Source organism: Flavobacterium psychraerolatum (assembly GCF_025960985.1).
GTDB lineage: Bacteria > Bacteroidota > Bacteroidia > Flavobacteriales > Flavobacteriaceae > Flavobacterium.
This window is the reverse complement of sequence record NZ_JAOQMX010000007.1, coordinates 1-57671: the sequence shown is the minus strand read 5'-3', so window position 1 is coordinate 57671 and position 57671 is coordinate 1. Positions and strand designations below refer to the sequence as shown.

Below are 57671 nucleotides of genomic sequence, written 5' to 3'. Positions count from 1 at the left end.
TTCAGTTCTTTGGTTCTTATTTCTGTTAACCAGTTTTTCCAAACTATTTCACTTATCGAAGGGGCTAGTTGGTGAAAAAGTACCGCTGATGCATCGCGATAGCCAATCCATAAACGCTGTACCGAGCGGAGACCCTCGTAGTCGACAGAAGCATTAAAATCATTTATGGGCTTTTTCTTTAATTGACTTACAATACGTTGATAGGTTTTGTTTAATTTGCGATCAGCCTCATTACAGTTAGCAAGCGTATCAGGTTTTATTCCTTTATTTATCTTTTCGACTAAATTTAAATAGTCATTCTTTTGTTTCATTATAGATGCTCTGGTCCAAGCAGCATAACCCGTACCGCCGTTTAACTCTTCTTTCCATGCTTTTTCTTCAATAAATTTTTCGGCAACAGTAAAGGTAGGCAACAATAAATTACCAGCATTGTGCTGCAATCTAGCCGTAAGTTTTTCAATTCGAATGCTATACTCTTTATTGGCTTGCTTCTCTGCTTTTGCTGAGCAGTAAGATAAACCACTGCCGCTGCTCACATAATCACAAATGTTAAATACGAAGGGTTTGTTAGCTTTCCAATTTTTATAAATAGAATCTACAGCAAATTCCAATTCAGCTGGTACAAAGCTTCCTCGGCTTATGAGTTGCAAAACCAGTTTTGTATTGGGCTTACCAAATCGTCCGCCGCGAGAGGCTTCTTCCGCTAGTTCCCAAATACTATAAGGGCCATTTAGTTCATTCTCCTTAATATTATATTGCTCAATAAATTTTTTTGCATCGAAAGGTCCTGCTTCGACACACTTTTTCACCGTTGCGAGATACTCTTTTTCATTAAAAATAGTTAATGATGGATTCTGAGCCTTTGCTTGGTTGTATATTTCGAGTGCCTGCTCTGGATTTGCTAGTGTTAGGCTGTTAGCACGAAACAAAAGAGCCTCAAACATTGCTCCAACAGATTCCTGATGTCCCATTTTGGCCGCTTCCGAGTAATGGAAAATACGTTCTTCGTCGGTCAGTACGTACTTATACGCAAGCGCATAATGTGCATCAGGATTGTTCATGCTCGCAGCAGTTGTATATAATTCTTTCGCTTTGTCTTTGTTGCCTGCAGTATAAGCGGAATCTGCCATTTTTAAATAACTAACGCTTGTTTGACTCAGAACGGCATTCGAAATCATAAAAAACAGTAGAAGAAAAATTTGTATTTTATTCATTGGGGGTTATGATTTGATGGGTGACTGTTTTTAGGTAGATTATAAAGATAAATTTCCTTTCATTGTATTCGATCTGGTGACAGTAGAGCGGTGAGGCAGTCCTGAGCGACAGCCGAAGGATTGAATCATGGTTTTATTAGTGCATCTGTTTGCTATCGCTCGGGAGTTGGCTTTTCAGGTCGAACGAGATCTTAGCGATTGTATATAAGTGATTATTTAAGGGTCAACATCAATTGCCATGGTTTCTATTTTCTAATTTTTATTTGGGAAATAACAAAAAATAATAATTTGGGACGTAAGTTTAAATTCCAAGAGGGTCTTTGTGGATGTTCTAAATGTTCGCTAATCATTATGGAAGTCACAATAATCATTGCAAAATTATGTCCATAGGGTAGTACCATTGGAAACAACATTAATGCCCAACCTGCCCCGACACACCAAACGCCGTGCATCATTCCATACAAAAATGCATCTTTATATGCACGAAAACCAAATGCAGATAATGTCCAATGGTTATGTCCTCGATTAAGAAAGAGTTGCTTAAGTGGTGAAAATTGCCAAATGATTGCAGTAATACCTAACCCAATGGCAGGAAGATATGAATTAGGCATCACTAAATGGAATCCAAGAATTAGGGAAATCATAAAAACCCCCACAATAGTCCATATTGTAATGTATCCAAATACAAAAAGTAAGGAAGAAGGGAAACGAATATGTTTAAAGCTTTTTGAGTAGATCTGTTGAATTGGAATAATAAGTTTGGGAAGCATCATAGCAACCACCATCAACAACCACCCAACTAAAAGTGTATGAAATGGATTCATTTCAAGTAACATACTCAGTGATGCTGCTGAAGCTCCCGAATCTGAAACGTGGCAGTGTCCAACTGTCATAAGTTGTCCAGGATTTAGCAAAAGTAGTATCCAGGTTATAAAACTTATGCTTAGAAGCACAACATTAATTGCTGTTTTAGTTCTATTCGATAGCCTCATACAATTATTTGTTGGTTTTACGATAGATACTTATTCTGTCGATAGTTAATTCATTACCTGCTGCTATTATATTTACTGGCTGAATAAGTACGTCCAAAGAATTGACATCGATTACACCGTTAATTTGCATTTTGTCAACAATTTTGGTGATATCCAATTTTATTGTCAGTCCTGCGCCTCCGTGAGAACCATCTTTTGAGGAAGCATTATGAAGACCAAAAAGAGAAATATGATCAACATATTGATGATTTACAGAAACCGTGCAAACAATAGAATCTTCTTCTCCTTTAACACCTTCTAATTGCAAGTAAACTTCATCAGGAAGATCATTAGAAGAAACTTCTTTTAAGTTTTCTGTCAAAAGTAGTTTGTTAAGGCTTTTTGTTACCTTATTCCAACCTTTGGAATCAAGAATAACACTTGTGCGTGTTCCTGAAGCGCCCAACACAATTGAATTATTGTTTGCTCCAACCAATTCTGAATTACCATTTTGTTTCATATCATCATCAGTTTTTTTCGTTTCATTTAGTATAACCCCAAAATTACGTAGCCTAACTGTGCTTTTACTTGCCAATATAGGTGTTGCCCCTAATGATAAGTCATCATAAGTATAATTGAGTTGGCTGATGCTATTGACCATACGTGGCGTAAATTGCCACGCAGACCTGTCCGGCTTTGGCATAAAAAACTTTCTATCACCAGTAGCTGTCGGTCCGTTAAGCCACAGTGATTCATTAGGATTATTTTTTCCTGTAAAATTCCAAGCAGCCCACATACGGTCAATATTGCAATGGTGTAAATAAAAAATAGGGTCAAGACCTGCTGTGCTAGGACTAGACATTAATCCACCAAGGCCTGTTTGAGGATTTTGCCCTCCTATGGCACCGTGCACAATATTGTGAGGATTGTTTTCAATGCTACCTCTATTATCATAACCTGAATGTTCAAAACCAGTTGCTAAGCCTCCATAAAAATAAGGTTGGTCGCCTTCATAAAGTTCCTGCTTTTGACATTCTTGATTGATATTCCAAGCAGACAAAGGGATAAAGACATTACCATTGTTAGTAGGTCCATATCTGGCATTGACTAAAAGAGGATTGGGACTATCATCAGGCAGTGTTTGCTGGGTAAATGCAGGTGGTATTTGGAATTGATTTCCATTTCCAAAATAATTCCAGTATGGTAAAGCCCAATCGTTAGGACCTCCGATACTTATAATTATCTCCCGAAGTACATCCTCAACTGCGTAGAGGTAGCCACGATGCCAAGGAAGAAAAAACCAAGTGCCGTGCTGACATTGGTCCCAATACTGTTTAACTTGATTAGGAGATGGCATAGGCGTATTGGGTACAATAGGTGGTGAAAGAATCTCCGGCCAATTATTTCCATGCATCGCAGCGAAAAACCACCAACTTATTTCATCATTCAATGCACGGGACTGCATTTCACGAACAGCTTTAGCGTACCACAAGAGATCAAGATTAGAAAATGTACCGCCTTGATTCCACGCATTTTTTCTTGTTAATGTTGTCATGTTTTTATGTTATTAATTGATTTATTGTCTTGTTTGTCGTCATTTGCCTTACTGCCAACGTCAGTCTGTGAAAAAACCTCCGTTTACTTTATTCAAATATAAGAAAATAATTGAAATGTACGACAGAAAAATTGTATGTTTAATAAAGCTATATCGCACAGGGATATAGTGCAATCAGATGTTTTTTTTAAAATTTTGGAAAAGGGATTCACTGTAAGCTTACCCTAAAATATACTCAAAAAAAAAGAGGACACTTTGTCCTCTTAAATAACCTAAACTTGTTTATCGATATCCCCATAGTGGCGGAAGTAGAGCGGTTCCGTTCAACCGCGGTTTCATTGTTGACTTTTCAAGCCCAACGAAACCTTTGCTGTTGTACGCAGGATTTATATACAGTAAAATGCACTTTCGTTAATTTCAATATTATCTTCATCGTAATAATTTTTAGTTTCTAATCTGTAACCAGCTTGATTTTTGATATGTCCTTTATATCCTATATATTTTAAAATTAAAATTGATACTAACATATGAAGTCTGTCAGCTTCAAGGTGTAATTCTTTAATTTTTGTTTTTAATAATCCTTCTTCATAAGGTGTTTTACCGTGCAGAAACTTATTTCGAGTATTTAATAATAATTCAAGTTTTTGAGGTAATTCAATATTATAAAGTTTGTAGGATAGTAAAAACTTATCTTTATTAAATGGTGTATTTAAATATGTTATTTTTTTTAATAGAACAGTGTGTTCTAATTCCGTAAAATTTGTTTTTTCTTTATCAATAATTGATTGTAATTCTTTCAAGACTGAATTTAGGTTTTTTGTGTTTTTTATTGGGGCAAAAAATATTTTATTTTCTAATTGTATTAGTGATGTTGTAGTTTCAAGAGCAACGCTGAATATTGAACATTTAATTAAAGGAGATTCAATTTCATTTCCTTCAATAATCAACTCTATTGTTCTTTCTAATTCAGGTTTTGATTTTATTTGAGTTATTAATATTGACAATGTTTATTCAGGAAAAAGTAGAGGTGTAAGTTTTGGATAGTCTTGACAATCTGTATTTATGAATTGTCTATATTGTTGTGGATTAATTATTTCTTGATTTGAAATTACAGAATTGCCAAAATAACAATAATAAAATGTTGATGGTTCTTCAAAATATAAAGATTCATATGAAAAAAAGTAATGTTCTTTTTGATACCAGTTTCCAGTTAAAAAGCCAATTGATTTAAGTGTTGTTTCACAAATATTTCTAAATAATTGAAAATTAATTTCGTTTAAGCATTCAATTACTAAATAATTGATTTCATTTTTTTTATAACGGTAAGTATGAAAAATTCTATTTTCAATTTCTATATTTATTAAACCAAGACTATAATGTGTTTCGTTACAGGAATATTCTGAACCAAGAAATATTGTTGTTAAATTTGATTCTTCTATTTTAATAAGCAATCGAAAAAATGAATTCAATTCTAATGGAAATAGTTCAGAATGCAATGTTGAAAGTTCTCCTTTTATGTTTTCTGATTGGGCAAAACTTTTAGCCGAAATTTTAGTCGTTCCTTTTGCAGGAATTATGTATGTTACATTATTTGAAACAACTCTAAAATTTTCGTTTAAGCCTAATTTTTGGAATGTTATTTGGTCAGGGTTTAATTTTGTTTTTAATTTTAGGTTAAAGTCAAAATTGTTTTTGTCATTATTTTTAGATAACTCAATTTCACAATTATCAATAGGAAAAGAATCATTCAGAATGATGAAGTTTTTATCTGCTAAAAGGTTTTCAACTTTAGCAATTTCTTTTTCTATATTTTTATGATATTTTCTTTTTAACACGGGATTTTTTTTAATCTTGCGTACAACGTGTAAATAGGCGAAGCGAACCTTCGCTTATACACCCAAAATTAGGTGGCTTTACGAAAGTTTCATTTCGTTTCTTTACTTTTTACAAATGTAATAAAACTTTCCTACAAATAATAAACAAAAAACACTCCCGATCATACCGAAGTTTCAGAAGGTATCCTTGCGATTGTGATAGCCAAGTCAAGAAATATAGTTTAGAGTAGTAGCGTTATAGACGAGAAACGAAATCCTTCCATTCCCGAATTCAATTAAGTAAATTGTTAATTAATCTAAAATCATTTGGATAAATGGAAATAGTTTAAGAAATTTGGGTAAAAATTGTTAAAAAGATGAAATCAACTTCGTTTTGCATGTGGATGACCAAACAGAAATCGTTCTGGAGTCTTACTATTACTTAATATGAAGTAAAATGATATAGCAAAGCCTCCCGAGAAATTGGAAGGCTTTTTTTTTGAAATAGATACTAATACACTAATAAATAAATCATGAGTACTTTAAAATTTGAGACTAACGCATTACACGCAGGACACGATGTTACAAAACACGCAGGAACACGAGCGGTGCCTATTTACCAAACGTCTTCGTATGTTTTTAACAATTCTGAACATGCGGCTAACTTATTTGGTTTGGCTGAGGCGGGTTTTATCTACACACGTTTGAACAATCCAACCAATGATATTTTGGAGCAACGTTTGGCAGCACTTGAAGGTGGAATAGCAGCAGTCGTTACCGCATCTGGTACGGCGGCGATTGCAACTTCATTATTGACTATTTTGAAAACAGGTGACCATATTGTAGCGTCAAGCAGTTTGTATGGTGGAACGTTTAATTTGTTAAATTCCACTTTACCCCGTTTAGGAATTACTACGACTTTTGTTGACCCTTCTGATGCAGCAAATTTTGAAAATGCAGCAAATGAAAATACAAAAGTAATTTTTGTAGAAAGTCTTGGTAACCCTAAATTGGATGTTTTGGATTTGAAAGCTATAGCTTTGGTGGCCAATAAATTGAAAGTTCCCTTTATGGTTGATAATACAGTGCCTTCACCTGCTTTGCTAAATCCAATTGCACATGGTGCCAACATTGTTATCCACTCGTTAACGAAATACATTTGCGGTAACGGAACTTCACTTGGTGGAGCTGTTATTGATGCAGGAACTTTTGACTGGAGCAGCGGACGTTTTCCTGAGTTTACAGAGCCAAATGCTGGATACCATGGTTTGGTGTATCATGATGCGCTAGGTGCGGCAGCTTTTATTGCCAAAGTTAGAGTTGAAGGATTGCGTGATTATGGTGCAGCTTTGAGTCCGTTAAATGCGTTCCAGATTATTCAAGGATTAGAGACGTTGTCTGTGCGTGTGCAAAGACACAGTGAAAATGGTTTGGCATTGGCCGAATGGTTGGAAGGACAAGATCAAGTAGCTTGGGTAAATTATCCAGGATTGAAGTCTAGCAAATATTATGACTTGGCCAAAGAGTATTTGCCAAAGGGTCAAAATGGGTTGTTGACTTTTGGATTGAAAGGTGGATTTGAAGCTGCCAAAAAAGTGGCTGACGACACGAAATTGTTTTCCTTGTTAGCAAATATTGGAGATACAAAATCATTAATCATTCACCCATCAAGCACAACGCATCAACAATTGTCAGAGGAGCAACAATTGGGTTCAGGGGTTTCGAAAGATTTAATTCGCCTTTCGGTAGGATTAGAAAATATCGAAGATTTGAAAGCCGATTTGAAAGCCGTTTTTGATACTTTATAATAACCGTAAATTAAAGCGGTCTTAACATCCAATCAGGATTTGGAGTGTATTTTTGAGAAGTCAAATCAGAGGAGCGGAATAGAGAAGTTTTAAAAGGAACTTGAAGAAAAAGCTCCTAATTGATTTGTTTTTTGATAATACTATCAAAATTTTGAATTGAAAATGCAATTAACTGTTAATTAGTGCAATTAAGGTTAAATTTATTAAAAATAATAAGCGGCGATTGAGATTATTTCATATCTTTGCTAAACAAAAGAAAAAAAATGAATTTTATTACTTGTAAAAAATCGATGGTCCATTTTAAGAAAATCCGCAGGAGTGCGATTGCATAATTTATATAGTCAAATAAGATTAAAAATATAGCAAAAGCCTCCTGAGAAATCAGGAGGTTTTTTTGTTACAAGATTAAAAATAGTAATACAATTCTAAGAAAATGATTTCAATTAGAACTAAACATATTAAAATGACATCCGTTGCTGTGTTCTGTGCACAGAAGCTGGTCTGTTGATACCCAAAAGAAACGTTTATAAATACAATAAACCCTTTTGGTCTTCAATCCAAAAGGGTTTTTTTTTCGTAAATGGGGAAAGTTAAAAAGAATAACAAACAAAAATAGAAACAAACAAAAAGTAAAACAATTAAAACAAAAATTATGAGAACAAGAAGAATCATCACTGGAGCAATCAATTTATTAAGGGGCAGGAGAGGTAGCCGTCTAGAAGCTGGAACAACTGAAGAGTTAACGAATACTAGATTTGGAATTGCAGCAGGAGCTAAGTTTAAAAACCAAAAAAATGTGGTCAACACATTATTATTAATGTACTCTAAGGAAAATGAAACACTCTTTATATAAAAAGGATTTTGAAAAATTAGATTGAAACGCAAGTAGTCTCTGAGTGAAATGATTCAGTTGTTACTTGCGTTTTTGTTTTAGGCCTATTTTGTAATCAAAACAGAGTCGGTAAAATTTGTTTGTTTAAAAAAATAGTAGTTACTTTGTATATTAAATGTTCATAAACGTATTGAAATGTTATAAAGAAAGGACGAGGGATTAGACCCGGTGACGCCTTAGCAACCCTTCGATTCATCGAAGAAGGTGCTGCATTCTACCGCTCTCCGCGGAAAGATAACAACGCAAACTCTGCTAGTTTATGCAACTCTTTCTTTTTCCTTATAATATTTCCATAGAAATCATAATAACACGATTTGCAGTTGGAAAATAAACCATTAAATCTTACTATATTTAATTTTGTTACCGAAAACGGTGCAAAATATCCCTCTCTCGATCTATCGTATCAAGTTTTTGGTGCGCCTTTGCATTCTGCTCCCATTATTCTAATCAATCATGCTTTGACAGGAAACTCTCAAGTGATTGGAGAAACAGGTTGGTGGAATGATTTGGTTGGAATCGATAAAACTATTGATGTTCGCAAATACACCATAGTCTCATTTGACGTTCCCGGAAACGGCTTCAACTCTCCCATTATAGAGGAGTACCATGACTTTATGGCAAGAGACATTGCTAAAATTTTTATTGAAGGCCTTCGTTATTTAAAAATTAACCATCTGTTTGCCTTGATTGGTGGTTCTGTAGGTGGTGGAATAGCCTGGGAAATTTTGGCATTAGAACCAAAACTAGCAGATAATTTTATTCCTATTGCGACCGACTGGAAATCGACTGATTGGTTGATTGCCAATTGCTTTTTGCAAGAGCAGATCCTTAATAATTCAAAAAAACCAATTGAAGACGCTCGTATACATGCCATGTTGTGCTACCGTACGCCGGAGTCATTCAAAGAAAAATTCAACAGACATACGACCGAGAAGTTAGAAACGTTTCAGGTAGAAAGTTGGTTGAACTACCACGGAGAGAAATTAGGAAAGCGTTTTCAGCTTTCGGCTTACAAAATGATGAATCAACTTCTGAAAACTATTGATATCACACGCAATCGAGAGTCATTGGAATCGGTTCTTTCAAAAGTAGATGCCAACATATACATTGTAGGAATCAATTCGGATTTGTTTTTTACAGCAAAAGAGAATAAAGATACCTACAATGAGATTAAAAAATTTAAAAATAATGTCTTCTACAGTGAAATTGATTCCCAACACGGGCATGATGCTTTCCTGATGGAATACGAACAATTAGACAATTTGTTAGAAGTTGTTTTCAAAAATAAAAAACAGATGAAAATAGTGAAATTTGGCGGTAAATCTTTAGCCAACGGTGAAGGTATCAATAAGGTATTGGATATCGTTGTTGATAAAATAAAGCAAAACGAAAAATTCGCAATTGTAGTTTCGGCCAGAGGAAATGCAACCGATGAATTGGACGATATTTTGACCATTGCTGCCAAAAATGGAAATTATAAGCCTTTACTAGAAAGTTTTAAATCCTATCAAAAAGACGGTTTCGAAGCTGTCGATTTTTCACAAGAGTTTGATAAACTAGACAAATTATTCGAAGGAGTTAGTTTGATTGGAGATTTTAGCGCCAAGATTCAAGATCAAATTTTAGCACAAGGTGAATTGGTTTCGGCCAAGTTGTTAGTGTTTCTATTAGATCAAAAAGGAATCGCCGCCAAACTAGCCGATACTAGAGAATTGATTGTAACCGATTCAAATTTCGGAGATGCACAACCTTTGGATGCTGTTTCGAAGAAAAATGTAATTCAGATTTTCAAAGACAACAAAGATTCGGTATTGGTGATTACTGGTTTTATTGCATCGAATGCGAAGCACGAAACAACTACATTGGGTAGAAATGGAAGTAATTATACCGCCTCTTTGATTGCTAATTATATCAACGCCGAAGAATTACAAAATTATACACACGTTGATGGAATTTATACGGCCAACCCTGAAATGGTGTTGGATGCCAAAAAAATTGAGCATTTGTCTTATAATGAAGCGAATGAGATGGCTAATTTTGGGGCGAATATTTTGCATGCCAAAACGATTATTCCGCTTTTAGAAAAGAATATTCCGTTGCGTATTTTGAATACGTTTAACAATGAAAATCAAGGAACATTAATCACTTCAAATTCGAATAAAGAAGGAATTAAAACTCTTTCAGTTTTAGAAAACGTAGCATTGGTAAACCTAGAAGGTCGCGGATTACTTGGTAAAACGGGAGTTGATGCCCGTATCTTTAGAGTAATGGGAGATAATAACATCAGTGTGAGTATCATCTCGCAAGGGTCTTCCGAACGAGGAATTGGGCTTGTAGTAGATGCAGACCAAGCAACTAAGGCCATGATTGAATTGGAAAAAGAATTTGAAAATGATTTTTATTCGAAGGATGTAAACAAAATATCGGTTACAGACAATGTATCTGTAATTTCTATTATTGGTCAAGATTTGAGTACGTTTCATAAGCCGTACACTGCTTTGATTCGTAACAATATTGTTCCAATCCTGTTCAATAATACCGTAACGGGTAAAAATGTGAGTTTGGTAGTTAAGAAAACAGAACTCAAAAAAGCCTTGAACGTAATTCACGGAGAAATATTTGGTGTAGCCAAGAAAATCAACTTAGTTATTTTTGGGCATGGATTGGTTGGAGGTACTTTGATTAATCAAATTCTAGAATCTGCTGACGCAATCGAAAAACGAAAAGGAGTTAAGTTGAATATTTTTGCTATTGCAAACTCAAAGAGCGCATTGTTGAATAAAAATGGTATTTCTCCAAATTGGAAAAGTGAAATCCAAAGTAACGGTGCTATCTATTCTATTCAAGATATTATCACTTACGCTAAAGAGAATCATTTAGCCAACTTAATTGCGGTGGACAATACTGCAAGTGCTGCTTTTGTTGAAAATTATATCACCTTGGCGGAAAATGGCTTTGACTTGATTTCGTCAAACAAAGTAGCCAATACCTTGAGTTACGATTTTTACAAAGAATTGAGAGAAACATTAGAAACAAATCAAAAGAGTTATTTATACGAAACCAATGTAGGAGCAGGATTGCCATTGATTGATACGATTAAATTGTTGCACCTTTCGGGCGAAAATATCACTAAGATCAAAGGGGTGTTCTCTGGAACTTTGAGTTATTTGTTCAATCATTTCTCGGCCAAAGATGTTCCTTTTAGTGAAATATTAAAAGAAGCTATTGACAGTGGATTTACAGAGCCAGACCCAAGAGAAGATTTGTGCGGAAATGACGTAGGTAGAAAATTATTGATTTTGGCGAGAGAACTAGATTTGCAAAACGAATTTAGTGAAGTACAAATTCAGAATTTAATTCCGGAACATTTACGTGAAGGTAGCGCTGCTGATTTCTTGACCAAATTAAAAGAATTTGACCCTGTCTACGATAAGTTAAAAGCGGAACAACAACCAAATCATGTATTGCGTTACATTGGAGAATTGTCTGGAGATTTACAAAACGACAAAGGAAATCTAGAAGTAAAATTAGTCTCTGTACCTATGGACACCGCTTTGGGTGGGTTGAAAGGTTCGGATTCTTTCTTCGAAATTTACACAGAATCGTACGGAGACCGACCAATTGTAATTCAGGGAGCTGGAGCCGGTTCAGCCGTTACGGCGAGAGGTGTTTTTGGCGATATTTTGAGGGTTTCGGATAAGGGCTAGGAGATTTAAGATTGTTGATTAGGGATTAACGATTTCAGATTTAAAATTGATTGACGTAAAAAGTGGTCAGTATAAAAAATATAAAATCCGCGTTTGAAAATCCGTTTCATCTGCGTACTAAAAATAAAATAAAATGAAAATTACATTAAACAGAGTAAACGAAAACTTCCACTTCGAATTAAAAAACGACCGTGGACATATAGTAAATGTAGATGCACGTCCAGATTTTGGAGGTAATGATATGGGACCAAGCCCAATGGAATTGGTTTTGATGGGTGTTGCAGGTTGTAGCGCCATTGATATGATTTCGATTTTGAAGAAACAACGTCAAGAAATCACGTCTTTCAAAGCTGAGGTTGAAGGAGAGCGTCAACAAGTAGGTGATGCAAAACCATTCAAAGATATTTACTTAGTTTTTACAATTGATGGAAATATCAAAGAGGATAAAGCTGCCAAAGCTGCACAGTTGTCTTTCGAAAAATACTGTTCGGTTTCAAAAACACTGGAGCCAACAGCAACAATTCATTACAAAGTGATTTTGAATGGTGTTGCTCTTGAAAAATAATATTTTTGAATAAAACGATAAGATTATACAAGAGATTTATGCTGTGGTTTATAGTAAAATAAATTCTTAACTAGCCGTTAGTATTTAGTCAAGTGCTAAAAGCTAATAGCCAAAAGCTTAAAAAAAATGAACGAACAAGAATTTGGTTTTGAGACAGAAGCCATACGTACCCAATTAGAAAGAACACAATATTTAGAGCATTCAGTGCCTTTGTATTTAACCTCTAGTTTTGTATTTGAAGATGCCGAAGACATGCGTGCCTCTTTTGCAGACGAAAAAGATAGAAATATTTACAGTCGTTACAGCAATCCTAATAATAATGAGTTCGTAGAGAAAGTGTGCAAGATGGAAGGAGCCGAAACTGGTTTTGCTTTCGCTTCGGGTATGGCTGCTGTGTATTCTACTTTGGCTGCATTTTTACAATCAGGGGATCACATTGTTTCGGCAGGTAGTGTTTTTGGAGCGACGCACTCCTTGTTTGTTAACTATTTTCCGAAATGGGGAATTGAGACTACTTATTTTGATATTGACAAGCCAGAAACTATTGAAAGTTGTATAAAACCCAATACTAAGATACTTTTTGCAGAGTCGCCAACCAATCCAGCGGTAGATATTATCGATTTGGAATTACTAGGTGCAATTGCCAAAAAGCATAACTTAATTTTAATAATTGACAACTGTTTTGCGACACCTTATTTACAGCAACCTATCAAATGGGGAGCACATTTGGTGGTACATTCAGCTACTAAATTAATGGATGGACAAGGAAGAGTTTTAGGAGGAGTGACAGTAGGAAGATCTGATTTGATTCAGAAAATCTATTTGTTCTCCCGTCTTACCGGACCTTCATTGTCGCCATTTAATGCTTGGGTTTTGTCAAAAAGTTTAGAAACTTTGGCGGTCCGTTTGGACAGGCATTGTGAAAACGCTTTAAAAGTAGCTGAATTTTTAGAAAAGCAACCGAATGTAAATAAGGTAAAATATCCTTTCCTGAAATCGCATCCACAATATGCAATTGCTCAAAAGCAAATGAAAGCAGGTGGTAATATTGTTGCTTTCGAAATTAAAGGAGGATTAGAAGCAGGAAGAGCATTTTTGAATAAAATAAAATTATGTTCTCTTTCTCCCAATTTAGGAGATACAAGAACTATTGTAACGCATCCAGCTTCTACAACACATAGTAAATTATCGGTTGAAGAACGTTTGAAAGTGAGTATTACAGATGGTTTGGTACGTGTTTCTGTAGGTTTAGAAACCGTAGCGGATGTCATTGCAGATTTGGAACAAGCATTGTCATAAATATTTAAGATTGTAGATTAACGATTTTTGATTGCAGATTTCTGTATATCAAAAATCGTTTTTTTATGTTTATAAGTTCAAATAACATATTTTTGTTATAAGTAGGAACTTGGATTGTCTGTATTTATTAAATCCTAACTCGTAAATCAAAAAAATCCTTAATAAAAATGCTTTCAAAAAAAACAAAATACGGAATCAAAGCATTGACTTTTTTGGCTCGCCAAGAAAACCAAACGCCTGTTGCTATTGCGGATATCGCGAAGAGTGAAAATATTTCGACTAAATTTTTAGAAAGTATCTTGTTACTTTTACGACATTCAGGTTTTCTGGGAGCCAAGAAAGGTAAAGGTGGTGGCTATTATTTAATTAAAGAGCCAAAAGAAATAAATATGGCAAAAGTCTATCGAATTCTCGAAGGGCCAATTGCTCTATTGCCATGTGCTAGTCATAATTTTTATGAAAAATGCGACGATTGTACCGATGAAGGAAGTTGTGCGGTACGTAAGTTAATGGCTGAGGTTCGAGATAATACCTTGAAAATATTAGAAAACAATTCCTTGGCAGATATAGCTTTTTAAAACAGAAAAAGCCAAAAGAATCAATTAATCCTTTTGGCTTTTTATATATAAAGTGCTGTATTAATTAAATCTGTATCGAATAGCTAATGCAACGTCAGATCCATAATTGTTAGAATAGTATCCGTTTCCACCAAACTCAGGTCTGAAATCCAAGGATAACTGGATTGGCACTTCTCTAAAACCATATTCGATTCCGATATCTCCAGCTGCATAAACAAATGTACCGTTATCTTTAAACTGCTTGTTTTTATTCGAGTACGATCCTACACCTGCACCTACACCTGCATACCAATTGAATCCGCCATCAATGTTCCATACCCATTGGTATATTCCAGTAAGTTTAAAAGCATCAACATCATTGCTGTTTCTAAACCCTAGGTCCATTTCTAATCTATTATTTGATCCTAATGCTCTTTGGTAAGAAAGCTCTCCTCCCAAACCATCATTATCACCAAATCGTATTCCTAAAGCATTTTTTGAAATATCTTGTGCTTGTGCACTTAAAGCAAATCCCAATGCTACAATAGCAGATAAAATAATTTTGTTCATAGTCTATTTTTTTATGTTTTTACAAATATAGTCTAGTAGTAAAAATTGCTTTTATATCATTTTGCTTATGGTGTTATATAATTACCATTTATTGCTTTAAGGACTTATTTATATTCTTTTATTTTAAAATATCAATTTATATCCCACAAAAAACAACATCACTGCAATAGCATTTCTTAAAATTAAGTCGGGTACTTTACCACTTAACATGCTTCCTAAAAAAATACCAGGAAGAGATCCAATTAATAATTGTCCCAGTAAACCTAGATCTAAATTACCCATTGATGCGTGTCCTAGACCCGCTACAAGTGTTAAAGGGACAGCATGTGCAATCTCAGTTCCTACCAGTTTTGGTGTTGGTAATAATGGGTAAAGAAAAAATAAAGTTACCGTTCCTAAAGCTCCTGCACCAATAGAAGTTAAAGTAACTGTGGCACCCAATAAAACTCCAATTGCGATGGTTAGCATATTCTGAGTAGTACTTTCTTTATGGAATTTATCTCCGGAATGTTTTTGAGAAAATTTCATGATTTTATTTTTGAAAACTACTGCTACAGAAGTAAAGAGTAATGCCCATCCCAAACTATATTTAATTACCGAATTGATATGAGATATGTCTGTTTTAATACTGTGTAAAATCCATAGAGTAAGTAATGCAGCAGGTACACTTCCCATTGATAAGTAACCCGTAATTTTCCAGTTGATATTATTTTTCTTATGATGGATGAATATGCCACCCATTTTGGTGAAAGCGGCATATAGTAAATCGGTTCCAACAGCCGTTGTTGGTGGAATCCCAAACCATAATAGAATAGGTGTCATTAATGAACCTCCACCAACACCCGTTAGTCCTACGACAAATCCAACTATTAAACCAGCTATAATAAACCCTATTTGAAAATCCATGATTCTAATTTTTTGGCAAAGATAGGACTATTTATATTTAATCCTATCGGTTTAGTAGAGTTTAAAATAATAAATTTATGTGTTGTCTTTATCTTATTGATTTTTAGGGCTTTTTAATTGTAATTTTTTTAGTTAAAAATTTATTTTAGATATACAAAGGCTTTGTTTTAAGCGTGAAAGTGTAGTGATAGCCAATCAAATTAATTATTAAATCGGTATTTCGGTCTTGTGCTTTAGCGAGGTTACTCTTTTTTAAATACGGGTAGCTGGTTTTCAGTTGTGATCGATTTTACTAGTTATCGAATGAAGGAATAGAGGATATGTTATAGAATTGTAAAAAAGCAGCTTTTTATTTTGTAATACAGAAATAAGTAGTACTTTTGCATAGTAATCTACTAATCCGATAGGGTAATAGATTTTATACTTAAAATAAAACAAATTAGATGAGTGCAGTGATAATTCAATCGTTATTAGATAAAACAAAAGACTTCAGTATTGAAGAAACGTTTGTATTTTTGTCATCGGAATATAAAGACAAGGTTATTTTTTCGACTTCTTTCGGTCAAGAGGATCAAGTAATCACTGATTTGATTGAAAAAAGTGGAGCGGCAGTCGGTATTTTTACGCTAGATACAGGTCGATTGTTTCAAGAAACGTACGATGTTTTTCATAGAACGTTGAAGAAATATAAAACGCCTATCAAAGTTTGCTTCCCAGAGACGAGAGCAGTTGAAGAATTGTTGGAAAAGAAAGGTCCAAACAGCTTTTTTGAATCGGTAGAGAATAGAAAAGAATGTTGTTTTATTCGAAAAGTAGCACCATTGAGAAAAGCTTTGGCAGGAAACGATGTTTGGATTACGGGATTACGCGCTGATCAATCGGATAATAGAAGTGATTTGCATTTATTCGAATATGATGATAATTTTAAAATCATAAAATTCAATCCATTGTTGAGATGGTCATTACAAGAAGTTCAAGAATATATTGACCTTAATAATGTTCCTCAAAACAGTTTGCACAAAAAAGGTTTTGTAAGCATAGGATGCGCACCATGTACAAGAGCAATTGCAGAAGGTGAAGACATACGTGCAGGAAGATGGTATTGGGAACAAAGCCAAAAAGAATGTGGATTGCATTCGAAATAGCAGCAAGGTTAAACAGAATAGAAAATAGAAATATAATAATAGTTGAAAGATTTTAGTTCAAGTTGTAACAACCTTAAACTTTAAACCTTAAACTTTTAAACAAAAAATAATGAGTTCAGTATTAAAAACAAATGCTTTAGAAAGCGAAGCGATTTACATTTTTAGAGAAGTTATTTCTCAATTTGACAAACCTGTATTGCTTTTTTCAGGTGGAAAAGATTCAATTACATTAGTAAGATTAGCTCAAAAAGCTTTTTTTCCTGCAAAAATTCCTTTTCCATTGTTGCACGTGGATACTGGACATAACTTTCCTGAAACAATCGAATTTAGAGATCGATTGGTAAAAGAATTAGGATTGGAGTTAATTGTTCGTAATGTACAAGACGCTATTGACGAAGGGAAAGTAGTGGAAGAAACTGGAAAATATTCTAGTAGAAACAGCTTGCAAACAACTACATTATTAGATGCTATTGACGAATTTAAATTCGATGCTTGTATAGGTGGTGCTCGTCGTGACGAAGAAAAAGCAAGAGCCAAAGAGCGTATTTTCTCAGTTCGTGATGATTTTGGTCAATGGGATGAGAAAAACCAACGTCCAGAATTGTTTGATTTATTAAATGGAAAAATCGAAAACGGTCAAAACGTTCGTGTTTTCCCTATTTCAAACTGGACAGAATTGGATGTTTGGAGTTATATCGAACAAGAGCAAATCGAGATTCCATCTATTTACTTTTCACACAAACGTAAAGTATTTTTAAGAGACGGAATGATCTGGTCACACTCTCCTTATGTTTTTCAAGATGCAGACGAGGTTGTTGAAGAAAGAATTGTTCGTTTTAGAACTGTTGGAGATATGAGTTGTACAGCCGCAGTTGATTCGTATGCAGCTACAATTTCAGAAGTAGTTGGAGAGATTAGAGCTTCTACTATCTCAGAAAGAGGGGCTAGAATTGATGATAAGCGATCAGAGGCAGCCATGGAAAAAAGAAAACAACAAGGATACTTTTAGAAAGCAGTTATAAGTTATTAGATATAAGTTATAAGTAAAATTTAGAAAGTAAATAAAATAGTAGATTTAGAAGTTTATATAATAGGTGTTTGGGAGAACTTTAAACCTTGAACTTTTAAACTTTAAACAAAATATAAAATGGAAGTTTTAAAAATAGCAACAGCAGGAAGTGTAGATGACGGAAAAAGTACTTTAATCGGGAGATTATTGTATGATACACAATCCCTGACTACAGATAAATTGGAAGCAATTGAAAAAAGTAGTAAAGCAAAAGGATACGATTATTTAGATTTCTCACTAGCAACTGACGGATTAGTAGCTGAGAGAGAACAAGGAATTACCATTGACGTAGCACATATTTATTTTTCTACAGCTAAGAAAAGTTATATCATCGCTGATACTCCAGGTCACGTAGAGTACACTCGTAACATGGTTACAGGAGCTTCAACTTCACAAGTATCTATCATTTTGATTGATGCTCGTAAAGGAGTAATTGAGCAAACGTACCGTCACTTTTTTATCAATAATTTATTGAGAGTAAAAGATGTTATTGTTGCTGTAAACAAAATGGATTTAGTAGACTACTCTGAAGAAGTTTACAACAAAATCAAAGCAGACTTTCAAGCGTTGAATGAAAAAAGTGCTTACAAAGAGCAAAACGTAAGTTATATTCCGTTGAGTGCATTAACAGGAGACAATGTTGTTGAGTCACTAGGTAAAATGCCATGGTACGAAGGACAAACTATTCTTGAGCATCTTGAAGGTTTAGAATCGAAAGATGTATACGATAACGGAAAAGCACGTTTCCCTGTTCAAACAGTAATTCGTCCAAAAACGGAACAATACCACGATTTTAGAGGATATGCTGGAAAATTGTACGGAAATAATATAAAGGTAGGAGATGCAGTAACGGTACTTCCTTCTTTAACAGAATCAAAAGTGACAAATATTCACTTTTTCGACCAACAATTTGACGAAGCTGAAGCGGGTTCATCAGTTACAATTGAGCTAGAAAATGACATTAATGTAACAAGAGGTGATATGATTGTAAAATCAAATGAATTACCAAGAATCGAAAAAGACATCACTACAACAGTTTGTTGGATGGATAGCAAGAAATTAGTTGCTGGAACAAAATATTTGATTCAACACAACTCAAATAGAGTTTTAGCCAAAATTGATAGTGTAAACAATGTAATCGCAACAGATTACACGGGAACAAAAGAAGCTTCTCAATTAGCAATAAACGAAATTGGTGAAGTTACTATCAAATTAAGCAAACCATTATATTTTGATGCTTACAACGATAATAAATCAAACGGAGCTTTTATTTTAATTGATGCTTCTACGAATACAACAGCAGGAGTAGGGTTTATTAAATAAGCTTTTAGCTATTGGCTTTTGGCCTTTAGCAGGAAATAATAAAAAAAATAGCCAGAAGCTAAGCGCCAATTGCCAATAGCCAACCGCCAAAAGCCTTTTAAAAAATGGAAAGTTTTAGAACAGAAATAGAAAATCCGATAGTTCAAAAAGAGATTATCGATTTAGAAAAAAAGATACATGCCTTTCAAGGTGGTTTAATCGATGACGAACGTTTTCGTTCACTTCGTTTGGCTCGTGGAATTTATGGACAACGCCAAGAAGGTGTTCAAATGATTCGTATCAAATTGCCTTATGGTAAAGTGACTAGCGAGCAGTTAAGAAGAATCACTGAGGTTTCAGATAAATATTCTACAGGACGTTTACACATCACAACGCGTCAGGACATTCAAATTCACTATGTGAGTTTGGACAAAACTCCAGAACTTTGGGCAGATTTGGCCAAAGACGATATCACATTACGTGAAGCATGTGGAAACACAGTGCGTAACATCACAGGTAGTGAGCTTGCAGGAGTAGATGCAGAGGAGCCATTTGATGTGAGCCCTTATGCGCACGCTTTGTTTCAATACCTTTTGCGTAACCCAATCTGTCAAGAAATGGGACGTAAATTTAAAATTTCATTCTCATCTTCAGATAAAGATACTGCTTTGAGTTATTTACATGATTTAGGATTCATTCCTAAAATTGTAGATGGTCAAAAAGGATTCAAAATCATGTTAGGTGGTGGATTAGGATCGCAACCAGCACATGCTGAATTGCTATCTGAATTTGTTCCAGTAAACCAAATTATCCCAACTGCCGAAGGAGTTATTAGAGTTTTTGACCGTTATGGTGAAAGAGCAAAACGTCTAAAAGCACGTTTGAAATTCTTAATCAAAGATTTAGGTCGTGATGAATTTTTACGTTTAGTTGACGAAGAGAAAAAAGCATTGCCTTTTCATTCTTATGAAATAGACACGACTGCATTTGAAGGTGCTATTGCAGAGCCTTTATTAGAAGTGCCAGCGGTAACTATTGATGATGCAGCAGGGTATGAAGCTTGGAAAGCATCCAATGTAATTGCTCAAAAACAATCAGGATATGTTGCGATTGGTGTAAAAGTGCTGTTAGGAGATTTTTATACTGACAAAGCAAGATTATTAGCTGATTTGATTAAAAATTACGGAGCAAATGAATTGCGTTTTTCATTACGTCAAAACATTGTGATTCGTAATATAAAAGAAGAAAATTTACCTTTCTTCTACCAAGAGTTGGCCAAATTAGACATGGTTGCTTTAGGATACGATACTATCGGAGACATCACGGCTTGTCCTGGTACAGATACTTGTAACTTAGGGATAGCATCTAGTACAGGAATCGCAGACGAATTAGAAAGAGTTTTAAAAGCAGAATACCCACAGTTTGCTAGCAATAAAGAATTGACAATCAAAATTAGTGGTTGTATGAATGCTTGTGGACAACATAATATGTCGGAGATTGGTTTCCAAGGAATGTCAATCAACGCAGGTAAATTGGTTGCTCCAGCATTACAAGTATTATTAGGTGGTGGAATTTTAGGAAACGGTAGTGGTCGTTTTTCTGATAAAGTAATCAAAATCCCAAGCCGTAGAGGACCAGAAGCGTTGCGTTTAATCTTAAATGATTTCGAAGCTAACGCAAACGGAACTAAATTCTTGGATTATTATGATGCTCAAGGAGAAAAGTATTTTTACGAATTCTTGAAACCATTGGCTGATGTTACCAACCTTACCGAAGCAGATTTCGTGGATTGGGGTAATGCAGACAACTACGTAAAAGCAGTTGGAGTAGGAGAATGTGCTGGTGTTGTAATTGACTTGGTACAGACTTTATTATTCGAAGCTAAAGATAAAATTACAGCAGCTCAGGAACTTTTCGAAGAGAAAAAATGGTCAGATGCTATTTACTTAGCGTATGCTGGATTTGCAAATGGAGCGAAAGCTTTATTATTAGCTGAAAAGCAAAAAACAAATACACATGCCGGAATCATTGAAGCTTTTGATACTGTTTTTGTAGCCGAAAATAAAATCGAATTGGGAACTACTTTTAGTGAGTTAGTGTACCGAATCAATAAAAATGAGCCAACTGAAGCATTTGCTAAAGAATACATTCAAGAGGCAATTTCGTTTTTCGGAAAATTAGAAGCTTACAGAGCAGCAGATTTAGCGAAAGCATAATTTAAAAAAGATAAAATGGACACAGCCAATAGCCAACAGCCAACAGCCAATGGCGCAAACGAATTGTATCCAATATTTTTAAAGCTTCAAAACCTAAGCGTATTAATTGTAGGCGGAGGTAATGTAGGATTAGAAAAGTTGTCTTTTTTACTCAAGTCAAGTCCTCGTGCAAATGTTGAGGTAGTTGCTCCAAAATTTTTAGCCGATTTAGTCACATTAGCAGAAAATCATCCTTCTGTGAAATTGACTAAAAAAAGGTTCAAAAAGAAAATGTTGAAAAAGCGAAACATGGTGATTGCTTGTACGGATGATTTAAAAGTCAACAAACGAGTATATAATTTATGTCGAGAAAGATATTTGATTTGCAATATTGCCGATACACCCGATTTGTGTGATTATTACCTAGGGGGTATTGTTACCAAAGGGAATGTCAAAATAGCCATTTCGACCAACGGAAAGTCACCAACAACGGCAAAACGATTGAGAGAATTTTTTGAAGAAGTAATTCCCGAAGACATCAATAAAATGGTGGAAAATTTGAATCAGTATCGAAAAACCCTCAAAGGTGATTTCGAAATGAAAGTTCAAAAAATGAATGAGATTACAGATTCCTTGAAGAATAAAGAATAAATAGAAAAGACTAAAGAGAGGAGTGATAATTATCATTAGAGGTTAAGTCCGTCATCCTTTTCTTTGTTTGAAAATAGATTGAAATAAAATAATAAATAACAGACTCTAAGCCAAAAGCCGAAAGCTAATAGCCAAGAGCCCAAAGTAAGAACAATGATTGAAACAGATATCCTTATTATAGGAGCCGGTCCAACTGGTTTATTTGCCGTTTTTGAAGCAGGTTTATTAAAATTAAAATGTCATATCCTAGATGCTTTACCGCAGCCAGGTGGACAATTGTCAGAGTTATATCCAAAGAAACCTATCTACGATATCCCAGGATTTCCAGAAGTATTAGCTGGAGATTTAGTAGATAATTTGATGGAGCAAATTAAGCAATTCGAACCAGGGTTTACTTTGGGCGAACGTGCTGAAACAATTGATAAGCAAGAAGACGGTACATTTATCGTAACCTCAAACGAAGGAACAAAATTTCATGCCAAAGTAATCGCGATTGCAGGTGGATTAGGAAGTTTTGAACCAAGAAAACCTTTGATCGACGGAATTAATTTCTACGAAAACAAAGGAGTGAAATATTTCATCAAAGATCCAGAAGTATTCAGAGACAAACGTGTTGTTATCGCCGGTGGTGGTGACTCTGCTTTGGACTGGAGTATTTTCTTGACCGATGTAGCTTCAGAGGTAACTTTGATTCACCGTCGTAACGAGTTTAGAGGAGCTTTGGATTCTGTAGAAAAAGTACAAGAACTAAAAGATGCTGGAAAAATCCGCATGATTACACCTGCTGAGGTAGTTGGTATCAATGGAGCAGAGCACGTAGAATCTATTGATTTGGACGAAAACGGAGCACATCGTAAAATCGAAACGGATTTCTTTATTCCACTTTTTGGATTGACGCCTAAGTTAGGACCAATCGGAGATTGGGGATTAGAAATCGAGAAAAACGCTATCAAAGTAAACAATGCTTTGGATTACCAAACTAACATTCCGGGGATATTCGCTATTGGAGATATCAATACCTATCCAGGGAAATTGAAGTTGATTCTTTGTGGTTTCCACGAAGCAACTTTGATGTGTCAAGCGGCTTATCAAATCATCAACCCAGGAAAACGTTATGTATTAAAATACACAACCGTATCAGGAGTAGACGGATTTGACGGTACTCGTAAAGAAGCACCAAAAGCAGTAGTAAAGGCAATTAATTAAAAAAGTTGCTAAGATTATAAGTTTCTAAGGCTCTAAGTTTTTTTACTTAGAGCCTTTTTCGCTACTATTCAGCTTAGAAACTTAAGGACTTAGCAACTCAGGAACTTCAAAAAAACACTTGCAAGTGGTAAGGGTATTGCTTTACTTTGCAGTTCCAAAATTTTAAAGAATTAGGAGCAGTAATTTCGGCATTTTCAGGAAGTTGGTTTCCCGCTTTCGCCTTTATCTTTTTGTTTTTTAAAGAAAAAACCAAAAAGGATATCGGCTCTATCGGGGCTAAAGAGAAAGATTTTGCATTTTAGGAAATTCCGTAGAGACGCGATTCATCGCGTCTAAAACAAGTCATCAATAAAAAGCATAGCGCCCTAGCGTCCTTGCCGTAAAAAAATAAAGTTATGTCAACAATACAACAAGCAATCAAAGAAAGAATCCTAGTTCTCGATGGAGCCATGGGAACCATGTTGCAACGTTACAACTTCTCCGAAGAAGATTTTAGAGGAGAGCGTTTCAAAGATTTTCCACATTCATTAAAAGGAAACAACGATTTATTGTCGTTGACACAACCCGTTGCCATTGCAGAAGTGCATGCAGCCTATTACGAAGCAGGAGCCGACATTGTAGAAACCAATACCTTCTCTGGGACCACCATCGGAATGGCAGATTACCACATGGAAGATTTGGTCTATGAGTTGAACTACGAGTCGGCAAAAATTGCCCGTAAAGTAGCCGATGAATTCACAGCCAAAAATCCAGCCAAACCTCGTTTTGTAGCGGGTTCAATAGGACCAACAAACAGAACGGCAAGTATGTCGCCCGACGTAAACGACCCTGGATACAGAGCCGTAACTTTTGATGATTTGCGTATTGCCTACAAACAACAAGTAGAAGCCTTGATCGACGGAGGAAGCGACTTATTGTTGGTAGAAACTATTTTTGATACCCTAAACGCCAAAGCCGCACTTTTCGCCATCGAAGAAGTAAAAACCGAAAGAGGAATTGATATTCCAATCATGGTATCTGGAACTATTACCGATGCATCAGGAAGAACCCTTTCTGGACAAACGGTAGAAGCGTTCTTGATTTCGGTATCACACATTCCGTTATTGAGTGTAGGATTCAATTGTGCCTTAGGAGCCGATTTATTGAAACCGTATTTACAGACTTTGTCTCAAAATACTTCATTCAATATCTCTGCACACCCAAACGCAGGATTACCAAACGCCTTTGGAGAATACGACGAAACACCAGCCGAAATGCAAGCACAAATACGTGGGTACCTCGAAGATAATTTAGTAAACATCATCGGTGGTTGTTGTGGTACAACTCCAGATCACATTCGATTGATTGCTGAGGCTGCCAGTGAATTTAAGCCAAGAGTTTCGGAGGCGGTGATGTAGTATTTTATTATTAATATTGATGTTCAAAAGTTTATAGTATTTATAATTAATTCAATATGGAGAAATCGAATGATAAGGCACAAAGTGTTTCACAAATAATTGAATTACTAAAAAGTGAGTTTTCATCCTTGTTATTTAAAAATGAAAAGGAAAATGAAATCCCAAATTTATGGTTTAGAGCTGAGGGTTTAAACATAAATACATCATTAATGCCTAATGCATATAGAAATTATGGACGTGTTGAAAAAGATGAATATAAAACTGTATTAGACGAGTCTGTTTTAATAGAAGGTAATTTTAAAGCAGAATTTTCAAGAAGGTCTACTATGTTTTTAAATCAAAACAGAATAGATAATAATGATTGGAATCAATATTTTTTAATGCAACATTACGGTTTAAAAACTAGGTTGTTAGATTGGACAGAAAGTGCTTTGGTAGCAATATATTTTGCGGTAGATGATGATTTAAAGGAAGTAGATTCAAAAATTTGGATATTAAATCCTTATCGACTCAATAAATCTTCAACAGCATTAATTGAGGGATTTGAAACTGGTTGTTCAATAATTCATTTTCCTAAAAGTTCTATAAAAGAAGATTTATTTGGTACTGATAAAAAACTTAATCTTGATGAGTTGTATAGGAAGTATTTAGAAATGGATTTTAATTCTAGTGAAAAAGCTTATCCATTAGCTATTTATCCGTATTTGTTTGATGAAAGAATGAAATCGCAAAAAGCTTGTTTTACGATTTTTGGTAATGAAATTAATGGATTATTAGGTAATTCAGAGAAAAATAAATTTTTAAATTTTATTTTAATTGATGGTTTTAGTAAAAGGAAAATAAAAGAAGAATTAAGATGGCTAGGTATTTCTAGAGAAAGTGTCTATCCTGGTTTAAATAGTAATTGTATAGATATTATAGATAAATATAATTAATAAAATTTAAGATATTAAGTAAACTCTATATTAACATAAAAAACATTTAATGAAAAAGGTAATTTATTTAGGTATTTTAATTTCTTTTTTATCTTGTAAAAAAGCAGAACATAGTCTTGTTGAGGATAATCTTCTGGAGGATACACAAAAATCAGAGGTTCAATTAGAAACTCAAGCAGAATATCAATTACCGGAATATTCTTTTATAACGAAAAATGATATTAGTTTTAGAACAGAAGCAGTGGTTGAGGCTCCAGTTAATAAAAGATTTTCATATAAGTTTCTGGTTTCTAATAAAATTACTAGAGAACAAATAAAATTACTTTTTTCTAAATTAATAAAAGAGATAACATCAGAAGATAAAGATATTGATGATATAACTATATGGTTGTATAGCGATAAAGAATTAGTTGAAGGGACCTATGATGTGGCTATGGCTACTTGGGGCCCTGAAGATGGAGAGGTTACTAAAAATATTGCTGTAAGTAACAATAGAGAATCATATAAATTAGAAATTACTATTTCTGATAATCTTGAAGAATATTTAAAAAATAAATCTGAAAAAAAAGTTAGTCTTGGATTGACTTATGATTTAAGAAAAAACATATATCAAGAATTAGCTAATACAGAGACTAGAGCAAGAGCAAAACTCGATAAAATTTATCCATACACTGCTAATTTTGATACTGATAATTATGCAAATAAGTTAGATGAATTAACAAAAAAATATGAAAAAGAAATCTCTAAAAAGTATAAAATTGACACAAAAACTATGAATGAAATTTATGAAGAAGGAGATAAGAACGGATGGTATAATTATTAATAGCTCCCAGCTAGCGCGAGCGTCTCGCTCGTGCCCGCAAAGACAAAGGTGCTTAAAATTATGACTATTTGATGTATGTTACGTAATGATTGGCGCCCGTTCCTCGCAATGACAAATGCATAATCGTTTTTGTAAACATATATGATAAAATAAAAATTCCGTAGGAATGAACCATTTTGTGGTACGGATCTTACTCAATTGCTATAATGTATAAATTGAAAATGATTTTTTATTCTTAAATAATATAGAATAATACTCTGTGGATAAAATTAAACAAAAAGTAATTTTGAATGCGAATGGTGCAGAAATTGCTGTTTTGCATTTTGGGGATGATAACGATTATCTTTCCTTGACTGATACTGCTAGTTTAAAATCCAGATGATGCTTTTATTGTTGTTAACAATTGGCTTAGAAGTAAGGATACAATCCTTTTTATGGGTCTGTGGGAACAATTAAATAATCCTAATTTTAAACCTATCGAATTCGATAGGTTTAAAAATGAATCGGGAACAAATGCTTTTGCTTTATTCCCGCTAGCGGAAGCGTCACGCTTGTGCCCGCAAAGATATGAGTTTGAGGAATAAAGATTGTGTGATACACGATACGTGATTGCTTCGTTCCTCGCAATGACAACCGAAGCACAAAACCGCGTGAGGGATAGAAGTGGAGCTCCTTTTCCATCAATTGCCTCGGGTTTAAACCCGAGGTAATTCAAGAAAAAGAGCGGGAACGAATAGCCCGACCCGACCTTTTTTTGGAGGGACACGCCCAAATAATGATAAGAATCGCTTTGTAAAAGCAAACAATATAAACTTAGTCACTCAGAATCTGAGATACTTAGAAACTTAAGAAAAAATGGCAGAAAAAGCAGTAAGAAGAAATTTGGTTTTATCGGGATTGGAGCCTTTGATTATTACGCCCGAAAGTGTTTTTGTAAACGTTGGGGAGCGTACAAATGTAACGGGTTCTAGAAAATTTCTTCGATTGATAAAAGAGGAGAAGTACGATGAGGCCTTGAGTATTGCGAAGGAGCAAGTAGAAGGTGGAGCTCAAATCATCGATATTAATATGGATGAGGGAATGCTAGACGGTGAATATGCGATGGTGAAATTCCTGAACTTAATTGCTGCCGAACCCGATATTGCGCGTGTGCCCATTATGATTGACAGTTCGAAATGGCACATTATTGAAGCTGGGCTAAAAGTAGCGCAGGGGAAATGTGTGGTGAACTCGATTTCGTTGAAAGAAGGAGAAGAAGCATTTATTCATCATGCCCAATTGATTAAACGTTATGGAGCTGCTGCGATTATCATGGCATTTGACGAAACAGGTCAGGCAGATAATTACGACCGTAGAGTAGAGATTTGTCAACGTTCGTATGATATTTTGGTAAACAAAGTAGGTTTTCCACCGCAGGATATAATTTTCGATTTAAATATATTTCCGGTTGCAACAGGTATGGAAGAGCACCGCTTGAACGCTTTGGATTTCTTTAGAGGAACCGAATGGGTGAGAGCCAATTTGCCTCATGCACACATAAGTGGTGGGGTGAGTAATGTGTCGTTTTCGTTTAGAGGAAATGATACCGTTCGTGAAGCGATGCACTCGGTTTTCTTGTACCATGCGATTAAGGCGGGAATGACCATGGGAATTGTAAACCCAGAGATGCTGACGATTTATGATGACATTCCGAAGGACTTGTTGGAGCATGTTGAAGACGTAATTTTGAACCGTCGCGATGATGCTACAGAACGTTTACTTGACCTTGCTGAAAACGTAAGAGGCGATGTAAAATCGAATGAAAAAGCGATACAAGAATGGCGTTCGGGAACTTTTCAAGAACGTATCACACACGCACTTGTAAAAGGTGTAGACGAATTTATAGTTGCCGATGTTGAAGAAGCACGTTTGGCTGCTACAAAACCTATTGAAGTTATCGAAATCAATTTGATGGCGGGAATGAACGTGGTTGGGGATTTGTTTGGAAGCGGAAAAATGTTTTTGCCTCAGGTAGTAAAATCGGCTAGGGTAATGAAAAGAGCCGTGGCTTACCTATTACCATATATTGAGGAATCCAAAGAAGCAGGTGATAAAGAAGGAAACGGGAAAATATTGATGGCAACCGTAAAAGGAGATGTTCACGATATTGGGAAAAATATTGTTTCGGTGGTATTGGCGTGTAATAATTACGAAATCATTGACATGGGTGTAATGGTAGCACCAGAAAAAATTATTGCAGCCGCTATAGAGCACAATGTAGATATTATAGGATTGAGTGGTTTGATTACGCCTTCGCTAGACGAAATGGTGTTTTTGGCCAAAGAATTAGATAAAAAAGGAAGCACTCTTCCAATAATGATCGGTGGAGCTACCACTTCACGAGCGCATACTGCCGTGAAAATTGCCCCTCAATATAAAGCAACTGTCGTACACGTAAACGATGCTTCGAGAGCAGTTACTGTGGCAGGAAATCTTTTAGATCAAAATAAAGAAGCCTATATGGCGGGTATCCGTGAGGATTACGACGCTTTTAGAGAGTCATTCTTAAATCGTTCGAGAGATAAAAATTTCTTAACGATTGAAGATGCGCGTAAAAACAAACTGAAATTAGACTGGGACGAGTTTACTCCAGTAAAACCAAGAGTGATAGGGGAGCAAATTATTGAAGTAGATTTGGATGTTTTAGTTCCTTATATTGACTGGACTCCATTTTTTCAGACGTGGGAATTACACGGAAAATACCCAGCTATTTTGACGGATGAAGTAGTGGGAGAGCAAGCAACAGCCGTTTTTGCTGATGCGCAAGCGATGTTGAAAGTGATTCTGGTAGAAAAGAAATTACAAGCAAAGGGTATTTATGGAGTTTTCCCTGCGAACCAAGTCAATGATGATGATATTGAATTGACAGACGAAAACGGAAAACCGTTGCAAACGTTCTTAACCTTACGTCAACAATCACAAAAAACCAAAGGAGCGCCAAACATCGCTTTGGCCGATTTTATTGCACCAAAAGACAATGGGGTAGTCGATTACATGGGCGCATTTTGTGTAACTACTGGTTTTGGTGTTGACGAATGGGCAGCCGAATTCCAAAAAGATTTTGACGATTACAATTCGATTATGGTAAAAGCCTTGGCAGACCGTTTTGCAGAAGCTTTTGCAGAATACCTACACGAAAAAGTACGTAAAGAAATTTGGGGTTACGCAGCAGATGAAACTTTGACCAACGCTGAGTTGATTAAAGAAACCTATGCCGGAATTCGTCCTGCTCCAGGATATCCTGCCTGTCCAGACCACTTGGAAAAACCAACAATCTGGAAATTACTGAACGTAGAAAAAGAAATAGGAGTAACTTTGACCGAGAGTATGGCCATGTGGCCAGCTTCATCAGTATCTGGTTATTATTTCGGAAATCCAAAAGCAAGGTATTTTGGACTGGGGAAAATAAAAGAAGACCAAGTAATTGATTACGCAAAACGTAGAAGTATCTCTACAGACAAAGCCACAAAATGGTTGAGTCCTAATATAGCAGATTAAAAAAAATGTTTAAAGTTTAAAGTTTCAAGTTGCTCCGGAGAACCTGAAACTTTAAACCTGAAACTTGAAACAAAAAAGAATGAAAGTAACACAACATTTAGAAAACGCCAAAGGAAAACCATTGTTCTCCTTCGAAATTGTACCGCCACAAAAAGGAAGTAATATCAATGATTTATACGAAAATATAGATCCGTTGATGGAGTTTAAACCACCTTTTATTGATGTAACTACTTCGAGAGAAGAGTTCGTTTACATTGAGAAAGACGGACTTTTTGACCGTCGTATTACGCGTATGCGTCCGGGGACGGTTGGGATTTGCGCTTCTATTCAGCATAAATATGGTGTAGATGCTATTCCGCACGTATTGTGTGGTGGGTTTACAAAGGAAGAAACAGAATATCTATTGGTGGATTGCCAGTATTTGAATATTGATAACTTGGTTGCTTTGCGTGGCGATCCAATGAAGGGGGAGAAATATTTCGAACCTACCAAAGGTGGAAATAATTATGCAGTGGATTTGGTGAAACAAATTAAAGCGATGAATTCTGGTAAGTTTTTACATGATACCATGCCGATGAAAAGTGCACCCGATTTTTGTGTTGGTGTTGCGGGTTATCCAGAAAAACATATTGAAGCACCAAGCCTAGAAGCCGATCTAAAAAGGTTGAAAGAAAAAGTAAATGCAGGAGCAGATTATATCGTTACCCAAATGTTTTTTGACAATCAACGTTATTTTAAATTTGTTGAAGCCGCAAGAGCCATGGGAATTACAGTGCCAATTATCCCTGGAATCAAACCCGTTGCAGTCAAACGCCATTTACAATTGTTACCTCAAGTTTTTTGGTTAGACATGCCAGAGAGTTTGATAAGTGATATCGAAAATGCCAAAGACAACCAAGCCGTTCGTCAAATTGGAGTAGAGTTTGCCGTACAACAATCCAAAGAGTTAATTGAATTTGGAGCACCTTGCGTTCATTATTATTCAATGGGGAAATCGGATAATATTTATAATATTGCAAGTCAGGTTTTTTAATCCTTTCGATTATGAAAATAAATATTAATTATAGAAAGCAGCGCACTATTTGGTGTGCTGTTTTTGTTTGCATACTATCGGTTTTTTCGTGTACCAAAATCGAAGAAGATATAGAAGCGCCTTTCGAAACCGTACCTCAAGCAGGCGTTGCAATTACTTTTGATGATGATTATGTTGATGAATGGTTTACTGTCAATACCATTTTGAAGCCATACGATTGGAAAGCTACATTTTTTGTTTGTGAATTCGAAAAACTAAAATACGAGCAATTAAACCAGTTAAAAGAACTAAAAAAAGAAGGGCACGAAATAGGAGGTCACGGTTGGATCCATCTGAAAGCAGCACCTTTTGAAAAACGACATGGTGCAGCAGGCTACTTAGATGACGAAATTTTACCTATGCTAGAAGACATGAGAGTGCATTCGCTCCCCGTTCATTCTTTTGCATACCCGTATGGTTCACACGATGCAATCACAGATACGCTATTATTGCATGAGTTCAATATCATTAGAGGTACTACTTATGGAAGTCTACCGCCAAGTCAACAAAAATGCTACTTTGACAATAATAGCCGTGTCTTATTAGGTTTAGGAATTGACAATAGCTATCCACAATTTAGTATTCCGTATTTTTTGTCGCTGTTAGAATATGCTAAACAAAATAATAAGATCGTTGTTTTTTACGCCCACAAACCGGTTTTGAAAGCTACAGGGAAATACGAAACAGAATACAAAACATTGATTGAAATTTGCAAATACATCAAGGCAAACAACATGAGATTTTATACCGTTTCAGAATTGTATTTAAAAGAGAAAAATAAGTAATTTTTTCAGGAGCTATTTCCAGCTCTCCGTTACAAATGAAATTCACTGAACTCCACTGAAAATATGTTACTACTATCTGGGCTAGGGCATTTGTATTCATAAGAATATTTGGTTTAAGCCAGATAAAAAAAGCATCGTCTCTCAAAAACGATGCTTTTTGCTTTAAATATTTATAGGATCGGAGAATAAATCCTATTTGTTCTATGTAATTATGATACAGTCAAAATCAAAGAAAAATTATTCTTTTACAAATTTGTAAACTGAAACACCTTCTTTAGATTTTAAATTCAAAAAGTAAACTCCAGTCTGCAATGCTGATACATTTACTTCAGAATTGCTTGAAGTTGTATTGATAACTTTTTGTCCTTGCGTATTCATAACTGCAACGTTTTCGATTATGCTAGTTGTACTAGTAAAATGCAATACATCTTTAACGGGATTAGGATATATTACAAAATCCTTGTTTGTGACTATTGAATTAGTTCCCAGAGTAGTACTTTGTATAGCACCGGTTAATGTAGCATTTGCCGTAGTTAAATTACCACCACATTCAGATGCTGTTAACGCTGTATTTTCTGTCCATGTACCAAGGTTAATGTCGGGTGGATTCGGTAGTGAAGCAGATGAATTCGAATAGATTAAATTGGGCTCTATAAAATCACCATTTCCGCTATCTGCTAAAAATTCCCATTTTAATGATATAGTATTCCATTTAAGCATGAACTCACAAGTTCCTAGTCCTCCACAATCTTGATCTCCATTGACAGGAGTGGTTTTATAAAAATTTCTTCCAGTAACATCTGTCCCTGAATAATTAAAAATATAATTTTGATCCTCAAATAAATCATGACAACCGTTAAAGGTTATTGTCTGTGCATTTGAATACATACTTGACATGATGACTAGGCTATAAAGTATTTGTTTTATCATTTTCATAGGTTTTAACTTCTAGATGGAAATATACCTTGTAAGGCAATTATAAAGTTTATAGCTTTATAGGGTTGCATATTATTGATAGAGGAATTACCTCCAGCTGGACTAATCATGGTGCTTTTCATAATAACAGCATCAGTTGCTGCAGTAGAGTATTCTTTGTCAAGTACCTTTGTATTTGCTGGAACTGCATTTGTGGGATCATTTGTATTTCCGTCTGTGCTTACTGCATTTACTGTATGACTATGTGAAGGCATTTGGGAAATATTCAATGTATTTGTTTCAGAACCTCCGGATTCACCTAAACTTCTTCGTGAAAGACCAAATCCAGTTCCGGGATGCATTGGTACTCTTCCTCTCAAATCAGGTAGACCAAAGGTTGTTCTTCCATCGCCGCCGTAAGTTGTTCCTAGAATGCTAAATAATGCTGTGTTTTGTGAGATAGCTAATAATTGGCCGTCACAGAATGCCCAACCTCTTGGTGCAAAATTACCTGCAAACATAGAAATTTGACCTATGAAAGGTTCAGACTGCGCTACTGCTTTTGTAGACGAAAAGCTAATAAAAACGATTAAAAACAAAAAAGTAATTTTTCTCATAATATTTCTGATTAAAAAGTGAATTTCAAATATCAGGATAAATTTTAGATATAAAAAATATTTGAGGTTTATATGTTGAATAATAATGGAAAAGTAACTTAAAACAAAAAAGCACCATAAAAACGATGCTTTTTGCTTTAAGACTGATTACTAAAAACTTACTTAGTAATTTCCCTAAATATAGCTTCTAAGTTTTTATTTTTCTGATTGAGTTGTAGTGTTTTCAATCCATTTTCATTGGCAAAGTCAAAAACTGTGGGACGCATGTCTTTATCCGCTTTAAAAGTCAGTTCCCATGTCATGTCGTGGGTGTTTTTATACGAAACTAAGTTTTCAATTTTGGCAATTACTTGCTCTTCTATTTTATAATCAAATTCTACTTCTAGAACCTGTTCTTTTTCTTCGGAGATAAGATGATCTAGTTTTTTGTCGGCAACAATTTTTCCGTTGTTGATGATGATGACGCGATCACAAATCGCTTCCACCTCCTGCATAATATGTGTAGAAAGGAAAACCGTTTTGTCTTTACCTACGTTTTTAATTACGTTTCTTATTTCGATCAACTGGTTTGGATCCAGGCCTGTAGTTGGTTCATCAAGAATTAAAACATCAGGATTGTGTAGTAAGGCGTTTGCTAGTCCTATACGTTGACGGTATCCTTTGGATAGCTGACCTATTTTTTTATGACTTTCGCTTGCTAAACCAGTTAGCTGAATCACCTCTTCAATTCTAGATTTTGCAACTTTGTAAACATCTGCATTAAAAGCCAAATATTCGCGAACATACAAATCCAAGTACAACGGATTGTGTTCTGGCAAATAACCAATAGATAATTGAACTGCTTTTGCATTTAGTTGTACATCATGACCATTGACAAGAGCTGTGCCTTCATCGGCAGTAATATAGGTAGTCAAAATTTTCATCAAAGTAGATTTTCCAGCGCCATTAGGACCTAAAAAACCAACAATTTCTCCTTTGTTTACAGAGAAAGAAATATTATCTAATGCTTTTTGAGTTCCGTAACTCTTAGATATATTTGTAACCGCTATTGACATACCTTTATTGTTTGATGCAAAAGTAAACAGAAAAATATTTAGTTTCGAATTTCAACTTGCAATTTGATGTATTTATTGGATTACTTTTCTATAAAGTTAGAATTTTTTGTATAGTTTATAATTGTTTTTTGATTTCAAATTATCAAATTGGTAAAAAATCTGTTTTTTTCTTCTTTTTCTGTTGCTGATAAAGAAAAATCGTTTGTATTTGTTGGTTTTTCTATATTTTTTAAAAATATTTGATATTTTTTTGGCATGCTTTTAAAATAAGTTTTACATTTGCTACTCAAAATTATTACAAAACTGTACAGATGTCTAATAACCGATTTTATTTTAGCAATACTTTTTTCTTCTTCTACGGGAAGTAAGGATTGTGCTATGGTTATTTGAGAAATAAAGAAACAAATAAAAATAATATACAATCCTGATGAAAATCAGGATTTTTTTTTGAGTTTATGGAAGCGAAAATTGCAATACAAGGGATAAAGGGCTCATTTCATCATCAAGTGGTGAAGGAGTATTATGATCAAAATGTTGATATTGACGAATGTTTGTCCTTTGAAGAATTGGTGACTAGTTTGTTGTCAGGGAAATCAACTCAGGCAGTAATGGCAATTGAGAATTCTATAGCAGGACCAATCATTCCAAATTATGCTTTGATCGATAAGAATGATTTGCATATAATAGGAGAGCATTATCTTAATATAAGTCAGAATCTAATGGCATTACCGGGTCAAAAAGTAGAAGACATACTAGAAGTGTATTCGCACCCAATGGCCTTGTTGCAGTGTATGGAGTTTTTAAAAACCTATCCCCACATCAAAATTGTAGAGGATAAAGATACAGCCGAAACAGCCCGTAGAATTCAGACTAAGCAATTGAGCGGAATTGCAGCAATTGGGAGTACCGTAGCATCAGAAATGTATGGATTGGAGATATTGGCTCCAGCGATACAAACGATAAAAAATAACATGACTCGTTTTGTAATCATTAATAAAGAGAATTCATTTGTGCCTCAAAATGAAATCAATCGTGCTTCGATCAAATTTGAATTGGATCACAAGCGAGGAAGTTTAGCGGCTGTTCTGAATGTAATGAGTGATTGTAAAATCAATTTAACCAAAATTCAATCCTTGCCAAAAATAGAAACACCTTGGAAATACTCGTTTTTTGTAGACGTGACTTTCGAAAACTATGCTGATTTTGCCAAAGCAAAGTCATTGATTACAATCATGGCAGAATATTTCAAAATTTTGGGTGAATATAAGAATACGAAACCGTTATAAATTGTTGGTTTTAAGTTTTTAGATTGAAAGTTTAAAAGGTAATACCTCAGAAATGAGTAATATATAATAGTATGATTACACTAGCCAATAGGTTGAATACAGTTGAGGAATATTACTTTTCCTCAAAATTAAGAGAGGTAAGACAATTAGCTGCAGAAGGAAATCCAATTATCAATATGGGAATTGGGAGTCCAGATTTGAGTCCGTCGCAAGACGTGATTGATGCAGTGATTGATGGGATGAAGGATGAAAATGCGCATCAATATCAAAGTTATCAAGGTTTACCAGAGTTACGTTCAAGTATGGCTGACTTTTACCAAAATAATTTTGGAGTGACGGTTAATCCAGCAACTGAGATTTTGCCATTGATGGGATCGAAAGAAGGGATTATGCATATTTCACTTGCGTTTTTAAACGAGGGCGATCATGTTTTGATTCCGAATCCAGGTTACCCTACCTATACTTCGGTTACCAATTTGGTTGGAGCAGTACCAGTATATTATGATTTGAAAGAAGCAAATAATTGGGAACCTGATTTTGAAGCTTTGGAAAAATTAGATTTATCGAAAGTAAAAATCATGTGGATTGGATATCCTCACATGCCTACGGGTGCAAGAGGAAGCCTAGACTTATTTCAAAAATTGATTGCTTTTGCTAAAAAACACAACATATTATTGGTTAATGATAATCCCTATAGTTTTGTTTTGAACGACCAACCAATGAGTTTGTTGCAGGTTGAAGGTGCTAAGGATGTGGCAATGGAACTAAACTCCTTGAGTAAAACCTTTAACATGGCAGGATGGCGTGTTGGGATGGTATTGGGAAATGCAGCTTGCATTGATGCTGTTTTGAAAGTAAAAAGCAACATGGATAGCGGAATGTTTTTTGGGATTCAAAAAGGGGCGATTGCTGCTTTGAAGAGTGACAAAAGCTGGTTTGACTCCATGAACGCTGTTTATGCCAGAAGAAGAGTGTTGACAGAACAATTGGCCGAAAAGCTGAATTGTACAGTATATAAAGAAGGTGTTGGATTGTTTGTTTGGGCAAAATTGCCAGAAGGAATCACATCTTCGGAAGCATTTATTGATCAGATTTTGAATGAAAAATATATTTTCATTACACCAGGAACTATTTTTGGAAGTAATGGCGAAGGATATATTCGATTTGCATTGTGTGTGAAAGAAGAAAAGATAAAAGAAGCGATTGAAAGGTTTTAGATTGTTGATTAACGATTTTAGATTGTATTGCGAATATTTTTTGATTTAAATCGAATTGTGTTAATAAATGAAATGCCTTAGCCCTGATAGAAGCGGCATCCTTTTTCTAGCTTTTTTTGCTAGAAAAAGATAGAGCGGATAGCAGGATTAGCTACAAATAAAAAGAAGAATGAAAGTATATGTAGTTGGAATAGGATTGATTGGTGGTTCGATGGTTTTGGACATCAAAGGTTTATACCCAGAGGCGACGGTTTATGGCGTGGATTTGAATGAAGATCACGTTGCTAAAGCATTGAAATTGGGGGTAATTGACCACGCAGCCAAATTGGAAGAGGTTGTGAATGCTGATTTTGTAATCGTATCGGTTCCTGTTGACGTAGCAATGAAGGTCGTGCCACAAGTTTTGGATTATGCAGGCGAAGAAACAATTGTTTTTGATGTTGGTTCGACCAAGAGTCCGATTTGTGAAGCTGTTGCAAACCATCCAAAGAGAAGAAATTTTATAGCGGCTCACCCAATTGCAGGTACGGAGTTTTCTGGTCCATCGGCAGCGATTACTGGTTTGTATCAAGGTAAAACAAACATTATTTGTGAGGTCGAAAAAACAGCTTTTAAGTTACAAGAGCGTGCATTGGATTTGTTTAGAGCGATCGGGATGCGCATACGATACATGGATCCAAAATCTCATGACAAGCACATCGCCTACGTATCGCATTTGTCACACATAAGTTCGTTTATGCTTGGCAAAACGGTGATTGAGAAAGAAAAAATTGAGCAAGATATATTTGATATGGCGGGTTCTGGTTTTGAAAGTACGGTTCGTTTGGCAAAAAGTTCGCCAGCAATGTGGACACCAATTTTTAAACAAAACAAGGAGCAGGTTGTCGAAACGTTGGAAGAATATATTTCGAATTTAACCCAGTTCAAAGAATTATTACAAGATGATAATTACGATGCAATTTATGATGAAATGCAAAGTGTAAATAAAATTAAAGTAATCCTGAACGGTTTGAAGAAATAAGTATGGGAAAATAGAATAAGAAAAAAAAATAATTAAAAATATAGAAACTAAAAACTAGTAAAGATGGAAAATAAGAAAGAAATGAGAAATTGGTTGGACGCATTCAAATTGGAACATCCGTTTGTAATCGCTGGACCATGTAGTGCAGAGACTGAAGATCAAGTTTTGAAAATTGCTCACGAGTTGAAAGATTCTGATGTAAGTGTTTTTAGAGCAGGTATATGGAAACCAAGAACACGTCCAGGAGGATTTGAAGGTGTTGGTGAAATTGGATTGAAATGGTTACAAAAAGCTAAAGCTGAAACAGGATTGCTAATGGGAACTGAGGTTGCTACAGCTGCACACTGTAAATTGGCTTTGGAGCATGATATTGATGTTTTATGGGTAGGTGCTCGTACAACTGCAAACCCTTTTGCAGTTCAAGAAATTGCTGACACATTGGCTGGTACAGATAAAATCGTTTTGATTAAAAACCCAGTAAATCCAGATATGGCTTTGTGGTTAGGTGGTGTTGAGCGTTTGTACATGGCAGGTATCAAAAATTTAGGGGTTATCCATAGAGGTTTTTCTACTTACCAAAAAACTAAATACAGAAACATTCCAGAATGGCAAATTGCTATTGAATTGCAAAATAAATTCCCTGATTTACCATTAATTATTGATCCATCACATATCACTGGAAACCGTGAAATGATTCTTGAAGTTACTCAAGAAGCTTTGGATTTGAATTATGATGGTATGATCATTGAGACGCACATCGATCCAGACAACGCTTGGTCTGATGCGGCTCAACAAGTTACTCCTGATACTTTGAAACAAATTTTCAAAGATTTGAAAGTAAGAAAAGTGAGTGGAGATAGCGATTTTGAAAACAAAATGACAAAATTGAGAGCTAATATCGATATATTAGATCAAAACCTTTTGGAATTGTTAGGAAAACGTATGGTTGTGGCGCAAGAAATTGGTCAAGTGAAAAAAGATAATAATGTAGCTGTATTGCAAAACAGTCGTTGGAATGAAATCCAAGAGAAAGTGATTGCAGCAGGTAATAAAAGCGGTTTATCAGATGAATTCACTGTGAAATTATTCAAAGCAATTCACCAAGAAAGTATTGAACACCAAGAAAAAGTGATCAACGGATAGTTGAATGCAGATTACTATTTTGTTTTCAAATGATGAAAAAATCCCAAAACCTTATGTTTTGGGATTTTTTTATTTTTATTAAATGGTAAAAAACTTCAAACTTCAAACTTTAAACTTAAAACAAAAAATTATCTTTGCCCCATGACAGGAATCGTTTATAAATCAACAGGAAGCTGGTACAATGTAAAATCGGACCAAGGCGAATTTGTAGAATGTAGAATAAAAGGAAAGTTTAGGATGAAGGGTATTAAAAGTACCAATCCTATTGCTGTGGGTGATCATGTAGACTTTGAGATCGAAGAAAACAATGCGCAGGTTACAGGAGTAATACATCATATTCATGAAAGGAAAAACTACATTGTGCGTAAATCGGTGAATTTATCACACCAAATGCACATTATTGCTTCCAATATTGACTGCGTTTTTTTATTGATTACTGTCAATAATCCTCCTACAACCTTTAATTTTATAGATCGTTTTCTAGTCACTGCAGAAGCATACGGCATCGAAACTATATTAGTTTTCAATAAGATAGATACTTTTGATGAAGATACACTTGATGAGCAATTGTATATGCAACATGTTTATCAAGAAATTGGATACAAGTGCTTGCGAGTTTCCTCTACCGAAATGAAAGGTGTTGAGGTACTACAAGAAATGATGATAGGAAAAGTGAGTATGTTCTCTGGTCATTCAGGTGTGGGTAAATCAACCTTGGTAAACGCAATGGAACCATCGTTGCATTTGAAGACGAAAACTATATCAGATGCCAGCAAGCAAGGGCAACATACTACTACATTTGCAGAGATGTATGATTTGTCGTTTGGAGCTAGTATTATCGATACTCCAGGAATCAAAGGATTTGGAATGGTCGATATGGAACCTGCTGAAATTGGTGGCTATTTCCCCGAATTTTTTAAACTAAAAGACCAATGCAAGTTCAATAATTGTTTGCACAAAGACGAGCCGAAATGTGCAGTTAAAAATGCTTTAGAAAATGATGAAATTGCTTGGTCGAGATACAATAGTTACCTCAAAATTCTTGAAGGGGACGAAGAACAATATCGTACCGATATTTATGACGAAGAGCGACAGAATAGTGATAAAGGTAGAGCGTAATTACCCTTACCCTCAAAAGGATGATTTAGAGATATAGAATACCTTTTGTATTTTAAACCTTTAAATGACTAATGAAAAGGCATATTGAAAAAGATTTTAAGTATTTAGAATAAAAAAAATATTTACGTAGCTATGAGAGTTGTAATCCAAAGAGTTTCTTTAGCATCCGTTTCTGTTGATGCCAAAATAGTAGCTTCTATTCAAAAAGGCTTACTTGTTTTGATTGGAATAGAAGATGCAGATACACAAGAAGACATCGATTGGTTGGTTGGTAAAATTACTAAAATCCGCATTTTTGAAGATGAAAATCAAGTCATGAATGATTCTGTTCAGGATGTTGATGGTGATGTACTTGTGGTTAGTCAGTTTACCTTGCAGGCTGCTACCAAAAAAGGCAACCGTCCTTCATATATCAAAGCATCAAAACCTGAGATTGCAATTCCGCTATACGAGAATTTTGTACAAAAGATAGAAAAGGAATTGAATAAGAATATCCAAACAGGTATTTTTGGCGCTGATATGAAAGTGGCCCTCGTTAATGATGGCCCTGTTACAATAATTATTGATTCAAAAAATAGAGAATAAGATGGACTTAAAAAACGCACAACTCGACGTAGATACTTGGATTAAGGAACATGGTGTTCGTTATTTTAATGAATTGACCAATATGGCACAACTTACTGAAGAAGTTGGTGAAGTGGCTAGAATCATAGCGCGACGTTACGGAGAACAATCAGAAAAAGAATCAGATAAAAACAAAGATTTAGGCGAGGAATTAGCTGATGTGGTTTTTGTAGTACTCTGTTTAGCAAATCAAACAGGAATAGATTTACAAGATGTTTTTGATAAAAAAATGGATCTTAAATCAATAAGAGATAAAGACCGTCATAAGAACAATGACAAACTAAAATAAGTTAGTAGTTGTGAATTATAAATTATGAATTTTAGCAAAGGAATAGTAAATTGCGCCTAAATTTTGAGTTCATAATTACGCATTCATAACTCATTATTCATAACTCATAATTACAAAAATGAATTTACTGTTACAAACTACACATTCCAATTTACAAGCAACAATTGCTGTAACTGGTTCTAAAAGCGAAACTAATAGATTATTATTATTGCAAGCTTTGTTTCCTAATATTACATTAGCAAATACTTCTAACTCTGATGATAGTGAAGTAATGCAAAAAGCCTTAAAAGGAAATGATACCATAGTTGATATTCATCACGCTGGAACTGCTATGCGCTTTCTTACAGCTTATTTTGCAGTAAATGAAGGGTGTGAAGTAGTGTTGACAGGTTCACAAAGAATGCAAGAGCGACCTATCAAAGTTTTGGTTGACGCTTTAGCACAATTGGGTGCTGTAATTACGTATGAAAAAGAAGAAGGGTATCCACCGATCCGAATCAAAGGCCAAAAAATCACCGCTTCAAAAGTTGATATTCCAGCTAATGTAAGTAGTCAATATATTTCAGCACTTTCATTAGTCGCTTCAAAATTAGAAAACGGAATCGAAATTAACCTAGTAGGTGAAATCACATCTGTCCCTTATATCAAAATGACTTTGGCTTTGCTAAATGATTTAGATATCAAAACTACATTCGAAGGCAATACCATTAAAGTATATCCAGTTACTGAAGTAGCATCTAAAGAAATGGTTGTGGAATCCGATTGGAGTTCGGCTTCTTACTTTTTTAGTTTGGTCGCTTTGGCAGATACTGCTTCGATTACAATTTCAAGTTATAAGCAAAATAGTTTACAAGGAGATTCTGCTTTGGTCGAAATTTACGAACTAATGGGAGTGAAGTCACGTTTTGAAAATAATGCATTGACATTGACCAAAGTGCCAAACTTTAAACTTGAAACTTTAAATTTAGATCTTAATAATACTCCGGATATTGCACAAACGATTGTAGTAACCTGTTTAGGTTTAGGAATTGGTTGCCATTTGACGGGACTTCATACTTTAAAAATCAAAGAAACAGATCGTCTAGAAGCATTGCGAATTGAGTTAACTAAATTAGGAGCAAATATTTCTGTTACTAATGAAACCTTAACTTTAGTAGCTTCTAATGAAATCAATCATAATATCAAGATTGCCACTTATAATGACCACCGTATGGCAATGGCTTTCGCACCTTTAGCCTTAAAAGTACCTATTATTATCGAAAATGCTGAAGTAGTTTCAAAATCTTACCCTGATTTCTGGGAAGACATGAAAAAGTTAGGCTTCAATGAGACAGAAGTGTAAGGTGAAAAGCTTTGATTTTGTTACGATTTTTGATCGTTTATTTTGATTAACTGTCTTTTAACAAAAATAAATAGCAAAACACTTGACAACGCCTATCTCACAATAGTATATTTGCAAACGGATTATAATTTTAAGGATCAAAACTTATACTTATAATTTATAACTCATAACTTTTTATAATGAAATTATCACATTTCCAATTTGATTTGCCAAAAGAACTTCTAGCTGAATTCCCTTCAGAAAACAGAGATGAAGCTCGTTTAATGGTTATTGATCGTAAAAAACAAACCATAGAACACAAGATGTTCAAAGATGTTATCGATTATTTTGATGATGGTGATGTAATGATCCTTAATAACACCAAAGTTTTTCCTGCTCGTTTATACGGGAACAAAGAGAAAACAGGTGCAAGAATCGAAGTATTCTTACTTCGCGAATTAAACGCAGAACAACGTCTTTGGGATGTTTTGGTTGATCCAGCGCGTAAAATACGTATTGGTAATAAATTGTACTTTGGTGATGATGATTCATTAGTAGCCGAAGTAATTGACAATACTACTTCTCGCGGAAGAACTTTGCGTTTCCTTTATGATGGTTCTTACGAAGAATTCAGAAAAAAACTAACAGAACTTGGTGAAACTCCAATCCCAAAATACATCAGTAGAGATGTTACTCCAGAAGACGCAGATCGTTACCAAACGATTTATGCAAAAGAAGAAGGTGCTGTTGCAGCTCCAACAGCAGGATTGCATTTTTCTAAACATTTATTGAAAAGATTAGAAATCAAAGGTATTAAGTTTGCAGAGGTTACCTTGCACGTTGGGTTAGGGACTTTTAATCCAGTTGAAGTTGAAGATTTATCAAAACACAAAATGGATTCTGAGGAATTAAAAATAAACCAAGAAGCTTGTGATATAGTTAATGATGCTAAAATAAGAAAACAACGTATTTGTGCCGTAGGTACAACTTCTATGCGTGCAATAGAAAGTGCAGTTTCATCACAAGCAACTCTAAACCCTTTTGATGGTTGGACAAATAAATTTATTTTCCCTCCACATGAGTTTAGTATTGCAACTTGTATGATCACAAACTTTCATACACCAAAATCTACATTATTAATGATGATTTCGGCATTTTGTGGTCATGATTTAATGCGTTTGGCTTATGATGAAGCAATCAAAGAAGGCTACAAATTTTACTCTTATGGTGATGCGATGTTAATCATCTAATCAAATTAAAAAGAATAATTATAAAAAAATCTCGTCAGTATTGGCGAGATTTTTTTGTTACAAAAGATTGTATTTTCAATAGTAATATGTGAGTACCCCTTAATAGTTTCAATAACTATACTGAATTGGGTTCTTCGTTACGAGTCTTCAATAAGTTCCGCTACAGCTACACTTTATATTGGCTTTCCTTCTACTATGTCTCACGAAGCTAAATAGAATTCCTAGCTCAATGATTTTTTGCTAAATCCATAAGGTATAGTTCTATTTAAAAGTAGAATAATACCTTTTTAATTATACCTAAAATAGCTTTTCGTGTAGTTTTTCTTCTAGTTTAAGAACGTAGTAAAAATGGCATGAGTAGTAAAATTGACGTCTCCCAGTCATGCAATTTGTGTTACTTTATAAGTTTTTTTGATTTTAGTAAGTTCAATACAATGTGATAAATGAGTTGTTTCTTTAAAAACAACTACTCTTCTCTATGTACTTTTGTGAAGTCAAAAGCAGGTTTGCAAATAGCAATATACTCACATTCTTCATCAAATGGATTCGAGTATTGTACGCGAGTGTTTTTTTGAATATGAATAGATTGTCCTGCGGTAAGAATCAAAACTTCATCATCAATTGTAAATTGCTTTTTACCTTTAATTATATAAGTGTATTCATCAAATTCAGGTGTTTGATAAGGTTCGCTCCATTTTGGAGGTGCCACCATATGTGCCACAGATATTTCAGTATTTTGTGTAGATGCCAATCCGTGATGTTCTTCAATTAGTTTTCCGTCAGTTGTTGGGACTACAAAGGGTGTATTTTGTATTAGAAATTTTTTCATTTGAAAATGTAAAAAGCCTTCTCTATTTTGAAAACAGAAAAGATTAATATGATTTAAAAGGATTTAAAGAAGTTTTATTTTTTCATTATTTTTGAAAGTACGCCAAAGAATCCACGAATAAACGTTGCGCTAGTAAGTACTTTTAAAACCGATTTTCCGACAACTTCAGTAGTACTTGGTCCTCTTGATGTTACTATTTTCTCTGTTTTTATAGTTTTTTTTGCTTTTTCTTGCATTGCAATTTCTTTCTCTATTTCAGTGATTTTTTTGTTAAGCATTTCATAAGCACTTTCTCTGTCGATAAGTTCGCTATACTTTTTCACCAATTTCGATTGATTGTTGATCTCTTGGATTTCAGTTTCAGTCAAAATGTTCATTCGACTCATAGGTGCGCGTAACATTGTGGCTACTAGAGGGGTGGGGATTCCTTTTTCGTTAAGAGCTGTGACAAGTGCTTCTCCAATTCCCAGGCTAGTTAGTACTTCACTAGTTTCGTAAAATTCAGAGATCGGGTAGTTATCCGCAGTCTGTTTGATTGACTTACGATCATTAGCAGTAAATGCTCTCAGGGCATGCTGTATTTTCAAACCTAATTGGGCTAGGATTCCACTAGGCACATCCATTGGATTTTGTGTGATAAAGTAGATTCCAATTCCTTTGGAGCGAATAAGCTTTACGATTGTTTCAATTTGTTCTAATAATGCTTTGCTGGCCTCTTTGAAAATCAAGTGAGCTTCATCAATAAAAATAATTAACTCAGGTCGACCAGAATCTCCTTGTTCAGGCATTTGTTGGTAAATTTCAGCCAATAGACTTAGCATAAAAGTAGAGAAAAGCTTAGGTTTATCTTGAATGTCAGTCAATCTCATGATATTTACATATCCTTTACCTGTTTCGTCAATTCGCATCAAATCATCTATTTCAAATGATTTTTCGCCAAAAAATAATTCAGCTCCCTGTTGCTCTAATTCGATTATTTTCCTTAGTATTGTTCCTGTAGTCGATGTTGAAATTTTGCCGTAATGTTCATTTATTTCTTCTTTACCTTCATCTGTGATGTAGTTAATTACTTTTTTGATGTCCTTTAAATCCAATAAAGGCATTTTATTGTCGTCGCAATATTTGAATATTATAGAGATAACACCTGATTGTGTATCATTAAGATCTAAAATTCTAGAAAAAAGTACAGGACCAAATTCAGATACCGTTGCGCGCAAGCGAACACCATTTTGTTCTGATAAAGTAAGTAATTCAACCGGAAATTTGGCTATAGAGTAGGGCAGATTAATTTTAGCATGTCGCTCGGTAATAAAACTCTTTTCTTCCCCCTCTTTAGCTATTCCGCTAAAGTCTCCTTTGATATCCATCATTAATACTGGGATTCCTGCTAATGATAGTTGCTCGGAGAGCACTTGTATTGTTTTTGTTTTTCCTGTTCCTGTAGCTCCAGCAATCAAACCATGTCGGTTTAATGTTTTAAGAGGTATCTTAACTAGTGTGTCGGCAATTGCTTCATTGTCTAGTATTCCTCCTCCAATAATTATGCTGTCTCCTTTACAAAAATAACCTTCATTAATCTGTTTAGAGAAGCTCTCGATCTTATTCATAACGTAAATTTAATTTTCTTTTAATATGAGGTTATCAATTTCTAAAAATAGTCAATTTTAATGTTTAATGCAATTATTATTGTTTTTTATTATTAATAATTAAAAGTTAGGGTTAAAATTAATGTTAAGTGTTTTTTATGAAATTAGTTGTGAAAACCTATTAACGCTAGTTATTACTTCGTTTTTAAGGTTTTATTGCGGGAATAATGATGTAAAATCAATAAATATCAAGAGAAGTATTTTTTTAACACAATAAAAAATTACAATTAAACAAAAAAAAATTTTTTTATTTCAATGAAACGTATAAATTTGCTTCACGACAAGTTAATTACAACTAAAATAAATTATTTAAAAACATTAAAATTAAAAAAAATGGCAAACGTTCAAGTTAAAAAGGAAAGCACTTCAAATGGTGGAGGAATGGTTTCAGGATTGATTATTGTAGCATGTATTTGTGTGGGTATCATGATCTGGAAATTTATAATGGGAGATGCTTCCAATTTTGAAGGAGGAAACGTCGAGAAAGGTCATCCGTTGAATACTTTAGGTCAAGTGTATCATGGAGGTGCAATTGTACCGGTATTATTAGGAATGTTATTAATGGTTCTTGTTTTTTCTATTGAAAGATATTTTGTGATCTCAAAAGCAGCTGGTAAAACTAAACTAGATACTTTTATGACAAAAATTCAATCAAGTATCAAAGCAGGTGAAATTGATGAAGCAATTGTTTCTTGTGACAAACAACAAGGTTCTGTTGCAAATGCAATCAAATCGGCACTTGTGAAATACCAAGCAGTTAAAAAAGAAGGATTCAATAGCGAAGAAGCAGCTGAAACTATTCATAAAGAAATAGAAGAAGCAACTTCTCTTGAAATGCCAATGTTACAAAAGAACATGACAATTATCTCTTCTTTAGTTTCTTTGGGTACTCTTATAGGTTTGTTAGGGACTGTATCGGGTATGATTAAAGCGTTTGGTGCATTGGCATCTGCTGGTACTCCTGACCAAGCTGCACTTGCAAGTGGTATTTCTGAGGCACTTATTAATACAGCGACAGGAATTGGTACTTCAGCAGTAGCTATTATCTCTTATAACTTCTTTACATCTAAAATTGATGATTTAACTTACTCTATTGATGAGGCAGCTGTTTCAATTGTAAATTCTTACAGAAGATTCAGAGGAAGTTTGAAGCAATAATACTTTGATATTTATATCAAATAAAAAATAAAAAGAATGGCTAAAATAAAAATAAAAAAAAATCCGGGGTCTACGGACATGACTGCAATGTGCGATGTCGCGTTTCTATTACTTACCTTCTTTGTAATGACTTCAACAGCCAAAATACCTGAGGCTTTGCCTGTAGATACGCCTTCTTCAACAGTTCAGACAAAATTACCTGACTCTGATTTAGCTACATTGACAGTTGGTAAAGGAAAAGTGTTTTTTGATTTGAAAGGAAAAGAAGTTCGAGTAAGAACACTAGAATTGATGGCTGAAAAGTATAATGTAGAATTTTCCGAAGCGGATAAGAGTACATTTTCAAGAATGGATGATTTTGGTGTGTCAATTGCAAATCTAAAGCAAATCATTGAAATGAAAGCGTCTGACAGGAATAAAGCAGGTCAAACTGGTATACCGTTAGATTCACTTGATAATCAATTGAAAGAATGGATCTATAATGCGCGTCTTGCGAATATAGAAGTTAATGATAAAGAATTACAAGTCGCTATCAAAGGAGATGCAAAAGAAGAGTACAATGCTATTAGAAAAGTAATGGATTTACTACAAGATCAGAAAATCAATAGCTTTAGTTTGGTTACTGGTTTAAGAGGTAAAGATTTTTAATTAAAAAAAACACACTAAAATGGCTGAATTAAATACCGGCGACGGTGGAGGCAAAAAAGGTGGTAAAGTAAGAAGTAAAAAACAAAACTCAAAAGTAGATTTAACTGCTATGGTGGATTTGGCCTTCTTATTAATCACATTCTTTATGTTGACTACCACGTTGTCAAAACCTCAATCGATGAGTTTGGGGTTGCCAGATAAAGATCCAAAAGACGATGATGCCAATATCAAAGTAGATGAGAATCGTACGTTAACTGTAATGATGGGAGCTGATGATAAATTAGTTTTTTACATGGGATTGTTAAATAATCCAATTGCAGGTCCTAAAGATATCGCATATGGTAAAGAAGGAATTCGTCAAGAATTGTTGAAGAGAAAGAAAGAAGTTTTAGCTTACTCAACAGCAAAAGGAAAACCTGATCAAGGAATGATTGTTATCATTAAGCCTAGTAAAAAGTCTAATTACAAAAATGTGATTGACATTCTAGATGAGATGGCTATTTCTAACGTACCTACTTACACGATCGTTAATGATTTTTCGCCTGAGGAAACAAAATTGTTAGAAGGAAAATAGGAGCAATCTTGTTTTCTTAATAACCTAATAATTAAGAAAAATGAAATTAGATATATTAAAAAACCATTGGCTGGACATTGTTTTCGAAGGAAAAAATAAAAGTTATGGTGCATATGTTTTAAGAAAAGAAAACAGAAAAACTACAGTAAGGGCACTTATTATTGGTTCAATCTTGTTTACTTTAGCTTTGAGTGCACCACTTATCTTAAGTATGATTCCTGACAGTTCAAATGATGATATAGTATTAGATCAAAAGATCGTTGCTGTTAAATTGCCACCAAAGCCAAAAAAGGAGGAAATTAAAAAGTTTACACCACCACCACCACCACCACCACCTAAAGTGGATCAAGTGAAATTTGTAAAGCCAGTTGTGGCTAAAGCAGAGGAGGTTACAGAGGAGCCACCTAAAATTGTTGAGATCAAAGAGAAAAAACTTGGATCGACAACTATTAAAGGTGATCCAGATGCAGTTTTATCTGTTGCGCCTGTTGGTAACGGACCAAAAACGAGTCAAGTAGTTGAAGAGGATACTCAAATTTATAACACTGCAGGTATTGAAGTGAAACCAGAGTTCCCAGGTGGAATTGAAAAGTTTTACAAGTTTGTAGGTAATAATTATAGAGCTCCAGAAGAAGAAGGTCTTAAAGGTAAAGTATATGTTACTTTTGTAGTTGAAAAAGATGGTTCGCTTACAGATATCAAAGTATTAAGAGATATTGGTTTTGGAACTGGAAAAGAAGCTATTAGAGTTTTGAATAAATCTCCAAAATGGAATCCAGGTGTGCAAAATGGAAAACCAGTAAGGGTATTATATTCTTTACCAATTACTATTCAATCAGCAGAGTGATGTTGGATAAATTTTATAGAAATTTTCAGAAGAAATCGCTCAAAGAGCGATTTCTTCTTTTTATAAGTATTTTGTTTTTTACGCTCTATTTAGTTTTGGGATTATTTGTTATATTTATGAAAAATTTCCCATTAGACATGAGCATGAGTTACCGAATAGCTTTTGGACTATTGTTGATTGTTTATGCTTTTATTCGTTGCATTCGAATAATTAAAGACAATAAAGAATGAGTCAAATCATTTAGTCATTTGGCTATAATAAATTTTAGATATGAAATTATCATTAAGCTTTTTAGTTGTATTTGCTATTTTGTCTTCTAGTTTGTTTTTTTGTTGCAAGAATTCTTCTAACGATGATGAAACAATCTTAAAAGGTGGGACAACCATTATTGTTGATGAAACATTAAAGCCTATTATTGAAGATCAAATTGCAGTTTTTGAAAGTGAATATAATGCGAAAATTGTATTAAATTCAAAGTCAGAAAAGGAAGCTTCCTTAGCTTTAGTTGAAGACACTACTAGGATTATCGTTTTGGCTAGAGAATTAAATGAAGCAGAATTGAGCTATTTCAAAAAAGAAAAAATTATCCCAAAGGTTACCAAAATAGGTACAGATGCAATTGCTTTTATATCCAATAAAATGGATAATGATACGTTAATCTCACTTAAGGATGTTATTTCTTTTATGAAAGGCAATTCTAGAAATAAAATAAAAGGATTAGTTTTTGATAATCCTAATTCAAGTACTGTTCGTTATATGAATGACTTGGCTGGGTTAAAAAATAGTCCGGATAACGGAATCTATTCTTTCAAAACAAATGAAGAAGTAGTGAAGTTTGTTTCTGAGAATGAAGGGATGATTGGTGTAGTTGGATTAAATTGGTTATATCAGCCTACGGCAGATATTAAAAAATATTTGAGCAGTATTAATGTTTTGAGTGTACAAGGTATTGGTGAAAAAGGTTTTTTTGCACCTACTCAAAACAATATTGCAGAAGGGACATATCCTTTGGCACGTGATTTGTTTATAATAAATTGTCAAGGTTTTAATGGTTTGGGGATGGGTTTTGCATCCTTTGTGGCAGGTGATATTGGACAAAGAATTATATTGAAGTCGGGTTTGTTGCCAATTCGTGTTCCGGGTAGAAAACTTTTGTTCAAGTAATTGATCAAAAAAATAAGAGATGAAAATGAATAAATTAATAAATGACAAAATGAAGAATTTTAAAGTTTTAAGTATGGCCTTTATGGCTTCAGTTTCTGTAATGCAAGCGCAAAATATTGATGAAGCTAAAAAAGAAATTGATGCAGAACAGTATGATAAAGCAAAGATGAATTTAAAGTCTATTGTTAAATCTGATGATAGTAATGGTGAAGCTTTTTTTCTATTAGGAAATGTTTACCTTTTTCAAAATGTAGCAGATTCAGCTAAGATTTCATATGATAAAGGATTAAATGCAAAAAAAGAAGGGCATTTAAATAATATTGGTCTTGGTCAATTATTGCTTGACAAAGGTGATCTAGCAGGTGCAAATGCAAAATTTGAATTGGCTAAAAAAGAAATGAGACGTAAAGATTATCAGGAGTATGTTTATATTGCACGTGCTTTCATGAATTCTAATAATCCTAATTATAAAGGTGCTTTAGCTGTTTTAGAGCTTGCAAAAGAAAAGAATGATTTAGAGCCTCAAGTACTTTTGGCTTTCGGTGATGCATATTATGGAGATAAAAATCAAAATGAAGCATACCGTGCATATCGTAATGCTTATCAAGGTGATAGTTCTTTAATAAGAGCAAAAATGGAATTAGGTGTTTTGCTTAAAGGAGCAAAAGCATATACTGAAGCAGTAGCTGCATATGATGATGTAATTGCAAGTAACCCATCTTATGGACCAGTTTATCGTGAATTAGCTGAGACATACTATTTATGGGGAAACAATCAACCATCTAAGTATGATGAGTACATAAAAAAAGCTTTAGCCTATTATAAAAAGTATATGGCTATGACTGATTATTCTTTAGCATCTCGTATGAGACATGCAGATTTCTTAATTTTAGCTAAAGATTATAAAGCTTTAGAAATTGAAGCTGAGAAAATGAAACAATTAGACAAAGTTAACCCTAGAATCCTTAGATATTTAGGGTATGCAGCCTATGAAAATGGTAATACAGATAGTGCTATTTCTTCTTTGAATTCATTTATAAATGATTCTTCTAATAAAATTATTGCTCAGGATTATATGTACTTAGGACTAGCTAAAGTAAAGAAAGCTACTAAAGCGGATGATTCTTTAGACTTACCTGTTTTTAATGATGCTATCGTTAATATTAAGAAAGCAGTAGATATGGAGCCTTCTCTTACTGCTGAAATTGGTGATTTAGGGAAAAAATTATACGAACAAAAATTATTTAAAGAAGCATCTGAAGTATTTGAAATAGCTACTTCTAATAAAGATTCTAAAAATTACTTATTAGATAATTTCTATTTAGGTAATTCAATTTATTTTGATAACACAAAAACGGGTGCCGTTAAAGATACTATTGCGCTTCAAAAAGCAGACATTGCTTTTGGTAATGTTATTACAGCTTCACCTGCTACACAAGATGTTTACGTTTACCGTGCTAGAACACAGTCATTGTTAGGTAATGATGAATTGATGATTAAGTATTACCAACAATATATTGATCTTGTAACTCAAAAGGGGCCAGAAGAATTGGCGAAACCTACAGTAAAAAGTAAATTAATTGAAAGTTACAATACAATGGCAGCTGGTTATGCTAATACCGATAAGGTAAAAGCTTTAGAGTTTTTTAATAAAACGCTTGCTATTGATGCGGGGAACGCATATGCTACTCAATCTATACAATCTTTAAAATAGTAGATTAGTCTTTGATTTTTTAAAAACCGGTAACATTTGTTACCGGTTTTTTTATACAGTATTATTTCAATGCTCTTGTAGTGGGAGTTCCTTCTTTTTTATAACTATCTTTGTATTTCAAATTTTTACAATGTTATCAAAAGAAATACAATTAGAAGTTAATAAAGGTGCGATGCTTCCTTTAATGGAAGAATTTTATACGATTCAAGGGGAAGGGTATCATACAGGAACTGCAGCCTATTTTATTAGAATTGGTGGTTGCGATGTTGGTTGTCATTGGTGTGATGTAAAAGAAAGCTGGAATGCTGAACTTCATCCGCCTACAGCTGTAGATCAGATTGTATTAAATGCAAGTAAGTTTTCAGAAACTGTCGTTGTAACAGGAGGAGAGCCCCTGAGTTGGGATATGAGTTTTTTAACTCAAAAATTAAAAGAAAACAACCGAAAAGTACATATTGAGACCTCAGGTGCATATCCCTTATCAGGTACATGGGATTGGATTTGTCTTTCTCCAAAGAAAAATAAATTGCCAACAGATACAGTTTATGCCGCTGCACATGAATTAAAAGTTATTATTCATAATAAGCATGACTTTATATTTGCCGAAGAGCAAGCGCATTTGGTAAATGATAATGCGATATTGTTTCTGCAGCCAGAGTGGAGTAAGAGAGAAGAAATGACAGAATTGATAGTTGATTATGTAATGAATAATCCAAAATGGAGAGTATCCTTACAAACTCATAAATATTTAAATATACCCTAATGTATAAAAAAACCAAACTAAATTTATAGTTTGGTTTTTTTATATACAGTTATAAAGATAATTTGGCTAAGTAGTCATAATGATTACCTTCCAGTAGTAGTTCAGTTTTAAAACCATTATCATTAGCGGCATTTTGTAGTGTGTTGTAGTCTAAATAAAGCCAATCTAGAGGGGTTTCATTTTTGCCTTTGTATTTAATATGAAAAGTTAACTCACCATAATATTCATTTTCAGATGCAATCCATTTACCACCATCTTCATCTTCATCAAACATGTATATTAGGTCAGAACTATCGATGAGAATCTGTCCGTCAGGTAGTAAAAGTGATTTTAGTTTTGTTAAGAACATGGGGAGGTTTTTTAATTTACCACAAATTCCTGTTCCGTTCATAAGGAGTAAAATAGTATCAAACTTATTATCACTAAGATTCATGAAATCTAGTACAGTAGCATTCTTCAAACCTCTTAGTTTGCAAGCTTCAATAGCATTTGTTGAAATATCAATGGCGGTAACATCGAGTTTTTTCTCTTGTTGTAGGTACAAGCTATGGCTGCCTGCTCCGCATCCAATATCAAGGACTTTACCTCTAGCTATTTGTAGTGCTTTTTGTTCTATCAAAGGCATCTCAGAATAAGAACGAAACAAGTAAGAAACAGACATTTCGTCCTCTTCAGATATTGAGGTGAAGGTAATTAAATCCTGGGGTGAATTATTGGTTTGATAATCTAGTATTGCTGTGCCAAAAAGGTCTTTCATTTTTTTTAATTTAAAGTATATGGTCAAGGGCTAAAAGTTGTTTAACTTTGTAGTGAATTTTTAATCTCAATTATTGGAACCACAATTAAACGAACTCGAAAAGTTAGCCAAAGATAAGCATATAGAAAATAAAAAATATTTTGATAAGCTAAAAAAAAAGACTCCCAAGAATTTAGATTACATTATGCAAGATCTTCATCAAGCCGAATTTAAAAAAACGGACTGTTTGGATTGTGCTAACTGTTGCAAAACTACGGGTCCATTATTTACCTCGGCAGATATTGAACGTATTTCTAAGGCTTTAAGACAAAAGCCGCAACAGTTTATTGAGCAGTACCTGCGTATGGATGAAGATCAAGATTATGTTTTGAATTCAGTACCTTGTACTTTTCTAGGTAGTGACAATGCGTGTATGATTTACGATGTAAGGCCAAAAGCTTGTCGTGAATTTCCACATACCGATCGCAAAAAGTTTCAGCAAATTACGGATTTGACTCTAAAAAACATCCCTATTTGCCCAGCAACTTACAATATCATCGAAGAAATGAAGAAAAAATTGCCACTTTAAATAAAAGTATCACTTGGTATCTTAGGTATCTTAGTGGGTTAATAAACAACAACAACTTGAATCTAGAATATTTTATAGCTAAAAGATTAGTTACTGCCAAGAATAATAGTAGCAGTATATCTGCTCCAATTATCAAAATCGCAATTTCGGCTATTGCGATTGGAATGGTTATGATGATTGTTTCAGTTGCTACAGGGATAGGGTTGCAGCAAAAGATACGCGAAAAAGTGGCAGCCTTTAATGGTCATGTTTATATTTCTAATTTTGATAGTAACGAATCCGATACAACCTTAAGACCCATTTCAATAAATCAAGATTTTTATCCGGTTTTCAAAGATGTTCCAGAGGTCAGCCACGTTCAAGCAGTCACAAGTAAAGCTGGAATTATAAGAACGGAGACTGCATTTGAAGGTATTGTGTACAAGGGAGTTGGTCAAGATTATGACTGGCACTATATTATGGAATACTTAATTGCAGGTAAATTACCAGATTATAGTAGTTCCTTAAATGAAGAAGTAGTGATATCTGAGTTCTTAGCCAATCGTCTTGACTTTAAAGTTGGTGATTCATTCAATACTTTTTTCATGAAAGAAGGGGAGAATAAAATGCCTAACAGTCGTCGTTTTAAGATTGTCGGGATATTTAATTCAGGTTTTCAAGAATTTGATGCTACTTTTATTTTGGGAGATATCCGCCATTTACAGCGAATTAATAAATGGTCTAAAGATCAGGTAGGGGGATTTGAAGTGTTTGTTAAAGACTTTGATGAAATTGATCAGGCAGGTCAAGAAATATACCAGCATATTGGTTCGACGCTCAATTCAAAGACTATTATAGAGAAGTATAGTTATATTTTTGAGTGGTTAAAATTGTTTGATTTCAATATTATTGTCATCTTAGTTGTCATGATTTTGGTTGCCACAATTAATATGGTCGTAGCTTTATTAGTGCTTATATTGGAGCGTACGCAAATGATCGGAATCTTAAAAGCATTAGGAGCGGATAATTGGAGTGTAAGACGTATTTTTCTTTATAATGCTACCTATCTTATATTTCGAGGATTGTTCTGGGGGAACCTCATAGGAATATCTATACTTTTAATACAGCAGTATTTTGGGGTGATTAAGCTCAATCCTGAAAATTATTATGTCAACGAAGCACCAGTTTATTTCAATTTTTGGTACATCATTATGTTGAACCTACTCACAATCGGAGTTTGTTTTGTTGTCCTGTTGATCCCTTCTTACATCATAACCAAAATATCTCCAGTTAAAGCCATTAAATTCGATTAAGAACAGCACTCATTGTAGAATGAGTTTTTCTTAGGAGCAGTAATACTATTTTCATCAGTAAGTGTGGTCCCGCTATGCGTTTCAATCTTTTTATCGGTAGAAAAAGCCTCAAAAAAGGATATTCACTTCTATCGGGGCTAGGAGGGAAGTATCGTTCTTCTTTGTTAGTATCCTAAAATCCGAATTCAACTCCATTTTGTGTATTTTAAAAGTCTTTAACCTTCACTATTTGATATATGACCTAACATTTGGGGTAACTTAAAAAAATCCAGTTAGATTATACTGATTAGGACAGATGGGTTGGTCTTTTCTCTGTAGAAAGCTATAAAATCTATCTATTGTTTATGAGTACTGATTTAATAACGGATATAGTTGTGAATACTAGAATCATGTTCTCTATTTTCTTGGATTCATATATATGAGGTGTATGTATGTATGTATGTATGTATGTATTTCAGGTAGATAATTAGTAAATCTGCACGCTTTTAATTGCAGCCAGCTTTAGCTGGATGGTAACTTCAGATAATTCAGTCAATTTCTATAATGCCGTTAGGCATGATATATTGGTACCGAAGAGCATGAAATGATCCCGTTAGTGCCATAGGCACGTTATATAGTTTAATCGAATTATAACAATTTACACACCACAACGATTGAGTGTAGTTCATGAGTGCTGTAATAAATGCTGTTAGGCATGACATATAGGTAGCAAAAAAACATTTACGTCATCAAGGTAGTGCCGTAGGTATGGCATGTAGTATGATCGAGTTAGATCAATTTACACACTACCACATATTGACCACAATTCACCAATGATTTAAGCAATGCCGTTAGGTATGACATGTAGGTAGCAAAGAAGATTTATGTGAAGAAGGTAGTGTCGTAGGTATGGCATGTAGTATGATCGAGTTGTAATAATTTACACACCACCTCATATTGACCACAATTCACCACTGGTATAAACAATGTCGTTAGGCATGACATATAGGTAGCAAAAAAAACATTTACGTCATCAAGGTAGTGCCGTAGGTATGGCATGTAGTATGATCGAGTTAGATCAATTTACACACTACCACATATAGACCACAATTCACCAATGATTTAAGCAATGCCGTTAGGTATGACATATAGGTAGCAAAGAAGATTTATGTGAACAAGGTAGTGTCGTAGGCATGGCATGTAGTATGATCGAGTTAGATCAATTTACACACCACCTCATATTGACCACAATTCACCACTGGTATAAACAATGTCGTTAGGCATGAAATATCGTTAGTAAAAAAATATCACGTTATCAAGATAGTGCCGTAGATACGACATATCATTTCTACTTACATTTAAGTAAATGCACTGTGTGTAGAATAATGCTGCTATATATCATATATAGTTGTGGCGAGTCCAAGAGGTTTACACGTAACAATATATTGACCACAATTCACCACTGGTATAAACAATGTCGTTAGGCATGACATATAGGTAGCAAAAAAAGATTTACGTCATCAAGGTAGTGCCGTAGGTACGATATAGTATAATTGAAACACATTTCCGCTCTAATCGAATTCACATTAGGATATAAAGTGTGTAATAATAGCCGTTAGTCATGCTATATTTATAGAATCAGAAACAATACAAGCTTGAAATACAACATAACAGAGTCAATTCAAGAAGCAAAACCACCCAACCCAACAAAACACACACAAAGAAATCAACAAAACCACCCAAAATAAACTCCAAATTCGCACAAATATAAAAAACGTTAAAACACAAAGTTCACTTTTCCAGCTAATTAAAAAATAGATTAAAAAAAGGTTAAGAAAAAGTATTGATTAAGGGTGAAGGCTCACTACTTTTGCACCCGCAACAACGAACAAGTTCACTG

At 34.4% G+C, this 57671-nt stretch carries 50 protein-coding genes and 1 riboswitch (1 of these 51 running past the window's edge); of the genes, 37 read left to right on the top strand and 13 right to left on the bottom strand.

The window, feature by feature from the left end; translation table 11 throughout:
* The 5 genes from M2326_RS04560 to M2326_RS04540 form a co-directional block, all read right to left on the bottom strand.
* Nucleotides 1-1130, bottom strand: partial view of a lysozyme inhibitor LprI family protein gene (locus M2326_RS04560; protein WP_264618371.1) — the 5' portion only. 25 nt of this gene lie to the left of the window's left edge; 1130 of the gene's 1155 nt are visible here — the first part of the coding sequence; its start codon is at nt 1128-1130; its stop codon lies beyond the left edge, outside the window.
* 329 nt (nt 1131-1459) lie between these two features.
* Entirely contained in the window at nt 1460-2206 is a 747-nt protein-coding gene (locus tag M2326_RS04555; RefSeq protein WP_264618370.1) for a DUF2182 domain-containing protein, read from the bottom strand.
* Nucleotides 2207-2210: 4 nt separating this feature from the next.
* Nucleotides 2211-3740, bottom strand: coding sequence for a tyrosinase family protein (locus tag M2326_RS04550; RefSeq protein WP_264618369.1), 1530 nt, complete (start codon nt 3738-3740; stop codon nt 2211-2213).
* A 386-nt stretch (nt 3741-4126) separates the two neighbouring features.
* On the bottom strand, nt 4127-4744 hold the full coding sequence (locus M2326_RS04545) for a hypothetical protein (RefSeq protein WP_264618368.1): 618 nt from the start codon (nt 4742-4744) through the stop codon (nt 4127-4129).
* A 3-nt stretch (nt 4745-4747) separates the two neighbouring features.
* A complete protein-coding gene (locus M2326_RS04540) occupies nt 4748-5575 on the bottom strand; it encodes a hypothetical protein (RefSeq protein WP_264618367.1) in 828 nt (275 codons plus the stop codon).
* 512 nt (nt 5576-6087) lie between these two features.
* Here M2326_RS04540 and M2326_RS04535 point away from each other — a divergent pair.
* The 6 genes from M2326_RS04535 to M2326_RS04510 all read left to right on the top strand — a co-directional run bounded on the left by M2326_RS04535 (nt 6088) and on the right by M2326_RS04510 (nt 14403).
* Nucleotides 6088-7362, top strand: a complete 1275-nt coding sequence (locus tag M2326_RS04535; protein WP_264618366.1) for an O-acetylhomoserine aminocarboxypropyltransferase/cysteine synthase family protein — start codon at nt 6088-6090, stop codon at nt 7360-7362.
* A gap of 652 nt (nt 7363-8014) precedes the next feature.
* Entirely contained in the window at nt 8015-8215 is a 201-nt protein-coding gene (locus M2326_RS04530) for a hypothetical protein (RefSeq protein ID WP_264618365.1), read from the top strand.
* 174 nt (nt 8216-8389) lie between these two features.
* A riboswitch (SAM riboswitch) is annotated at nt 8390-8495 on the top strand.
* 79 nt (nt 8496-8574) lie between these two features.
* The gene (thrA, locus tag M2326_RS04525) at nt 8575-11961 is read left to right on the top strand and encodes a bifunctional aspartate kinase/homoserine dehydrogenase I (protein WP_264618364.1); all 3387 of its coding nucleotides are present in this window, start codon (nt 8575-8577) and stop codon (nt 11959-11961) included.
* 133 nt (nt 11962-12094) lie between these two features.
* Nucleotides 12095-12526, top strand: a complete 432-nt coding sequence (locus M2326_RS04520) for an OsmC family protein (RefSeq protein WP_264618363.1) — start codon at nt 12095-12097, stop codon at nt 12524-12526.
* A gap of 126 nt (nt 12527-12652) precedes the next feature.
* Entirely contained in the window at nt 12653-13825 is a 1173-nt protein-coding gene (locus M2326_RS04515; RefSeq protein WP_264618362.1) for a trans-sulfuration enzyme family protein, read from the top strand.
* 167 nt (nt 13826-13992) lie between these two features.
* Nucleotides 13993-14403: an RrF2 family transcriptional regulator gene (locus M2326_RS04510; RefSeq protein WP_264618361.1), complete on the top strand. Its 411-nt coding sequence runs from the start codon at nt 13993-13995 to the stop codon at nt 14401-14403.
* 60 nt (nt 14404-14463) lie between these two features.
* On the opposite strand, the gene M2326_RS04505 is transcribed toward M2326_RS04510, so the two are convergent.
* Nucleotides 14464-14952 carry a hypothetical protein gene (locus M2326_RS04505; protein WP_264618360.1) on the bottom strand — a complete coding sequence of 163 codons (489 nt, stop codon included), beginning with the start codon at nt 14950-14952 and terminating at the stop codon, nt 14464-14466.
* Between the two features lie 123 nt (nt 14953-15075).
* Nucleotides 15076-15858, bottom strand: coding sequence for a sulfite exporter TauE/SafE family protein (locus M2326_RS04500; RefSeq protein WP_264618359.1), 783 nt, complete (start codon nt 15856-15858; stop codon nt 15076-15078).
* 443 nt (nt 15859-16301) lie between these two features.
* Here M2326_RS04500 and M2326_RS04495 point away from each other — a divergent pair, with 443 nt between their 5' ends.
* The 13 genes from M2326_RS04495 (at nt 16302) to M2326_RS04435 (ending at nt 31975) form a co-directional block, all read left to right on the top strand.
* The gene (locus tag M2326_RS04495; RefSeq protein WP_264618358.1) at nt 16302-17003 is read left to right on the top strand and encodes a phosphoadenylyl-sulfate reductase; all 702 of its coding nucleotides are present in this window, start codon (nt 16302-16304) and stop codon (nt 17001-17003) included.
* 109 nt (nt 17004-17112) lie between these two features.
* Nucleotides 17113-18012: a sulfate adenylyltransferase subunit CysD gene (gene cysD / locus M2326_RS04490; protein WP_108740219.1), complete on the top strand. Its 900-nt coding sequence runs from the start codon at nt 17113-17115 to the stop codon at nt 18010-18012.
* A 138-nt stretch (nt 18013-18150) separates the two neighbouring features.
* Entirely contained in the window at nt 18151-19395 is a 1245-nt protein-coding gene (locus tag M2326_RS04485) for a sulfate adenylyltransferase subunit 1 (protein ID WP_264618357.1), read from the top strand.
* Between the two features lie 104 nt (nt 19396-19499).
* The gene (locus M2326_RS04480) at nt 19500-21590 is read left to right on the top strand and encodes a HEPN domain-containing protein (protein ID WP_264618356.1); all 2091 of its coding nucleotides are present in this window, start codon (nt 19500-19502) and stop codon (nt 21588-21590) included.
* A 15-nt stretch (nt 21591-21605) separates the two neighbouring features.
* Complete coding sequence (locus tag M2326_RS04475) at nt 21606-22220, top strand: precorrin-2 dehydrogenase/sirohydrochlorin ferrochelatase family protein (RefSeq protein WP_264618355.1); 615 nt, start codon at nt 21606-21608, stop codon at nt 22218-22220.
* Between the two features lie 153 nt (nt 22221-22373).
* Nucleotides 22374-23426, top strand: coding sequence for an NAD(P)/FAD-dependent oxidoreductase (locus M2326_RS04470; RefSeq protein WP_264618354.1), 1053 nt, complete (start codon nt 22374-22376; stop codon nt 23424-23426).
* 395 nt (nt 23427-23821) lie between these two features.
* Nucleotides 23822-24823, top strand: coding sequence for a homocysteine S-methyltransferase family protein (locus tag M2326_RS04465; protein ID WP_264618353.1), 1002 nt, complete (start codon nt 23822-23824; stop codon nt 24821-24823).
* Between the two features lie 56 nt (nt 24824-24879).
* The gene (locus tag M2326_RS04460; RefSeq protein ID WP_264618352.1) at nt 24880-25758 is read left to right on the top strand and encodes an FRG domain-containing protein; all 879 of its coding nucleotides are present in this window, start codon (nt 24880-24882) and stop codon (nt 25756-25758) included.
* A gap of 49 nt (nt 25759-25807) precedes the next feature.
* Entirely contained in the window at nt 25808-26581 is a 774-nt protein-coding gene (locus tag M2326_RS04455) for a hypothetical protein (protein WP_264618351.1), read from the top strand.
* A gap of 259 nt (nt 26582-26840) precedes the next feature.
* The gene (locus M2326_RS04450; RefSeq protein ID WP_264618350.1) at nt 26841-26963 is read left to right on the top strand and encodes a hypothetical protein; all 123 of its coding nucleotides are present in this window, start codon (nt 26841-26843) and stop codon (nt 26961-26963) included.
* 473 nt (nt 26964-27436) lie between these two features.
* Entirely contained in the window at nt 27437-30118 is a 2682-nt protein-coding gene (gene metH, locus M2326_RS04445) for a methionine synthase (RefSeq protein ID WP_264618349.1), read from the top strand.
* A 79-nt stretch (nt 30119-30197) separates the two neighbouring features.
* Nucleotides 30198-31151: a methylenetetrahydrofolate reductase [NAD(P)H] gene (gene metF / locus M2326_RS04440; RefSeq protein WP_264618348.1), complete on the top strand. Its 954-nt coding sequence runs from the start codon at nt 30198-30200 to the stop codon at nt 31149-31151.
* A gap of 11 nt (nt 31152-31162) precedes the next feature.
* Complete coding sequence (locus tag M2326_RS04435) at nt 31163-31975, top strand: polysaccharide deacetylase family protein (protein WP_264618347.1); 813 nt, start codon at nt 31163-31165, stop codon at nt 31973-31975.
* A 237-nt stretch (nt 31976-32212) separates the two neighbouring features.
* Here the strand turns inward: M2326_RS04435 and M2326_RS04430 are convergent, their stop codons facing one another.
* From M2326_RS04430 to gldA, 3 genes are all read right to left on the bottom strand, one after another.
* The gene (locus M2326_RS04430; RefSeq protein WP_264618346.1) at nt 32213-32905 is read right to left on the bottom strand and encodes a T9SS type A sorting domain-containing protein; all 693 of its coding nucleotides are present in this window, start codon (nt 32903-32905) and stop codon (nt 32213-32215) included.
* A gap of 11 nt (nt 32906-32916) precedes the next feature.
* Nucleotides 32917-33507, bottom strand: a complete 591-nt coding sequence (locus M2326_RS04425) for a phage tail protein (protein WP_319800820.1) — start codon at nt 33505-33507, stop codon at nt 32917-32919.
* Between the two features lie 158 nt (nt 33508-33665).
* Nucleotides 33666-34562, bottom strand: a complete 897-nt coding sequence (gene gldA / locus M2326_RS04420) for a gliding motility-associated ABC transporter ATP-binding subunit GldA (RefSeq protein WP_264618345.1) — start codon at nt 34560-34562, stop codon at nt 33666-33668.
* Between the two features lie 455 nt (nt 34563-35017).
* On the opposite strand from gldA, the gene M2326_RS04415 reads away from it, so the two are divergent.
* From M2326_RS04415 to queA, 9 genes are all read left to right on the top strand, one after another.
* Nucleotides 35018-35848 (top strand): prephenate dehydratase, encoded by an 831-nt coding sequence (locus M2326_RS04415; RefSeq protein ID WP_264618344.1) that lies wholly within the window; start codon nt 35018-35020, stop codon nt 35846-35848.
* Between the two features lie 71 nt (nt 35849-35919).
* A complete protein-coding gene (locus tag M2326_RS04410) occupies nt 35920-37065 on the top strand; it encodes a pyridoxal phosphate-dependent aminotransferase (RefSeq protein ID WP_264618343.1) in 1146 nt (381 codons plus the stop codon).
* A 169-nt stretch (nt 37066-37234) separates the two neighbouring features.
* A complete protein-coding gene (locus M2326_RS04405; RefSeq protein WP_264618342.1) occupies nt 37235-38086 on the top strand; it encodes a prephenate dehydrogenase in 852 nt (283 codons plus the stop codon).
* A 63-nt stretch (nt 38087-38149) separates the two neighbouring features.
* The gene (locus M2326_RS04400) at nt 38150-39229 is read left to right on the top strand and encodes a bifunctional 3-deoxy-7-phosphoheptulonate synthase/chorismate mutase type II (protein ID WP_264618341.1); all 1080 of its coding nucleotides are present in this window, start codon (nt 38150-38152) and stop codon (nt 39227-39229) included.
* A 141-nt stretch (nt 39230-39370) separates the two neighbouring features.
* Entirely contained in the window at nt 39371-40348 is a 978-nt protein-coding gene (rsgA, locus tag M2326_RS04395; protein ID WP_264618340.1) for a ribosome small subunit-dependent GTPase A, read from the top strand.
* Nucleotides 40349-40480: 132 nt separating this feature from the next.
* On the top strand, nt 40481-40933 hold the full coding sequence (gene dtd / locus M2326_RS04390; protein ID WP_264618339.1) for a D-aminoacyl-tRNA deacylase: 453 nt from the start codon (nt 40481-40483) through the stop codon (nt 40931-40933).
* A gap of 1 nt (nt 40934) precedes the next feature.
* Nucleotides 40935-41261 carry a nucleotide pyrophosphohydrolase gene (locus M2326_RS04385; RefSeq protein ID WP_264618338.1) on the top strand — a complete coding sequence of 109 codons (327 nt, stop codon included), beginning with the start codon at nt 40935-40937 and terminating at the stop codon, nt 41259-41261.
* Nucleotides 41262-41379: 118 nt separating this feature from the next.
* Nucleotides 41380-42603, top strand: coding sequence for a 3-phosphoshikimate 1-carboxyvinyltransferase (locus M2326_RS04380; RefSeq protein ID WP_264618337.1), 1224 nt, complete (start codon nt 41380-41382; stop codon nt 42601-42603).
* 179 nt (nt 42604-42782) lie between these two features.
* Nucleotides 42783-43832, top strand: a complete 1050-nt coding sequence (gene queA, locus M2326_RS04375; RefSeq protein WP_264618336.1) for a tRNA preQ1(34) S-adenosylmethionine ribosyltransferase-isomerase QueA — start codon at nt 42783-42785, stop codon at nt 43830-43832.
* A gap of 466 nt (nt 43833-44298) precedes the next feature.
* Here the strand turns inward: queA and M2326_RS04370 are convergent, their stop codons facing one another.
* Together M2326_RS04370 and M2326_RS04365 are read right to left on the bottom strand one after the other, a co-directional pair.
* Nucleotides 44299-44661: a cupin domain-containing protein gene (locus M2326_RS04370; protein ID WP_264618335.1), complete on the bottom strand. Its 363-nt coding sequence runs from the start codon at nt 44659-44661 to the stop codon at nt 44299-44301.
* A gap of 74 nt (nt 44662-44735) precedes the next feature.
* The gene (locus tag M2326_RS04365) at nt 44736-46268 is read right to left on the bottom strand and encodes a DUF853 domain-containing protein (RefSeq protein WP_264618334.1); all 1533 of its coding nucleotides are present in this window, start codon (nt 46266-46268) and stop codon (nt 44736-44738) included.
* Nucleotides 46269-46640: 372 nt separating this feature from the next.
* On the opposite strand from M2326_RS04365, the gene M2326_RS04360 reads away from it, so the two are divergent.
* The 7 genes from M2326_RS04360 (at nt 46641) to M2326_RS04325 (ending at nt 53175) form a co-directional block, all read left to right on the top strand.
* A complete protein-coding gene (locus tag M2326_RS04360) occupies nt 46641-47465 on the top strand; it encodes a MotA/TolQ/ExbB proton channel family protein (protein WP_264618333.1) in 825 nt (274 codons plus the stop codon).
* Nucleotides 47466-47501: 36 nt separating this feature from the next.
* Nucleotides 47502-48113 (top strand): ExbD/TolR family protein, encoded by a 612-nt coding sequence (locus M2326_RS04355; protein WP_264618332.1) that lies wholly within the window; start codon nt 47502-47504, stop codon nt 48111-48113.
* A 19-nt stretch (nt 48114-48132) separates the two neighbouring features.
* Nucleotides 48133-48687, top strand: coding sequence for an ExbD/TolR family protein (locus M2326_RS04350; protein WP_264618331.1), 555 nt, complete (start codon nt 48133-48135; stop codon nt 48685-48687).
* A gap of 40 nt (nt 48688-48727) precedes the next feature.
* A complete protein-coding gene (locus M2326_RS04345) occupies nt 48728-49534 on the top strand; it encodes an energy transducer TonB (RefSeq protein WP_264618330.1) in 807 nt (268 codons plus the stop codon).
* 270 nt (nt 49535-49804) lie between these two features.
* On the top strand, nt 49805-50698 hold the full coding sequence (locus M2326_RS04335) for a PstS family phosphate ABC transporter substrate-binding protein (protein WP_264618328.1): 894 nt from the start codon (nt 49805-49807) through the stop codon (nt 50696-50698).
* Nucleotides 50699-50717: 19 nt separating this feature from the next.
* Complete coding sequence (locus M2326_RS04330; protein WP_264618327.1) at nt 50718-52412, top strand: tetratricopeptide repeat protein; 1695 nt, start codon at nt 50718-50720, stop codon at nt 52410-52412.
* Nucleotides 52413-52542: 130 nt separating this feature from the next.
* Complete coding sequence (locus M2326_RS04325; RefSeq protein ID WP_264618326.1) at nt 52543-53175, top strand: 7-carboxy-7-deazaguanine synthase QueE; 633 nt, start codon at nt 52543-52545, stop codon at nt 53173-53175.
* 49 nt (nt 53176-53224) lie between these two features.
* On the opposite strand, the gene M2326_RS04320 is transcribed toward M2326_RS04325, so the two are convergent.
* Nucleotides 53225-53932, bottom strand: a complete 708-nt coding sequence (locus M2326_RS04320) for a class I SAM-dependent methyltransferase (RefSeq protein WP_264618325.1) — start codon at nt 53930-53932, stop codon at nt 53225-53227.
* Between the two features lie 73 nt (nt 53933-54005).
* On the opposite strand from M2326_RS04320, the gene M2326_RS04315 reads away from it, so the two are divergent.
* Nucleotides 54006-54500, top strand: coding sequence for a YkgJ family cysteine cluster protein (locus M2326_RS04315; protein ID WP_264618324.1), 495 nt, complete (start codon nt 54006-54008; stop codon nt 54498-54500).
* A 56-nt stretch (nt 54501-54556) separates the two neighbouring features.
* Nucleotides 54557-55792 carry an ABC transporter permease gene (locus M2326_RS04310; RefSeq protein ID WP_264618323.1) on the top strand — a complete coding sequence of 412 codons (1236 nt, stop codon included), beginning with the start codon at nt 54557-54559 and terminating at the stop codon, nt 55790-55792.
* Nucleotides 55793-57671 lie beyond the last annotated feature (1879 nt).

Bases quoted from the DNA above. Each gene is read 5' to 3' on its own strand.
- M2326_RS04365 (WP_264618334.1), bottom strand. From the start codon at position 46,268: ATGAATAAGATCGAGAGCTTCTCTAAACAGATTAATGAAGGTTATTTT.
- M2326_RS04505 (WP_264618360.1), bottom strand. From the start codon at position 14,952: ATGAACAAAATTATTTTATCTGCTATTGTAGCATTGGGATTTGCTTTA.
- M2326_RS04520 (WP_264618363.1), top strand. From the start codon at position 12,095: ATGAAAATTACATTAAACAGAGTAAACGAAAACTTCCACTTCGAATTA.
- M2326_RS04430 (WP_264618346.1), bottom strand. From the start codon at position 32,905: ATGATAAAACAAATACTTTATAGCCTAGTCATCATGTCAAGTATGTAT.
- M2326_RS04530 (WP_264618365.1), top strand. From the start codon at position 8,015: ATGAGAACAAGAAGAATCATCACTGGAGCAATCAATTTATTAAGGGGC.
- M2326_RS04480 (WP_264618356.1), top strand. From the start codon at position 19,500: ATGGAAAGTTTTAGAACAGAAATAGAAAATCCGATAGTTCAAAAAGAG.
- M2326_RS04410 (WP_264618343.1), top strand. From the start codon at position 35,920: ATGATTACACTAGCCAATAGGTTGAATACAGTTGAGGAATATTACTTT.
- M2326_RS04325 (WP_264618326.1), top strand. From the start codon at position 52,543: ATGTTATCAAAAGAAATACAATTAGAAGTTAATAAAGGTGCGATGCTT.
- M2326_RS04385 (WP_264618338.1), top strand. From the start codon at position 40,935: ATGGACTTAAAAAACGCACAACTCGACGTAGATACTTGGATTAAGGAA.
- M2326_RS04355 (WP_264618332.1), top strand. From the start codon at position 47,502: ATGGCTAAAATAAAAATAAAAAAAAATCCGGGGTCTACGGACATGACT.
- M2326_RS04360 (WP_264618333.1), top strand. From the start codon at position 46,641: ATGGCAAACGTTCAAGTTAAAAAGGAAAGCACTTCAAATGGTGGAGGA.
- M2326_RS04465 (WP_264618353.1), top strand. From the start codon at position 23,822: ATGTCAACAATACAACAAGCAATCAAAGAAAGAATCCTAGTTCTCGAT.
- M2326_RS04535 (WP_264618366.1), top strand. From the start codon at position 6,088: ATGAGTACTTTAAAATTTGAGACTAACGCATTACACGCAGGACACGAT.
- M2326_RS04475 (WP_264618355.1), top strand. From the start codon at position 21,606: ATGGACACAGCCAATAGCCAACAGCCAACAGCCAATGGCGCAAACGAA.
- cysD (WP_108740219.1), top strand. From the start codon at position 17,113: ATGAGTTCAGTATTAAAAACAAATGCTTTAGAAAGCGAAGCGATTTAC.
- M2326_RS04455 (WP_264618351.1), top strand. From the start codon at position 25,808: ATGAAAAAGGTAATTTATTTAGGTATTTTAATTTCTTTTTTATCTTGT.
- M2326_RS04380 (WP_264618337.1), top strand. From the start codon at position 41,380: ATGAATTTACTGTTACAAACTACACATTCCAATTTACAAGCAACAATT.
- M2326_RS04415 (WP_264618344.1), top strand. From the start codon at position 35,018: ATGGAAGCGAAAATTGCAATACAAGGGATAAAGGGCTCATTTCATCAT.
- M2326_RS04460 (WP_264618352.1), top strand. From the start codon at position 24,880: ATGGAGAAATCGAATGATAAGGCACAAAGTGTTTCACAAATAATTGAA.
- queA (WP_264618336.1), top strand. From the start codon at position 42,783: ATGAAATTATCACATTTCCAATTTGATTTGCCAAAAGAACTTCTAGCT.
- M2326_RS04555 (WP_264618370.1), bottom strand. From the start codon at position 2,206: ATGAGGCTATCGAATAGAACTAAAACAGCAATTAATGTTGTGCTTCTA.
- M2326_RS04550 (WP_264618369.1), bottom strand. From the start codon at position 3,740: ATGACAACATTAACAAGAAAAAATGCGTGGAATCAAGGCGGTACATTT.
- M2326_RS04425 (WP_319800820.1), bottom strand. From the start codon at position 33,507: ATGAGAAAAATTACTTTTTTGTTTTTAATCGTTTTTATTAGCTTTTCG.
- M2326_RS04335 (WP_264618328.1), top strand. From the start codon at position 49,805: ATGAAATTATCATTAAGCTTTTTAGTTGTATTTGCTATTTTGTCTTCT.
- M2326_RS04435 (WP_264618347.1), top strand. From the start codon at position 31,163: ATGAAAATAAATATTAATTATAGAAAGCAGCGCACTATTTGGTGTGCT.
- M2326_RS04515 (WP_264618362.1), top strand. From the start codon at position 12,653: ATGAACGAACAAGAATTTGGTTTTGAGACAGAAGCCATACGTACCCAA.
- M2326_RS04485 (WP_264618357.1), top strand. From the start codon at position 18,151: ATGGAAGTTTTAAAAATAGCAACAGCAGGAAGTGTAGATGACGGAAAA.
- M2326_RS04400 (WP_264618341.1), top strand. From the start codon at position 38,150: ATGGAAAATAAGAAAGAAATGAGAAATTGGTTGGACGCATTCAAATTG.
- M2326_RS04495 (WP_264618358.1), top strand. From the start codon at position 16,302: ATGAGTGCAGTGATAATTCAATCGTTATTAGATAAAACAAAAGACTTC.
- M2326_RS04470 (WP_264618354.1), top strand. From the start codon at position 22,374: ATGATTGAAACAGATATCCTTATTATAGGAGCCGGTCCAACTGGTTTA.
- metF (WP_264618348.1), top strand. From the start codon at position 30,198: ATGAAAGTAACACAACATTTAGAAAACGCCAAAGGAAAACCATTGTTC.
- M2326_RS04405 (WP_264618342.1), top strand. From the start codon at position 37,235: ATGAAAGTATATGTAGTTGGAATAGGATTGATTGGTGGTTCGATGGTT.
- rsgA (WP_264618340.1), top strand. From the start codon at position 39,371: ATGACAGGAATCGTTTATAAATCAACAGGAAGCTGGTACAATGTAAAA.
- M2326_RS04350 (WP_264618331.1), top strand. From the start codon at position 48,133: ATGGCTGAATTAAATACCGGCGACGGTGGAGGCAAAAAAGGTGGTAAA.
- gldA (WP_264618345.1), bottom strand. From the start codon at position 34,562: ATGTCAATAGCGGTTACAAATATATCTAAGAGTTACGGAACTCAAAAA.
- metH (WP_264618349.1), top strand. From the start codon at position 27,437: ATGGCAGAAAAAGCAGTAAGAAGAAATTTGGTTTTATCGGGATTGGAG.
- M2326_RS04510 (WP_264618361.1), top strand. From the start codon at position 13,993: ATGCTTTCAAAAAAAACAAAATACGGAATCAAAGCATTGACTTTTTTG.
- M2326_RS04330 (WP_264618327.1), top strand. From the start codon at position 50,718: ATGAAAATGAATAAATTAATAAATGACAAAATGAAGAATTTTAAAGTT.
- M2326_RS04320 (WP_264618325.1), bottom strand. From the start codon at position 53,932: ATGAAAGACCTTTTTGGCACAGCAATACTAGATTATCAAACCAATAAT.
- M2326_RS04345 (WP_264618330.1), top strand. From the start codon at position 48,728: ATGAAATTAGATATATTAAAAAACCATTGGCTGGACATTGTTTTCGAA.
- dtd (WP_264618339.1), top strand. From the start codon at position 40,481: ATGAGAGTTGTAATCCAAAGAGTTTCTTTAGCATCCGTTTCTGTTGAT.
- M2326_RS04500 (WP_264618359.1), bottom strand. From the start codon at position 15,858: ATGGATTTTCAAATAGGGTTTATTATAGCTGGTTTAATAGTTGGATTT.
- M2326_RS04370 (WP_264618335.1), bottom strand. From the start codon at position 44,661: ATGAAAAAATTTCTAATACAAAATACACCCTTTGTAGTCCCAACAACT.